This is a genomic window from Bartonella sp. AU18XJBT, from assembly GCF_028618595.1.
Classification (GTDB): domain Bacteria; phylum Pseudomonadota; class Alphaproteobacteria; order Rhizobiales; family Rhizobiaceae; genus Bartonella.
The window spans coordinates 57,672-98,867 of sequence record NZ_JAQITE010000005.1 but is presented as its reverse complement, the minus strand read 5'-3'; the positions used below and the strand labels follow the sequence as shown (position 1 = coordinate 98,867).

Genomic DNA, 41,196 nt, shown 5'->3' with positions numbered 1-41,196 from the left:
CGTTGCTGCTTCAAGGGTTCCGTGGACAAATCAATGGACCATGGAAAGCTTCTACCGTCACCCACTGCTATGAAAAGCAAAGCGGATATACCACAGAAATTACACTTGAAGCACCAGACAAGGGAAACAAAACAGGAGAAAAGGAAACCTCTGAGTGACAGAAAATCAAAAAGGCAAGTTGACTGAATTGCTTAAACGTTTCTCTTTTTAATAATGGGCTTGAATAATGGGCATGGGATAGAAAAAAATTATCAGTCAATTTACGCTAAAAGAGATCACCACATCTTCGTGCTATTTTTCTAACAATGCGATTCCGGCTAAGAAATTGATCATCTCAAATTGTGATTTTTAGCAGAAGAGAAAAAGATTCATTAAAGAGGTTTTAAATGACCTTTGAAAGGTCTTTGAAGACCCTTTGAGAACCCCTTAAAAATCATGTGAAACAAAATAAATTGCTACAAAATCTACTGGCAAATTATACAAAACACGCTGGCAAGCTACAAACACCAATCGGCTCTTACACACCAGATGGGGCGGTATTAGAGCGTGAGGGCGAACAAAAGCTTTATTTTGCGCATTTTGCGACTCTTGAGATGAGTTTTGAGTGTAGTGCATAGCCGGTGACAAATTGGCGTGAATATAAGCTTACTTTGTCTGAAGCGGCGCATGAGTTTTCAAGTGCTGCGGTGGTTGTTGCAGAATGATTGGTGCATGAAATACTTAAACCTAGGCGCGGGGAGGACAGCCAAACTTTTTATATCAAAATAATAAATTGACAAAAGCTAGCTAAAAAGTAGCTATAATGTGTACTTCATGTGAAATTTAATTGTTTTTATTTAATACAGGAGGTAAAGTTATGAAAACTAAAAATGTGTATAAACCACTGAAAAATACAAATTAAGCGGGGTGATGTTACTTAGCTTAAAGCCCAAACAAATGAGCAGAAAATGACTGCTCGACGCTCCTTTCTGAATTGAGGTTTTAAAATATATAAAGCTGGCGGCAAAAAAGCTGCTAGCTTTATAGCTTTTGGATATATTAATGACGATAGATTATGAAGTTAAAAAGCTGCTTTATGGTTGTGCGGCAATGAGCGGGGTTCGGCTAATTACAGGTTCTTTCCATGCTTTCTTTTTCTTGTCTATGGGCGTTAGTATAACACAGTTAGCTTTATTGCAAATTGTGTTTAGCGTGGCTATTTGTATTTTTGAAGTGCCTTGTGGGATTTTAGGAGATAAAATCGGTGTTAAACAAAATGTTATCTTATCATGTTTCTTTTTTTCGCTCTTTTTCTTTTTATGTATCTACGCGCCTAATCTTTTTGTCTTAATTCCGGCAGAAATTATTTATGCTTTAGGCTTTGCTTTATGTTCTGGCGCTGATAGCACATGGATTAAAGGCTTAATCGACGGCGGTGGTTACAAGGGTAGTTTGATCTACCACCAAGTAAACGCCTATAAGCGGGAACTAACGGCATTCATGAATACGGTTGCTGGTGCGCTAGGTGTTCTTATTGTTTTGTGTATGGATAATTATCAGTCGGCATATTATTTTTGTTCTTTCGGGTTTCTCGTGCTTGTATTCTTGTTTAGTCGGGTGACGGGGATAGCTATTGTATCCGTTTCGGGTAGTCAGCCAATAAAATCGGGTTCTTTGTTGCATGCAACAGAAGCTTTTGCTTATTTAGTTACCTCAAAAATCGGGTTATATTATATATTGATATGTGGTTTTATTGTTGCTGCATTGCAGCCAATATTTCATTTTTGGCAACCTTTTATTTTGGGACAAACAGGAGTATTAGACAATGCAACAGGAAAGACTAAAATTCTTATTCTTGGCCTGTGCTTTGTGTCTTATACTCTCGTAAAATACTTATTTAATCGCTTTGTAATTAAATATCTTATGCAAAAATATGCTCCTATGGCGATAACTTTGTGCTCACTCGTCCTGAGTGCTGTTGTTATGCTTGCTCTGCTTCTCGTTGCAAATAGTTGGGCCCCATTATTTTATTCACTGTATTTCACAGTTTTTTTTCTGTCCCTATGACGCAGTTTGAAGCAGAATTTTTTAAACATATTCAACAAAAGAATGCAAATACGATTTTATCCATTGTTAGTTTTCTTGCGCGTATTTTTGGTATTTTAGCGCTTGTGCTGATTGGTTTGTTGGCGAATAATGTTTGTATAGAAGCAGCTTTTTGTTTCGCCTTTCTTTGTATATGTTTAATTATCCCGCTTAATTTGGCCTGGCTTTATACTGATAAAAAGTTAATAAAAGACGAGGAGGTTTGAAAGTGAAGATACAGTTAAACAGAACCCTGCCTATGACTTACATAAAGACACAGGAAAAAAATAGTGTGTGGGACATCTTATATGGATTGAGTCGAAATTAATGGCTATCCATCGTTTTTAGTAGAGATGCTTACTGATTTGAATGCGCCAAATGATTGTGCGGCTATTAGCCAGAAATATCGCGAACGAGCATATCAAGAGGCTTATGATATTGATGTTTTGCTAAATAGTGGGCGCGTATTAGATTTTGCAAAAAAAACGCAAGCTTTTTTAGAGTGCGCGGAGGAAATCCTCGATAAAGCGTATGTCAATCTTACTATTGCTGGTATTAAATATTTAAAACTAGCTGACCAAGACTATAGTGTGCAAGAATGTTTTGCAAGTAGCCAACTTTTGGCTAATTTAGAGCGTACAGCTCTGGTGAGTGAGAAGAGTGTATATGATCATGTGGTTTATAAGAGTAATATTGAGAAAGAATTTGCGCAAAATTAATGATAATGCCTCCGAAGTAAAATTATTTTTTAAATTACCAAGAAGCTTTAAAATCGTGACGCTCATAGGCTCTTAAACGCTGGATTTGGAGGTGTTTTAGAGTGAGATGGCGCGCAAAAGCTTTATTTTGTACTGGAAACAAAAGGAACGAATAGCGAGTTTGATTTGCGCCTTAAAGAAATGCTGAAGATTAAATACGGCAAGGCGCATTTTACTGCCCTTGAGACTGGTGTGGTGTTTAACGAGGCACCGGTGATGAGTTGGCGCGATTCTAAGCGGGGGATGATGGTAGAGAGAGTGAGAGGGGCTGTGGTAGGAGTGGGTGGCTCGAATGACGCTGTCTTTAGTTGCGTACCGCCAAGCTAATTTTTAATTTTGTGCTTTGTGAAATTCGCCAAGGCTTTTGGACGTACCGCGTTTACCGCGTAATAAAATCTTATGAATATCATGCAGAAGGCGCGCAGAAATGGGTGATTGCGTGTCTAGCTTCCCAATGCCGTAATTAAGTACAGCCACATAATGAGATAGCTCTTCAATATCATTGGTCACACTGATACTTTTTCTTTATTTTCAAACAATAATAGATCAGATTGTAACGATTATGTCTTTTCTATCTGAGAAAAGAGGAGCACCGCTTGCGTATATGCACGAGTAAAAGTCAATCAACATTGGTCTGAGGTAAAAACCGCCAATTATTTCTAATACACCGAAGGATTTCATAGTTTGCTCTAACGGTTTATATAAAGCCGCCCTTTTAAAAGGTAGATTGAGTGGCACATTTATTGGGATATAGGCTTTATGAATCTCTCGAACTCAGCTTTCTGTTATGCAGGTCCTAAGGCGTGATTGCATATATGTTCGCATCTGTTGCTGCGTTGTGTAGGCAGAGATCCTAAATTAGGAAAGGAGGGCTGCTCTTTTAATTACAAAGGAAGAATACGGCGCGTAAGTGCAGCAAAATGTATTTTGAGGAGCAGTAAAGGGGTGAGGCATTTAGATGTCCAGCGGGTGACAGATTAACTGGAGTATAAGTGGGCATTGCTAGGGCGGAGTTTTTAGTTAAGAATTGCGATCCGTACGCTATAAGCTCTCTGCATCCTTCATATAGGCGTTGAGATCAGCGCCCAATGCAACGTAAAGGGGCTATTTTGCCTTTAACGCGGCTGCTTTCATTAGTGCCGCTGGCTCTATCAGCCATTACGGTTATAATTTCCTCGTCCAAAGAACAGATCAATCGATTGCGTAATAGGGTATGTGTGCCTTTTTTGACCGTGTCTTTTTGAAAAAGCAGCCGTTACCTCGTGGCAGGGTTGGGGGTGTTTATATGATCAGCCTGCCAAAGAAATGGAAGCGTTATCGCGATAGCCACCAATAGTAGTCCAGCGATAAAGGCGGCAGCAAACTGCAATGATATAAAAGAACCAAGGACGCCGACCAAAAAGCTTCCGACCGGCATTCCAGCATAGCCGATCACCCGAAAAGCAGAATTAGCTCGCCCGAGAAGTTGCTTTGGTGTGAGGCGCTGCCTGAAGGCAGTAACACCAATAAACCATAAGCTTGCTCCAACGCCAGCAATAAAGGTGACGCCCCATACGACGACAGCACTTTTTGAAAAAGCTGGAATCAGCAGCAAGACAACCGTTCCTAAACCGTCAGTGAGAACAGCTAGGCGCACCGGTGCATAGCGTATACGCGGCGCAAATAGGGCACCTGCCATTGTACCAAGCGCGTAGGCTGCAAACATCACGCCATATTGGCTGCTATGTAGGCCCAGATACCGACTGTCGGTAACGAAGAAGATGAACGAGGTTAGGAATGCTCCAAATACCACCGATAGAAAGAATGTGAGTAATGTAAGGGAGGTAAGATGCCGATTTGAAAAAATGAAACGAAAGCCGGCAATGATATAACGGAAAGTGATGTTTTCTTTATCAAGTGTTGGCGATGTTGGAACAGCATGGCGAGCGGTAAAAATCAATGTGATAAAAAGCACGATTAACAGGCCAAGAAATAGCAGTGTGCTATGCGCTAAAATGCTGCTTGTTATGACTGGGGCAAAAAAATAGGAGACCCCGAAATCTAAAAACAAGACAATTGAGTAGAAGGTCATCAATCGCTCTCCCTCCATGATCAGTGGTGGAATCGTCATTATATAAGCTTCGGCAGAAACGACGATGAATCCAGCAATGGTTGCATAGAAGAAAATTTGTTCGGCTGGAGCAATCTGTATCATAAGCAGTACGAACAGTACAATATGCAGTAGCATGAAGATGAGGAGAGCCGAGGTGGCAAGTTTTATTTTGTCGCAGCGATCAAGTAAAGCGCCTGCAAGGATACCGAAAATTGGCCACGCTAATGAGAAGAGACCTTGCGCCCAACTTACTCCGACTACGCCATATCCAGATTGTCTTGCTAATAGCGGGATGGCAGTGCGCAAAGCACCGCTGAGTAAGGCGAGCAGACTAACGGTTAGGCAAAAATAGCGTATGTTCTTGTTGGCAAAAAGCGTGAACATTCTTTTCTCCTTAAGATGCCACACAGGTTTCCGCTGGTCCATCAAGTACGGCGGTTGTATTCAGCATGTTTGCGACATAGCCGTCCAAGATATTCCTATCTGCCTGAGGTAGAAGAAAATACATAAGGTTGGAATACCATTGCCAACCACGCTGAGTCAGCTGGAGATCGTTATCACTTTCTGCGATGAGACCTGCACCTATGAGCTGTTGTAGGTTATTGTATACGAAAGAGGGGAGTGCGGTCCAGTCAATTCTTTCTTTTTTGGCATAACCGTTATAAGGTAGCCGCATACACAAAGCCTTGGAGGCTTGTTGCTCCGCTGATACCCAATTGTAGTATACTTTGGATTTGCCTTTAAGTTGTATGTCGGTAATGTATTCGCTTCGACTAGGATTGGCTCGTGTGACGAGTGAGCCGAGAATCGACATTGCTGACGCCCCGAAGCCAACCACATAATCGTCATGATAACCATGCAAATATTTGTGATAGCGGAAATAATTAGCTGAACTCGTTTTAGCGAGCGTTAGAGGAGTGTTATTGGCAATTTTGATATAGGAATGCCCATTACACGGTGCATAGCCGCAGCTGCGCATAACGATGTCGCTAAATAAGCGAAGCATCTGTCGATGCTGTAAGCTGGATGGCTTTAGCCCTTTTTGTGCGTAAGACTTATGCAGTTGCGACGTGATAGCCAGATTGTTGATTGCATAGAGGTTGATGGTTTCAGGATGAAGCTCGCTGGCTTGCTTCAAATCGTATAATAGTTCTTCAGTTTGCTGGCTGTGCATGCCATATAGTAGGTCGAAACCGACAAGTCCAATGATCTCTTGTGACCAAGCCACGGTATTGTTGATTTGTTCACGTGTTGAGGTGAGGTTAAACAATGATCGGAAACGCTCAATGAAACTCTGTATACCGAAGCTGATCCGGTTAACGCCGATCTCACGGGCAGCATAAAGTTTATCACGTGTGACGCTCTTCGGTTCGCTTTCCAGTGTAAACTCGGTTAAGGAAGAGAGCTCAAATTCGGCATGCAATACTTTTCCGATGTGTCGGATATTATCTGCGGACAAAAGCGACGGTGTGCCGCCCCTATATAGATGCTGCGGATGGGCCCTCTAAGCGAGCGAATGAAATTTCCTTTGGTTCTGATCTCTGTGGTAAGCGCTGACATATAAGATTCGATTTGCTTAACGTGCTTGTAGGCCCCTTTCTGAAAGGGACAGAAGGAATAGATGGTTTCGCAAAAGGGAATATGCAAATAAAGAGAAATGGTACGCGCTTGTGGAATCTGTTTACTTTGCGCTAGTTTATTAAAGTCTAGGTAATCGTAAAATTCATTTGAAATAGTGCGAAATAACGGATATGTGAAGTTGTAAATCGGCTTGAGTTGATCGAATTTTACAAAAGGATGATCCACGAGTTGCATAGCTTACCCCCCAATTTCTTAACTTGCACTATATTATTGACGAGCGACTGGTGACCCAATCACCCGAGTGTATTACCAAAGATTTTCACGGAACATAATGAATCCTCCTTTTGTAGAAGTTATATGTATTATACATATAACTTATTATATGAACAGGCTAGCTTGTTTAAGAGGCAATATAAAGATAAAAATATAAAAGAACTTTCTCTTGCAGCCTTATGGTCTGATATTGTAATTGGTATCCTGTTTTACGTGGTCGGGCTATGAATGCCTAGGGTGAGAAAAAGCAAGGTATTTTAATGGACGTGCGGGGCATCATTGTCATGTTGCTGGGGCTTGGAATTTGCGTCTGGTTATGAAATATCATTAGCGCAAAAAGATGATTTTGAGGGTAGAGATATATTTTTAAATATCCCTGTAAAACTTCGAGAAGAGATAGAATTATCTATTACAAAACATATAAATGTCCAGTGTGATATATTATCGAATTACATGACATCATCGTTCTTGCCCACCATTTTGACATATTGCCTAAAATCTCATTGAGATTGTGCCATGTACTGGCAAACGGGGATAGATCGCGTTTTGGTATGACTGCGGCGGAACTACGTGCCGCATTATCTTTGCTAGAATCCAATAGGATTAGGCTTAATGGGGTGCCTTTGCATGTGGGCTCTAATTTGAATTCGACTGAGTTGATAGTATCCACCTTAACTAAGGCTGGAAAGGATATTTACGCATTGAAGGATCAAAAAAGTTTTATCAGTCTAGGCGAGGGATATCCGACGTCCACAGCGTTCTGCGATGCCGTGACGGTCAATGACGAATACCCTCGTAAAATTTATGAGGCATTATCACAATTGGGTTGTGATTTACATAAGCTGACGGTAATTATTGAACCTAGGCGTATTATATCTGAAGATTATGGTTATTTATTTTCAAATATTAGCTCTATAAAAGATCAGAATGGTACGAACTTAATTACAATCTTGGCTCTGGGGATGTGTACCAATCTGCACAGTATCACTAGATCATAAGTCAAAGTATGTGAAAGCAACTGATACAAAAAAGATTTTATGATGGTAGAAGATCGACGATGAAGAACGTTAGTTCAAAGGAAATTGATATTATTGTGTTCTCATATCCTGATTTTTTGACTTTTTAGATATAAATAACACACCTCCTAGTGGGTTGGAGACTATCAACTGTTGGATCACGCATGGCGCAATTAACAAAAAATCCTATCTATTGGATTTGGTATGCTCTACTGTATTTTCAGCTCTAAATATTGTGTGCGAAGTGCAATGTCAAGCGGTGGGAATTGATATAAATGCAGAGTCTATAGATATCCGCTCAGAACAAGGTTGATAGCTCTATTATGCAGGGTATGGTTAAGTTTCATGTCGGAAATGCTGAGCGTATGTCTTATCCTGAAAATACATTTACGCATATTACGGCGGGGTGAGGGTTTGTAAGCATTAGTTGTAAAGGCATAGCTATTCATTATCCTAGGCTGTTTTCTTCTATGTGAATAACAATAGAGGTTACAAAACTTGCTTCATATTGAAAGAAAAGTTCATTTTCCTTTAGTTAAGCATTTCTACGGCCAAAAGAAAATTAAATATCTCGTCTTTATGATGCTTGCCAATGTTTGCTTATGTATGATTATTTGAATCGAAATTAGGTTGCGTCCACTATGGTGTTTCTCGCTGTTTTATATAAGGAGAAGGTTCGCACCGATGTATCGTGTGCAATATCAATTTTTCACTATGTTTGATAGGATAGCTTGTTGAGCGTAAAGTTCTTTTACCTTGATGAATCTTGTAGTATTCTTTAAAAATATCAGTTGATAAATTTTTTTCGTGTCGTTTATGCATGGGCTGATACAATAAGGATTTTGTAAAGTTGGTATGTTATGGCTGTAAAAAATGGTAAACAAACGAAAAGTGAAAATTTTAAACCTGTCTCTCGTTTTCTCAAAAGTTTACGTGGTGTGCACAATTGGGAACAAGTTTCACAATGGCTTGCTTTCCGTAAGGTAGAAGATATTGAATGTATTACGCCTGATCAAGCAGGGGTACCACGGGGCAAGATGATGCTTTCTAAAAAATTCACATCGGAAACATCATTGGCATTGCCTTCAGCAGTTTTTATGGCAACAATTTCAGGGGATTATCCGGAAGATGGTCATGGTTTTGAATATCCTAAAGCAGATGGTGATTTACGCCTTGAGCCTGATCTTTCTACGTTAAGCATTGTTCCATGGGAAGATGCTCCTACGGCACAGGTGATTTGTGATCTTGTGTATCAAAATGGTCATGTTGTGGATTATACGCCACGCAATGTTTTACAAACGGTGGTTCATTTTTATACAAAAATGGGTTTAAGCCCTGTTGTTTCACCAGAAATTGAGTTTTATTTGGTACAAAAAAATCCCGATCCTGATTATCCGTTAGTTCCACCGGTTGGTCGTTCTGGGCGTTCAATTGGTGGTGGACAGGGGTATTCCATTGCTGGTGTTAATGAATTCGATGATTTGATTGATGATATTTATCAATTTTCAGAGGCTCAAGGATTGGAAATTGATACCCTCATTCATGAAGAAGGAGCAGGTCAGTTTGAAATTAATTTACGTCATGGTGATCCTATTGAGTTAGCGGATCAAGTTTTTATGTTTAAACGAACAATTCGTGAAGCAGCTCTAAAACATAATATGTATGCAACTTTTATGGCAAAACCCATTCAAGGGCAGCCGGGTTCTGCTATGCATATTCACCAATCGGTTGTTGATAAGAAAACCGGTATGAATATTTTTACACAGGAAAATGGTGAAGAAAGTATCTGTTTTCGCCATTTTATTGGTGGATTGCAAAAACATATGCCAGGGGTACTTGTGATGCTTGCACCTTATGTGAATTCTTATCGACGTCTTGTCCCTGATAATTCGGCTCCTGTTAATTTGCGATGGGGATATGATAATCGTACGACAGCTTTTCGAGTTCCCCGTTCTGTTCCTCAAGCGCGGCGTGTTGAGAATAGACTTCCTTCATCAGATTCGAATCCTTATTTAGCCCTTGCAGCATCTTTAGCGTGTGGTCTTATCGGTTTGCAACAAAAAATTGAGCCGGATGAGCCAGCGACAAATAATGTAAACGCTGATAATATTGAGTTACCGCGTGGGCTCATTGAGGCAGTCAATTTGTTTGAACAAGATACAGCGATACGGGCTATTTTAGGGGATGTGTTTGTCAGTACTTATGCCGCAATCAAACGACAAGAGTTTGAAACTTTTATGGAAGTAATTAGTCCGTGGGAGCGTGAATATCTCCTGCTGAATGTTTAAATTTTATGAAGATGATAGATTATCATTCAATTTCTCCAGGAATTTCTTGGTATGAGGATACTTTAAAAGAATGTCCCTCTTATCCTTCTTTTTGTGAAAACAGACAGTGTGATGTGGTCATTATTGGAGGCGGATTTACGGGGCTTTCGGCTGCTTATCATTTAGCAAAAGCTGGAGTGAGTGTTGTTTTGTTTGAAGCATCACGTTTTGGTGATGGTGCTTCAGGGCGCAATGGTGGACAGCTGGGAACAGGGCAACGGCAATGGGTAGAATCATTAGAAAAAAAGTATGGTTTTGAGCGAAGTAAGGTTCTGTTTGATTTAGCAGAAGAAGCTAAAAGAGATATTTTATCTTTAAGCGCGATGCCTAATTGTCAATGTGATTTGATAAGAGGGCAGCTTTCTGTGACACATAAAAGGCGTGAGCTTCTCTCTTATCAACGGCATATTGAGGTGATGCAGCGTTATGGCTATCATGCGCTTACTTTTATGAATAAGGCTGAAACATCTAGACGACTTGGATCGTCTTTTTATTGTGGTGGTATTTATGATGCGGATACCGGCCATATCAATCCCTTAAAATTGATTATTGGGTTGGCAAAAAAAGCTAAAGAAGCTGGTGCTAAGCTTTATGAGAAGTCACAAGTAACGACCGTAAGGCGCAAGGGAGCCTATTGGAAAGTGATAACAGAAAAAGGCAGTGTAACAGCAGAGCATGTTTTACTTGCAACAAATGGGTATAAACTTGGTCTGGAGCGTTTTGTTGAAAAAAAAATTGTTTCTATTCGCTCTTATATTGGAGCAACAGACCCATTACCAAAGCATAGTTCAATTCTCGCAGGCGGGGAATCGGTTGATGATTCCCGTTTTATGGTTCGCTATTTTCGCAAAAGCATTGATAATCGTCTCTTATTTGGTGGCGTAGAAAGTTATGATAATAAGCATCCTGTAAATTTAGATGAACGTATAAAACGGCAAATTACTGAAATTTATCCTCAATTACACTCTATCAATTTAAGCCATCGCTGGGGAGCAACGGTTGCCATCACAGTTGAGCGCATGCCCTATGTTCGCCAACTTTTCTCAAGGATGACTTATTGTGGCGGTTACTCAGGGCACGGCGTTATGCTGGCTCCTTTCATGGGAAAATTATACGCAGAATGGTTGACTGGAAAATATGAACGTTTTGCCCATTTTCAGGACTTAAAGATTTCATCTTTTCCGGGAGGAAGAGTTTTGCGTTATCCGCTTATATTTTTAGCAATGCGGTGGTTTTCTTTAATGGATCGTTTTTAATAGAAACATTACTTGAAATGAAGAAAATTAATGGCTTATTTAGGTTCTGTTTGCTTTAATGATGAAAGCTTTTATAAGTGATATGGGATTTCATAATCGGATGGAAAAATAAACAAGTTCATGGCGCGTAAAATTATTCCAGTTTCTTCCTTTGATTGTATTGTTTTTGGTGGCAATGGTGATCTGGCGTTGCGCAAGCTTTTACCGGCTTTGTATCATTGTCAGTGTGCTGGGCAATTCAGTGAGCCAACACGTATTATTGGGGTTTCGCGCACTTCCTTAAGTCATGAAGAATATCAAAATTTTGTTCGCATTTCTTTAGAAAAACATATTCATCCAAAAGATCTGAATTCAACAGAACTCAATCATTTTCTTGCACGTTTAACTTACGTTTCTGTAGATGTTTCCTCAAATCGAGGGTGGGAGGATTTAGCCCTCCTTCTGTCACAAGATTCAGCAGATATTCGAGCTTTTTATTTGGCTGTTGGTTCGTCACTTTTTGCTGACATTGTGATGAAGTTGGGAAAAAATGATTTGGTGACACCACAAACACGGATTATCATTGAAAAACCAATTGGTTGCGATGTAAAAACAGCTGTTTCACTCAATGATGTATTTGCAAGCGCCTTTAATGAAGAGCAGATCTTTCGTATTGATCATTATCTTGGGAAGGAAACTGTTCAAAATTTAATGGCATTGCGGTTTGTTAATACACTTTATGAACCGCTATGGAACTCCAATTATATTGATCATGTTCAAATAACCGTTGCTGAATCTTTAGGGTTAGAGGGACGTACAGAATATTATGAAAGCACTGGTGCTCTACGCGATATGGTTCAAAACCATATGCTACAATTACTTTGTTTGGTTGCGATGGAAATACCATTTACCAACAGTGCTAATGCTGTGCGCGATGAAAAACTTAAAATTTTACATTCTTTAACACCGCTTGATGTCCATAATGTAGGGCAGCATACTGTACGTGGGCAGTATCTTTCTGGTCTATCAAATGGTATATCTGTAGAGTCTTATTTCGATGATCTGGGAAGAGTGAGTAAGAGTGAAACATTTGTAGCGCTTAAGGTTAAGATTGATAACTGGCGTTGGGCTAATACGCCTTTTTATTTACGAACCGGTAAGCGCATGTTTACGCGAATGTCTGAAATTGTTGTGGTTTTTAAACCTATTCCTCATAATATTTTTAATGTGGATTTAGATGAAATTGTTTCTAATCGGCTTGTGATTCGTCTCCAACCTGATGAAGGTGTAAAACAATGGTTGATGATTAAAGATCCAAGTTATGGGGGGATGCGGTTTCGTCACATTCCATTAGACATGAGTTTTGCTTCCGCATTTTCTGAACGTAATCCTGATGCTTATGAACGTTTATTAATGGATGTTATTCGTGGAGATCAAACACTGTTTATGCGTCGTGATGAAGTTGAGGCTGCTTGGCGTTGGATTGATCCAATCATTGAGGGATGGGAAGCAATAAAACAGCCGTTTCATAGCTATAAAGCTGGTTCGTGGGGGCCATCTGCTTCGACGATTCTCATGGAACGTGATGGGCGTATATGGAACAATTTAGTTTAGAGCAATAAGTATGTATAGAATGAATATTGACCGTTTAGATTTTGAAACCCCTCAGACTTTAGCCTTGGCACTAGCAGATCGAGTGGCCGCAGAGCTTAGTGTATCTGTTCTTGAGCGCAAGAGAGCAGTTTTAGCGGTGTCTGGTGGTAAAACACCAGAATTGTTTTTTCATTATTTGTCAAAAGCGGATATTGATTGGCAAAATATTATTATCACTTTGGTTGATGAACGTTTTGTTCCTACACACGATGAACGTTCAAATGAACATATGGTACGGTGTCACTTGTTACAAAATTTTGCCGAAAAAGCGCGTTTTGTAGGACTTTATCATAAAGCAATTACTGCTGAACTTGCTGCTTTTTCAGCGGCGAGTCGTGTTAATACTTTGCCTAAACCCTTTGATGTTGTTGTTTTAGGAATGGGGGTTGATGGACATACGGCTTCTTTTTTTCCTGATGCTGATCGTTTAAAGCAAGCGCTTGATCTGCGAACACAAGCACTTGTTTTACCCCTTCATGCTAAGAGTGCTGTTGAGCCAAGACTCTCACTAACTTTGCCAGTTATTATGCAATCTCGTTGTATTATCCTCCATTTTGAAGGTTTTCAGAAACGCGACTGTTTTGAAGAAGCTTGTCAAGAAGGGTCTGAAATAGAAATGCCTATTCGGGCAATTTTGCGTAATTCCCCTCATCTTGTGCAGGTTTATTGGTCGCCTGCAGAAAATGAAATAAGTGAATCAGAATATGCGACACTGAATAAAAACGTAATCTCTCTCAATGAATGAGGGGAAGAAACAATGAAAGGGGGAGAGAAATATGGCACTTTCCAAGACAATTGCCGCAGTTACACGAAGGATTTATGAACGTTCTCGATCAACACGGGAAATTTACTTAGATCGTATTGCGAAAGCACGAGTTCATCGCCCCAAACGGAGTTTTTTAGGATGTGCCAATCAAGCTCATGGCTTTGCTGCTTGTGGTGCAATAGATAAAGAGCGTTTGAAGGGAAATATCGTTGGGAATATTGGCATTATCACGGCATATAACGATATACTTTCAGCGCATCAACCTTTTGAAAAATTTCCTCACTTAATTAAAGAGTCGGCCCGTATGGTTGGTGGTGTTGCACAGGTTGCAGGTGGTGTTCCCGCGATGTGCGATGGTGTTACGCAGGGAAATGCGGGGATGGAGCTTTCCCTTTTTTCGCGTGAAGTAATTGCAATGGCGACAGCTATAAGCTTATCTCACGATGTCTTTGATGCAGCATTGTATCTTGGGGTGTGTGATAAAATTGTACCAGGTTTATTGATTGGTGCACTAACATTTGGTCATTTACCAGGAATTTTTATACCAGCTGGTCCTATGACAAGTGGTCAAGGTAATGATGAAAAAGCGAAGATACGTCAACTTTACGCGGAAAATAAAATAGATCGCCAAACACTTCTAGCATCAGAAGCACGTTCTTATCATGGACCAGGAACATGTACATTTTATGGAACCGCTAACTCTAATCAGGTGATACTGGAGATGATGGGGCTTCATATGCCGGGAGCTTCTTTTGTTAATGCGAATACACCGTTGCGGGATGCTTTAACAAAAGAAGCCACGAAACGTGTACTTGAAATGACAGATCTTGGTGATCATTATAGTCCACTTGGTATGATCATTGATGAGCGTTCTTTTGTGAATGCCATTGTAGGATTAAATGCAACAGGAGGTTCTAGCAATCACACGATTCATTTGATTGCTATGGCTGCTGTTTGCGGTATTAAATTGACATGGCATGATATTGCAGAAATTTCATGCCATGTACCTCTTTTAGCGCGCATTTATCCTAATGGTTTAGCGGATATCAATCATTTTTATGCTGCTGGGGGGATGGGATTTATTATTCGCGAGCTTATCGAGGCAGGTTTAGTACATGAAGATGTTTCTACGGTTTTTGGTAAAGATCTCAATGCTTATGCAATTGAAGCAAAGCTTTCTGCTGATGGTCATGTGGTGCGTGAAGCGGCTCTCAAGGAAAGTGGTGACCATAAGGTGTTAGCAGGGTGGAGAAAGCCATTTCAGCCTGAGGGGGGGCTTCGTGTTTTATCGGGAGATTTGGGAACAGCTATTATAAAAGTTTCCTCTGTTAAACCAGAGTATTGGCAGATTAAAGCACCAGTCTTTGTTTTTAATGATCAAGATGAACTACAAAAATCTTTTAAATCTGGAGTATTGCATGATAAAGACTTTATCGCTGTCATTCGCTATCAAGGGCCAAAAGCCAATGGTATGCCAGAGCTTCATAAATTAACGACCATTTTAGGCGTTTTACAAGATCGCGGTCAAAAGGTAGCACTGATAACCGATGGGCGTATGTCAGGGGCGTCAGGAAAAATTCCTGCTGCCATCCATATGACACCAGAAGCAGTGGATAATGGTCCCATTGCACGTTTACAAGATGGTGATATTGTTGTTCTTGATGTTCATGAGGGTAAATTAACTCTTTTGGAGGATTTAGCAAAATTTAACGCGCGAAAAATCATACCTCCTGATCTTTTAAAAAACGAACATGGTGTTGGACGCGAACTTTTTCATGTTTTTCGTCAATCTGTTAATCGTGCAGATCAAGGGGCATCTGTTTTTATGACATGAAAAATGCAAAAATAAACAAGCTGAATTCTATACAATGAAATCATATACAAGGAATTGTTACAATTTCTAGAATTTTGGTATAGGCAGATTGTGTGATCGCGCGGCGGCTTTGAGTGTATTAACCATAAGCATGGCAATTGTCATTGGTCCAACGCCTCCTGGAACAGGGGTAATCGCAGCAGCTTTTTCTTTTACGTTTTCAAAATCGACATCACCAACAAGACGTGTTTCCCCTATACCTTTTTCTGGTGCAGAAACGCGGTTAATACCGACATCAATAACAATTGCACCATTTTTTATCCAGTCTTTTTTAATCATTTGTGGGCGGCCTACAGCTGCTACTAGAATATCAGCGCTTCGACACACATCATCAAGATCACGGGTACGACTATGGGCAATTGTCACAGTGGCATTGGCTGCTGTTAAAAGGGAAGCCATAGGTTTTCCAACAATATTAGAGCGTCCAACAACGACAGCATCAAGTCCAGATAAATCTTGCCCACAGTGTTGTTCAATCATCATCATGGCACCAGCCGGTGTGCAGGGAATAATCGCATCTTCAAGTGCATTTGCTGCGAGTTTTCCTACGTTAATATAATGAAAACCATCAACATCTTTTTGGAAAGCAACGGCTTGTGTTATGCGATTTGTATTCATATGAGCAGGGAGAGGTAGCTGTACCAAAATACCATGAATTTTGGGATCAGAATTTAATGTTGCAATAAGCTGAAGGAGTTCTTTTTCTTGCGTTTCTTTGGAAACGACATGTTTGATTGAAAGAAATCCACATTCTTCGGCTTTTTTATTTTTTGAGGCGACATATACTTGACTTGCGGGATCATCTCCAACGATAATAACAGCGATACTAGGTTGTATATTATAGTGATGGCGAAGCTTAGTTGTTTCGGCCTTAACTTTCACAATAATCTCTTCAGCAAGTTTTTTTCCGTCGATAATATTATTCATTCAGAGATCCTTTCGGTAAGGCTGTTTGTTTTTTTGTAAAGCATTTTCTAATAATACGATAGAGTTTTATAGCAATATTCATATGAGAACAGTAAGAATGGTTTTATAATGTTGTGGATTTATAGTTTTGAAGACTCTTAAATAATTGCTTTATAAGGAAGCAGCAATATTGCTGTTTGAATAAATTTTGGATAAAGAACCAAAATAATGAAGATACAAAGTGGATATAGTGAATTATAGGGTTATAAAAACTTTTTATGATCATTTAAGTCTGTTTTTAATCTGTTATAGGGGGATAAATATAGAGGGATATTGTGCTCATCAGAATAATAAAATTTTTGAGCGGAATTTTTATTACAATTATCTTTTTATTTGGAGTGGGGATTCTCGTTTTACCTTATCTTATCTCTACAGATGCGATTCGTATTCGTTTAGCGCAGGATTTGAGTGCATGGACGGGTTACAATGTGCACTTACGTGATCCACCGCGGTTACATCTTTTTCCTTATCCTAAAGCATTTCTTTCTGGCGTTACTTTAACATCAAAAATGGCTGATGTTGAGCCATTAATGGAAGCTGAATCAATAGAAGTAGATCTTTCTGTCGTCGATCTTTTTCGGGGATATGTTTCTTTTTCAGAGACGCGGATTATGCGTCCTCAATTTGTTATGAAAAAGCCTGTTAAAACAATAGCAGATTTTTTTGATCGGTTTTCTCGCTCACAAGGTGCATTAGGGTTGGCAATACGCAATACGCGTGAAATATTAAAACATAATCCTGAACACCCAGAGATAGAGCACCTTTTCAAACAACCTTTTGGGCGGATTGTCATTAAAAATGGTGTTCTTGTGTATCACGATAGTTTTTCAGGAGTAGCAGAAAAAATAACAGGATTAAATGCGACTTTAGATTGGCCGGAATCGACTGAGGAAGTACGGTTACGTGCAGATGCGCGTTGGCGCGGAGAATTTACAAAGTTATCAATTGATGCTTCTCAAGCGTTGCTGCTTCTTGCGGGAGGCAAAAGTCATATTAGGGCAAGTCTCAATTCTGTACGTGGGGGAATAACTTTTATAGGGAAGGCTCGGTTATCTGAATATTATATTTTTGACGGAAAAGTATCGATGCGTTCTCCTGGATGGAATCAGACATTGTCTTGGGTTGGTGGAAATCAGTTTTGGGGACATAAATTAAAAATACCCATTGTATGGGAATCTCATTTTTTAGCGCAGCCAATGCATATCCAAATGAACAATGTTACATTTACGATGGGGAAATCCAATGCGCGAGGAGCTTTAAAACTCGATTTTCAAGATTATGTACCAAATATCATGGGCTCTTTAGCCTTTGATAACCTAGACCTTAACCTCTTGGGTTCAATATTTTTTTCAGATAAAAAGAAAAATGCCTTCTTTGATATGACAATTTTTGATCGTCTTGGCGTGGATATACGACTTTCTGCGCCACAAGCCAAAATAAGAAATATTTCACTCACAAATTTAGCTGCTGCAATACAAATAAGAAATGGGCATGGTATTTTTGATCTTGGACATGCGAATATTTTTGGTGGATCCGTGCAAAGTAATATTGAGTTTACGTCAGCTGGACAGAAAGTGTGTATTGGAGGAAATATTTCAGGTGCTTCTATTGATATGCGGGAGACTTTCGAAACCTTGGGATTTATTCCATTTATACAAAGCAAAACGAATTTTATTGCAACGGTACAAACACTTGCTGATTCTTGGCGAGAAATTTTTACGAAAATGCAGGGTGAATTAACACTGAAGATGTCTTCTGGTCGGCTCTTAGGGTATGATTTGAATGAATTACAAACAAGACTTTTAAATAAACAACAATTTCTTTTGATAAAGAATGATACTTTTTCAACAACATTTGATCACTGGGATATTCAGACAAGCTTTTCAGAAGGTATGATGAAAGTGACAGAGTCATTAATGCGTACAGCAGACTTGAGCTTATCTATTCAAGGAACCACTGCAACTGCTATTGCGCAAGAGAAGCAGAATGAATTGATATTACAGGCACAACTACGCAAAAACTATAGATCAGAAACTTTATGTAAAGATATCCAATGTCTTGCTAATAGCCTTGCATGGCCTTTTACATTTTCTTTAAACTCTAAAGGACAAAATCTTGGTAATTTTTGGGTCACAAAAGACATTGATGCAGATTAAGTATTGTTTTTCATCTATATAATATTCTATCCTATAATAGTAATTCTTCTTTTTGCAACTTAAAATTGTCTTTTAAATTTAAATCAGAGTTCCCATTATCGGAAGATTCTCTCATTTTAAATCCGTTTGCGATGAAGCAGTAAAAACCGTCCTCTCCGTTATAAGTGTGGTTGGTATAGATAAATGACTGAAGAGAGGAATAAAAATCCCTCTTATGGAATCTTTCAAATACAAGAGATTCATAATATTGGTGCAAATCTTATAAAAGTTGCTAAAAAACATTAAAATTTTAAAGGAGATGTCGGCCAGTGCTTATTGAATCCCAGAAGAAATACCATAGCCATCTTTGGTAATTGTATGCTTCCCGTCTGCTCCAACAGAACCAATACCCACTGTAATCAAAATAAAGGCTAAGAGGGTTGTAATCGTAATAATTGTAGCTTTTTTAGCAGACATATTTTTCCTCCACGGATGCATCAATGACTGAATGCAAAGATGAATGGTGCATTATTTAAACTTTTATGAAAGCAGAATCACTTAAGGATCTATAAGTTCCTATTATTATCTCATAAAGCTAAAAAAACTCTATAATTCTTTAATATATTATAGTTCTATAGATATAATTTTTTCTTTTTGCTATATATTTTTTCATTTTCTCGATGACGATAGCGAGCATTGGCAAAATTTTTATGCGTATAAATTATAAACTTAAAAGATTATTTATCCGACAGACATTAGCTTTGAATGAAGAAATAAAGATAGAGGGGGCACACGCTTCTTATCTTGTGCATGTCTTGCGTATGAAAGAAGGAGCAGAAATTTTACTTTTTAATGGACAGGATGGTGAGTGGCTTGCTAAACTTATTGTTGTTAAAAAAAAATTTGTTGTGGTTCAGCTTATCCATCAAGAAAGATTACAAACGACGCATTCCAAGCTTATTTATTGCTTTGCTCCACTCAAAAACGCGCGGTTGGATTATATGGTGCAGAAAGCTGTTGAAATGGGGGTATCGATTTTACAGCCTGTTATAACGCATCATACGCAGGTTACGCGTATCAATATGGCGCGTATGGAAGCCAATGTTATTGAAGCTTCTGAACAGTGTGGCATTTTATCTCTTCCTGAATGCGTATCTGCTTTATCATTAGCAGAGCTTTTGGCACGTTGGGATGAAACACAGCCTTTATTCTTTTGTGATGAAGCGCACGAATTGCATAATCCATTACCTTCTTTTAAAAAGTGTGACGTTACAACACCTGGTATCCTTATTGGACCAGAAGGTGGCTTTAGTGAAGAAGAGCGGAGATTTTTAAAAAAACATCCTTTTGTGGTTCCAATATCATTAGGTCCGCGGATTTTACGCGCTGACACTGCCGCTGTTGCTGCTTTGGCTCTTCTTAATGCTACCGTGGGGGATTGGGCAATGGATTGAGAAATCTGTAAAATCATTCTAAACAATTCATTTAAGATGATGATACCAATGATAGGATACGATAAGTTATGGCGCTTGATATAACTGATGAAAGTGAAATTTATAACTTAGATTCCTTGGTTAGCTATTTCCAAGGGGGGTATAAAGCAGAAAATGATTGGCGTATTGGTACAGAACACGAAAAATTTCCGTTTTATAAAGATGGTTTTCACCCTGTTCCTTATGAAGGAGAGAGGGGAATTCGAGCGCTTTTAGAGAGGATGCAAAGCGCCTTAGGATGGAAACCTATTTTAGATGAAGAGAATATTATTGGGCTCGTAGGATCAGTTGATCAGGGAGCCATTTCTTTGGAACCTGGGGGACAATTTGAACTATCTGGTGCACCATTAAAATCAGTAGTCCATACATATTACGAGTTGATGGAGCATTTAACTCTTCTCAAAAAAATTGCAGAACCATTGGGTATCGGTTTCTTAGGTCTTGGAGCTAGTCCAAAGTGGACTTTAGCTGAAACGCCGCGAATGCCTAAATCACGTTATCAGATTATGACTGATTATATGCCTAAAGTAGGGCATAATGGTCTTAATATGATGTATCGCACATCAACAGTTCAGGTTAATCTTGATTTTTCATCTGAAAGTGATATGCGGCGAAAAATGCAAGTATCCATGAAGTTACAGTCCATTGCAACAGCGTTATTTGCAAGTTCACCTTTTACAGAAGGGCGCCCAAATGGCTTTTTGTCGTGGCGTTCTGAAATTTGGCGTAATACGGATAATCAGAGGACAGGCGTTCTTCCCTTTATATTTTCTGAGCGTTTTGGTTTTGCTGATTATGTTGAATGGGCCCTTGATGTTCCAATGTATTTTGTTGTTCGTGATGGTCGTTATTACGATTGTACACATATAACGTTTCGTCAGTTTATGAATGGAGCATTAAAAGGACAAGTTGCAAATTCAATTCCAAACATGGGAGATTGGATTAATCACTTATCAACGTTATTTCCTGAAGTCCGCTTAAAAAGATTTTTAGAAATGAGAGGAGCTGATTGTGGTTCTTGGAAGCGCATTTGTGCGTTGTCGGCTTTTTGGGTTGGGCTTCTTTATGATAGGGAAGCACTTAATGAGGCAGAGGCTTTGACAAAAGATTGGTGTTTTGAAGAAGTTTTAGAGTTGCGCCAACGCGTTCCTAAAGAAGGGTTAAGAACTCCTTTTCGTCAAACTATTCTTTTAGAGTTAGCACGACAAGCTCTTGCTATTGCCCGCAAAGGCTTAAAAAATCGCAAACAGTATGATACAAATGGTTTTGATGAAACAAATTTTCTTAATCCTTTAGAAGAGGTTGTTGCAATCGAACAAACAGATGCTGAAAAATTTTTGTCTCATTACTATTCTATTTGGAATGAGTCTGTAGAACCTTTATTTTTAGAATGTGCCTATTAAATTTGAAGCAAAGATACCTCCTACTTTTTTAAAAATGCATATCACCGTGGTGGCTCATTTACTCATTTGCTCTAGGGAGCATATCCCACCTTGCTTTTAACGTTTCTCATAAAAGATACAATACAAAAATCTCTTGAGCAGTGCGATTTTTACACCCAATAATATCACGATATTTCCGTAATCGTAATATTGTACCTTTGTGCTAAAGATAGCTTATAAAAGATATACAATGCTTATATGAAAGAGCATTTTATTATACAAAAATCACAATATCAATACGATCAGTAAGCTAAAAAGACCGTAGAAAAACTACCCACAGATCTATGTATGTATAACTCAAATTTATTTTTATATAAAAAAGAAATATTTTATGTAAATAGATAGAAATAGAGATTACAATGTGTAGAATTAATGTGTTAATTAAAACGGATTTTCAATAAAATAATTATATTTGAAGTGCTGATCAAAGCTGTTAAGAGTGTAGTCCATAAAATTAGCTTGTGGGTGTATTTTCTAGAAAAATCACGAATGTTCGGTTGTTAATTCATCCTTGCTTGGAAAGCTCGCTTCAGTTCAAATAGCAAAAGAGAGTGGTAAGGACATTTATAGGGTAAGATATGCTGGAATTACTCAGTATTAAGATGCAATGAATATTGTTTATATTTCTCTTTTTTAACTATTTTATGAGAGCGTAAAGTTAAAGAATAGGACGATAATTTTATTTATTTTCTTTAAACAATTATTAGTAGATAAAAAATTCTCTTTTAAGCTATAAATTAAAAAAATAATGATTTTGTAAAAGCCTTGTAAGCTTTATGTTAATTTTAAATATCATGCATTGATTTTGAATTATGCAGATTATTGACGTCAATCATAAAAATAGTAAGTGAGCATAGACAATGACATTTAATTTTTTCGTCAATTTATTTCTATTTGTTATTTTTTTATTGTTGGTTTCTCAAAGTCAGAAAATGCAATGGAGTCTTTCACTACGTGTTATGCTATGGCTTATCCTTGGCTTGATTTTTGGAAGTGTTTTGCAGTTTATTTATGGAGAGGGTGAAAGCACTTTATTGAAATCCGTTGAATGGTTTAACATTGTTGGTGAGGGCTATATTTTATTGTTGCAAATGATTGTTATGCCACTGGTTTTTATCTCTATCGTTTCAGCAGTTGCTCATTTACATTCTGTTTATGCTGTTGGAAAGATGAGTATAATAACAATTTCAATATTGCTTTTTACGACGGCTCTTTCAGCATTGGTTGGTGTGCTTGTGGTTAATTTTTTTGGATTAACAACTGATGGTTTGGTGCATGAAGGGCAAAATGTTTCTGCTCTTCTCGAAGGTCATATTTCTAAACTTGGAGATATGAATATACCAAAGATGATTTTGTCTATGATTCCTAAAAATCCATTTGCTGAGTTGAGTGGAGCTAAACGTACGTCAATTATCAGTGTTGTTATTTTTGCGTCATTTTTAGGTGCATCGGTTCTCCTTTTAAAGAAAGATGAGCCAGAAAAAGGAGAAAAAGCGCTTTTATTTATTCAAGTGGGACAAGCTTGGATTATGCGGTTAGTCCGTATTATTATTGCTTTGACGCCTTATGGTATTTTTGCACTTATGACGAAAGTAGGGGCATTATCGCGTATTGCAGATATTTTAAATTTACTGGTTTTTATCATTGCCTCTTATGTTGGTATTATTTTAATTTTCGGAATTCATGGTGTATTGCTTGGTATTTCTGGGGTTAATCCCTTTCGTTTTTTCAAAAAGGTTTTACCGGTTTTAACATTTGCTTTTAGCAGTCGTTCAAGTGCTGCAAGTATTCCTTTGAATATTGAAGCGCAAACACAGTGGATAGGTGTACCACAATCCATTGCGAGTTTTGCAGCTTCTTTTGGGGCAACAATTGGACAAAATGGTTGTGCTGGTCTTTATCCAGCGATGCTTGCGACCATGATTGCACCATCTATGGGTATTAATCCTCTTGATCCTACTTGGATTGCTACGCTTGTTGGTGTTGTAACGTTGAGTTCTATAGGTGTTGCTGGTGTGGGGGGAGGCGCTATTTTCGCTGCATTGATTGTGTTACCAATTATGGGGCTTCCTGTTACTTTGGTTGCTGTACTTATCTCTATTGAACCGCTAATTGATATGGGACGTACTGCTTTAAACGTGAGCGATTCAATGATAGCTGGAACGGTCACCAGTCAAATATTACGGACAACAGATAAAAGTATTTTTAAAAAATAATTTTAGGTTATATTTTGGGGGGGCTTTAAAACATCTGTAAGAGATATTTGTGCTGAACCAGGTTGTAAGGGTTTTTGTTGATTGGGATGAGGAGCCCAACCAGAGAGCCAGATGAAAGAAAAATGTGCACGAATACGTCCATCAGGATCACTAAATCGTTGTGCATAGATTTCAGCTGCGCGGAGAAAAAAACGTTTGGATACAGGGCGTCGTGAACGATTGATGAGTGCATTTTGCATTCCCATAGCTCTAAGATCGTGCATAAGGTCAAACATTGTATTATAACGTATTGTGATATCTTCAACGTCTACTACAGGCAGAGCAAAGCCAACACGCTGTAAAAGAGCGCCTGCATCACGAATGTCGGCAAAAGGATAGATTCTAGGGCTTGCTCCACTATAAATTTCACTTTCAGCTTGTAGCAGGCTTTCGCGCAATTCTCTTAATGTACCAGCTCCTGTCATAACAGCAAGAAATAAGCCATCTGGTTTAAGGGTGTTTTTTATCTGGCTTAGAACACCAGGGGTATCATTGGTCAATTGTAATGAAAGGAGTGAAACAATAAGGTCACAGTAACTTTGAGGTAAATCAAGAAACTCTCGATGACGTAAATGGAATTTTTTATCATGGCTTTGATAAAGCGTATCGGTTTCAATGCGTTCTATGGAACAAACTTTTCCAGATTTCATTAAAGCTTGTGCAGCAAGGTCTGTATGGCTGTGTAAATCGAGAGCTAATGTAAAGAGGCGATCAACAGTGTTAAGACGTTTATAGAGATCTTCCGCCATGTGAGAGAGTAAAAAGTCATATCCTTTTTTTGCTTTTTGGAAGGCACGTTTGCGGAATTGTTCAATGCGGTTATGATCAAAAATTAAAGGATGCGACATATTGTGGAACACTTTCGATCTATGAAAGAATATATTTTGAAAAGGTTCGTTATTTGTGCAAGCTCTGTCAAGTTTATAATATGAAAGAAAAATAAATTTATAGAAGGTAAGAGTTTTTAAAGGAATTAAAATTATAAATTGAGGAAATGCAAAGGAACTGTTGTTCTAAGGGGAACTTGTAAAAGCCTAAATTTATAATGTTGTATTTTCGAGAAGCGGCGTTAAATAGCGGAGATATACTCAGTAAGTTCATTGAACTCTTGAAAACGATGCTTTATCCACCAATTTGTCCTGGATGTAAGCAAAATGTTTCTACTTATGGTACGATTTGCTCCGAATGTTGGAAAGACCTTCAATTTATCACAAAACCTTATTGTCCTGTTATGGGGACTCCTTTTGTTTGTGATATGGGGGATGGTTTTCTTAGTGGTGAAGCACTTCGTAATTCCCATCCTTTTTCACGTGTTCGCTCAGCTATTGTTCATAAAGGGCTTGCACGAACTTTAGTAACGCGCTTAAAATACGGTGATCATATAGAATTGGCATCATTTATGGCCAATTGGATGATGTTTTCTGGACGCGAGCTTATTGATGATTGTGATGTTATTATTCCCATTCCATTGCATTTTCGTCGGTTTTGGGAGAGGCGTTATAATCAATCTGCTGAGCTTGCACGTTATATTGCAGCATCACAAAAAAAGCTTTTAAAACCAAGTTGGCTTGTTCGTTGTCGGCATACCCGTCCGCAGGTTAGTCTTTCTTCAAGAGAGAGAAAACTTAATGTAAAAAATGCTTTTAAGGTTTCGCATAAGGTTAAAAAATATCTCAAAGGATGTTCTGTTTTGCTGATTGATGATGTATTTACAACGGGTGCAACAGTTACAGCAGCAGCTGCTGCATTAAAATATGCGGGTGCGCGACAGGTTGATGTGCTAACATTTTCGCGTGTTCTCAAAGAAGATTCTATTTTTCCCTCCTCGTAAGAGGGCTTTAAAGTGAATATTATTAAAAAATATTGGAGGATAATACTATGAAAGAGATAATAATTTATACACGCCCTAACTGTCCTTATTGCACAAAAGCACGTGATTTGCTTGATAAAAAAGGCATAAAGTATACAGATATTGATGCTTCCACATCCCTTCGCCAAGAAATGGTACAGCGCGCAAATGGACGTAATACATTTCCGCAAATTTTCATAGGTGATTATCACGTGGGTGGTTGTGATGATCTTTATGCTTTAGAGGCTGAGGGAAGGCTCAATTCTTTATTACAAGGCATATAATATTTGTAAATTACATATCCTTAAGACCGTTTTGCGAGAAGGAGATAGTTAACACCCATGTCTCTTGAGCGATTCCAGGTGTCGTTTAATGGGTTATAAGTAATACCTATCTCATCAATGACAGTCAGAGCGTTGTTTGATAAGAAATTTTTAAGTTCTAGAGGTTTTAGGAATTTTTTATAATCATGTGTTCCTTTAGGAAGCCAACGTAAAATATATTCAGCGCCTACAATAGCAAGCCCCCATGCTTTCCATGTGCGGTTAAGTGTTGAGACAAACATTAACCCTTGTGGTTTCAACATTTTCGCTGTAGCTGCTATGAAGAGATTAACGTCAGCGACATGTTCAACAACTTCCATATTAAGGATGATATCAAATTTTTCTCCTTCATTGGCAAGTACTTCTGCTGTCGTCGTACGGTAGTCAATGGAAAGGTCATTTTGAGCTGCATGGGTTTTTGCGACTTCAATATTTGTTTGTGCAGCATCAACGCCTACGACCATAGCGCCAAGACGTGCCATTGGTTCAGATAACAAGCCTCCTCCACAGCCAATATCAAGAATTTTCAAATTGTCAAAGGGCGTAAGCGAAAAAGGGTCACGATTAAACTCTAAACAGATTTTTTCTCTGATATAAGCAAGGCGCGTTGGGTTAAATTGGTGAAGAGGTCGAAATTTTCCTTGTGGATTCCACCATTCTGTAGCAATACGTGAAAAATGATCAATTTCACTTTGATCAACAGTTGTTTGTGTTTCATCGATCATGTTGCCTTCCTTTTATTTTAAATGATCAGGTCAAGTAGATTTTATACAAAATCAAGAGAAATTAATATAATCATAATGAAACTTGCACAAATGATAGATATTCGCTATGTCGAGAAAATGGTTAGTTGATACAGCATCTAATTCTCATTACCGTCTGAGATAAGAGATGTAAAGGTAAGAGTGTTATTAATGGCGCGCATTGTCATGAAATTTGGTGGAACATCTGTAGCAAACATTGAATGTATTCATAATGTTGCACGGCATGTCAAAAGAGAGGTTGATGCAGGTAATGAGGTTGCAGTTGTCGTATCTGCGATGGCTGGTAAAACCAATGAGCTTGTTCAGTGGACGTGTGATGCTTCCTTCACGCATAGAGATGCTCGTGAATACGATGTTGTAGTTGCTTCTGGTGAACAGGTTACTTCAGGTTTGTTGGCTTTGACACTTCAAAAAATGGGGGTGAATGCACGTTCATGGCTTGGTTGGCAAATTCCTATTCATACAGACAATGCGCATGGCCGTGCACGTATTACTAATATTGATGGATCTTTTTTAATCGAGTGTTTTCAGGAAGGTCAGGTTGCCGTTATTGCTGGTTTTCAAGGGTTAGCTCCGGATAACCGGATTTCTACCTTAGGGCGTGGGGGATCAGATACAAGTGCTGTTGCTATAGCTGCGGCTGTACAAGCTGATCGCTGTGATATTTATACGGATGTAGATGGTGTTTATACAACGGATCCACGTATAGAACCGAAAGCGCGTCGTTTACCAAAAGTAGCTTTTGAAGAAATGCTGGAAATGGCTTCTCTTGGTGCAAAGGTTTTACAGGTTCGTTCTGTTGAATTGGCAATGGTTCATAAGGTTCGTACCTTTGTGCGTTCAAGTTTTGATGATCCTGATGCGTTAGGCATGGGGGATCCAATGAGTTCTTCTGGAACACTTATTTGCGATGAGGATGAAATCGTGGAACAACAAAATGTTACTGGTATTGCTTTTGCTAAGGATGAAGCGCAAATTTCCCTTCGTCGGCTTGCCGATCGTCCAGGGATTTCGGCAGCAATTTTTGGTCCATTGGCTGAAGAACGCATTAATGTTGATATGATTGTGCAAAATATTTCTGAAGATGGCTCAAAAACTGATATGACTTTTACTGTACCATCATCGGATGTAGAAAAAGCCGTTGCACTTCTTGAGAAGAATCGCAAAGAAATTGGATTTGATGTTCTTCAATTTGAAAGCGATCTCGCTAAGGTATCGGTGATTGGTATTGGAATGCGTAGCCACGCAGGTGTTGCTGCTACAGCATTTAAGGCTTTGGCTGAAAAGGGTATTAACATTCAAGCAATTACGACCTCAGAAATTAAAATTTCTATTTTGATTGATAGTGCTTACACTGAACTTGCAGTTAGAACATTACATGCTGTTTATGCCCTTGATAAGGAATAAGTATTTTTTAGTTTCAACAAAGTTTCAATAACATAAAGCTTTAATATATATTAATAATTTTTGTTAAGGACAATTTATATTTTTAACTTAAATAGAATATTAATACAGCAAAACTCTCTCATTTTAAACGTATTCATGATGAATTTAAAAACGGTCGCTTATACATTACAAGAAGAAAGATGTTTGGGTAAAAAACTGTTTAGGAAGGGATATAAAATATGCCGTCTATAAACGTTTTAGAGCCTATAGAGAGGGATGGAGAAGTCTTTACGATATAAGGACTTAATAGAATAAGGTGCAACGCACTGCGTTTATTCAAAGGATGCATGTGACATGAGGGACAGCCTCGTGAATACAGATTTAATATTATAAATCTTAGAGAAATTTGAGCTCATTGGATTAGTGACGGACTACCAAAAATAGAATCGAAGATGTATTTTTTAGAGATATTTAGCTTATCTCAAATGGTCGTTTATAGCTTTATGTATATCTTGTAAATTTAATGTTTTCCGTATTATGAAGCAATAAAAAATATATCTCTATAGACAATATTTATGTTGCGCTATAAGTTATAGAATTACTATATTTTATGCGTTTACGGCTTATAGTTCTTCGAGAAGAACTTTTCATAAAATCATGTAATTATAGATCAAAATTAAATGATAATGTTATAGTGTGTTGCTTTATGATTTCATTACTTAAATTTTTTTTCATGTCTATTTATTTTTTTAAATTATGATTAAGATTTTCAGAGTTTTCGATGCCTCCATATGTTCTTTAGGTTAACTTTCTTCCCTTAACTACTCTATTACAAGTATTTTCGGTGTCATACTGCCAATGACGCATGAAATACTTCTTTCGTTTTTGCAGTATGTCGTGCTAGTTTCTTATCATGTTTACATATTTTTCAAATGGTAGCCTTTGTAAGTAAAATTCTTCTTGTAAGAAATATAGCCATTTTTATTATTTTAATTTCATTAAATATTTTTTTCCACAATTTGTTTTTATTCAGTATATGAATGCGAAAGTATTCTCTTATAGAATAATGCATTCGAATGGGGATGTTCCATGTGAATATAATATATGTTATCAAAGTGCGATAATTAATACACTTATTCCCAATAAAGATATTTTTATAAATATTATTTTCTATAGTCTTTTGTAGTTTTTAGTTTGTTCTTGTCTATTTTTTTATCGCTTAATTATTCCATGTTGAATATGTAAATATGCTAAACCATTTCATTATATGCTTCCCCATCAAGAATAAGATAATACGCTTGAGCACCCAGTAGATAGGGGGCGTTTAGAAGTTCTCTGCCATCACTGGTTGTATTAGATTGCCTACTATTAATTTGCTTCTTGAACAATCCAGAATTATGCGCAATGAAAAAAGCATCTTGAGTAGTATAGCTTATAGTTTTTAGATATTTTACGATTTTTTTATTTGCAAAGAGCTTTTTTGATCTGCATACGTCTTTGATTTTACAACTTTTTGTATCTGTACCTGTGTGGTACTATGTTCACGACCAGCAACAAATATTTCACTGAAGATTACAGCTGATAGAATAAGATTTTTAAATATGAGGTAACTTACTAAATTTTCTCTATAATTTATTTTTATACAATGTGTGTTAACTCTACGTGATTTATATATAAATAAGAATTTTCATTACAATATTATTTTACTCTTATTGTATTTAATGTGGTGTTGTATAATTCGAAAGTCTCGAAAATATTGTTTTTTGTTAGCTGTATCAATATCTAATGTCAGCGCAGATGCATGTTTGACGATGTATATTGAAACGGATAAGGGGCCTATGAGCAACTCCTGTTTTTGTATACCAGATAAGAACAAGGATGTTGCGTATACCTGTTGGGGTAACCTCTGAAATGGAGATAAAACCTAATTGGGGGAGAGCCATAAAAGTGAAAACCAGCTTCTATTTTACAACTTCCTTTTAATTCTGCTTTACGGCTTTCAAAGGTATTGACAGCAATATCTTTTAAATAATGGATATTACACATTGATTCACGTTTTTGTTTATTGCGTTATTTAAATCGTATATGCCTTCCACGTAAAACAAAACGCTATTATATTGCCAATTTACGCGCTTGTTTTGAAAAATATTTCTCTCCAACCCCATTACGACGCCTGTGGATGCTGTAACGTAAAATTTATTGGGGACCATCTCCTTTACTTAGATCAAAGCTCTCAGTTGGTCGTCATCATTTAATTTTTTAGTTTTCGTGTTGAACAGCTCTTGTATGGATATGATGAAGCATTCTTATTTTTTTCTTCAAATAATCCATACTTTTCCTCGGCTTGTGACGTGTAAGCGAATAGTTTTGATTGATGCATCATGTACAGATTTGAAATGAGAAAATCTTACGATATTTGGACTCCATTCAAGATTTATAGTGATAAATTATTATTATAAATCAAATATTTTCACCAAAAAATAATGACCTTTTAAGAAAATAAAAATTAAAGTTGTTTAGAATATCGGCAATAAAATCAGTAACGAGGAAGGTGGTTTATTGGAAAAAAATAAGCCATGGAGTTACTTAACTGATTATTGAATTTCGCTTATTCGTATCTTTTTATTATAATTAAACATAAGATATTGATTTATAATAATTAATTTTTCTTTATAGTGAATGATAGTTTGGATGAAAGGAAACTTCGCTAAAACCATGAAGCCTTTTATATTGAAACAATTAAAGTCATTCCTATGCACATCACAAGTGGAGCAGGTGTATGAGTAAAAGATTATTGAAGAAAGAAAAAAAACATTTCTTATGAATCTTCTAAGTGTCAAAGGTTGGTGCAACATTAGAAGCTCATAAATAGTATGATGATGTTAGTTTTCTCCTTCATAAGTGTAAAGATGAGGCGAGACAACGGATTTTACATTAAATATTGTCCGAACCCAACAAATAAGAAAAATTATTTTTAAAAGTTCTGCATAAAAATATATTTTCAGTTAGTTTGTTAGGAATTATGAGAAATTCCTGTATTGCGCTTAATATAAATAAATCCATATCCCAGACCGATAAGAGCAGATAAACCAGAGCCACAAAGGACCCCAATTTTTGCCGCATCAAGCAGAACAATATCTTTAAAAGCAAGCATTGAAACAAAGATAGACATTGTAAAGCCAATTCCAGCTAAAAAACCAATGAGTAAAACGCCTGTCCATGTCATATGAGGGGGTAGGCGGCATAGCCCTGATTTTACGGCTATATAACTAGCTGTGATAATACCAAGAGGCTTACCAACGAAAAGACCAATGACAACACCCAAAACAATCAAGAATGATTTGTCAGAAGAAAGATCAAAGTTTGCAAAACTTACTCCTGCATTTGCGAAGGCAAAGATCGGCATAATACCGTATGCAACCCATGGATGCAACGCTTTTTGAACGCGTGTTACTGGAGCAATCATGGCCCGTTGTCCTTTGCGCATTTTTTTCAATGCGGTTGAAATATGATGCAGATCTGTTTTTGTATTTTTTTCTTGAAGAATTTGCATAGCATTACTGAGCATAGTGAGTGGCGCTACAAGAGTACGGGTAGGAAGAACGGGAGTCATCATTCCTAAGATTACACCAGCAAGTGACGGGTGAACACCTGTTACCATTAGACCCCGCCAGATGATTGCACCAGGTAAAATGTAAAGCCATGCTGATGCAAGCCCGATCCACTGAAAAAATAGCACTAAAGCAATACCTGCTCCTGCAATCATTAAACCGCTAGGATCAATGTTTGTTGAGTAGAAAAAAGCAATAATAAGAACAGCGATAATATCATCAATAATCGCTAATGATAGAAGAATAATATGAAGATTAGAAGGAATTTTTTTTCCAAGAAGAGCAAGAATACCTAGAGCAAAGGCAATATCTGTTGCTGTTGGCACAGCCCAACCGCGTATATGCCCCTCATTAAAGTTGAAGATAAAGTAAATAATTGCAGGAACACAAACGCCCCCTATCGCTGCAACAATTGGTAAGATTGCTTGTCTAAAATCGGCAAGAGCACCTTCATGAATTTCGCGTCGAATTTCCATTCCTGCGACGAGAAAGAAAATAGTCATAAGGGCATCATTAACCCAGAAATGTAAATCCCATGAAAGAGTAAAATGACCCAAATTAAAGCCAAGAGGTGTATGCCAAAAAGATTCATAGAAAGCAGCATATTTAGAATTGGCAAAAATAAGTGCAGCAGCAGCAGCTAATAAAAGAACAATACCACTAAGAGCTTCAATATGGAGAAAACGCTCGATCGCAGAAAGGGCTTGATTGGTGACACGAGAAGCGCGATTAGGCAGGCGATTTGAAGATAAATCAGACATGAACAACTCCAAGAATCGATAATTTTAGATTCTATATTCTCTGTGTAAATGACTTTATATGATACCTTCTGTATCATATAAAAGCAAAAAGAGGAATAAAGTTCTTAATTTATAGACAAGATCATCATATTTAAAGCACAAAATGTTTAAGGTGATGCTTCATTTTTAATAATGAGATGTACTTTGTTTAAAGCCTTGGATAGATCATTTTGTAAAGCAGATTCGAGATCAACCATTGTGAGCCCTTTATTATCTTTTGCTTTAATTTTAACAATCAATGTTTGTGGATTTTTAGCAAATTCCCCTAAGGATTTTGAAATTTTTTCTGCTTCGTCATGATTTTTCAGCAGCATTTTTGGGGTCTGCGTCATCATTAGATAGAAATCGTCATATAGTTCCTTTTTAAGATCATGTTGGCTGTCATTAAGGTTTTGCGCAAGATAAGAAAAAAGCTTATCAATGAAACCTGCATCCCTATATTGCACATCAATTTCATTGATGCCAAAGTCTTGAGAAGCAGCAATCATTACATTTTGTTGACCAGAAAAAAGCTTTTCATCAACATCAATAACCTTAGCCGATATGTTCCCAGATCCAACGTCTTTCATATTGAAAGACATTGCATCAAGAAGGAGCATCCGTCTTTTTTCATCGTAAGAAATATCAATTTTTCCTGAAATGTCAAAGCGCTCAAAGTTCAGATTTTTGAAGAACTCTAAGTCTTTTTCATTCATTTTTTTAGGTAAAACGGAAAGGTTATTGAGAGAAAGAAAAAGCTTTTTGGGGATAGGTTGTTTCCATAAGGTTGGTTTAAATTGGAGTGATTCGAGAGTTGCTTTTAACTGCGGTATATCAACGGTGATATTATCAATTTTGGCATCCGCTGAGGTAATGGCGAGCAGTATGTTTAGAAGAAGACCATTTTGTGCTATTTTTTCAGCGATTTTATTATTCTCTTTTCTTGCATTAAGATAAGCTTTGATCAATTTTTCAGGAGTTTGTTCAAGCGGCTTCATTTTTAAACCAGATGTTTTAAACTGTCCGAGGAAGAAAGAACTATTTTTTTCCGCTTCTTCAAAAACATCGACACTTACATTATTCAGAGAAATGGGGCCAGTAACGATTTTACCTTGGTTGAGAGCGTTGTTTTTTCCAAAAATGATAGAATAGGCATAGTTGATATCGATATCATGGGCTTTTATTGTATCACTTTTAGCCATAAGCTGCATCTGTTTGGCACCATTTACTGCAACTGTTTTAAGATCCATATTTTTAATACTAACTGAACGGATATGGCCATTTTTAAAATCAGAAAGCTGGAAATTCTTGACGTCAACTGTTTCTATTCGGTTATTTTTATTTTCTATAGAAAGTTGTATATTGGGAGCAATAATTGAGGAAAGCTCAATACGCATCATTGATTGTAAAAGCCGTGATGTTATCGTTCTATCTTTTTCTTTTAAGGATATACTCCGAAGAGAAATTTGGGGAATTTGCACATGAATATTATTATGCTTTAAATCCACATTATAAAATGTAAAAGTTCCGGGAATAAAGGAAAGGGGAGGACGGGCAGAAATGGCACCAATTCTAAGTGATGTATCAGTTGGAACGGGTAATGTCACATTCTTCAAATTGACTCTACCTAGAATGCTTACTTCAGATGTTTCGGCTTTTATGCCACGACGGGCTATTTCTTGTTTTACAAAACTATCAAGATAGGGTTTTGCGATATAAAATCCACCAACAATTATAATTGCTAAGATAGCAACAAATCCAATAATGCAAGTGAGCCAATATCTGAGGTTACTTTGATACCCACTATTAAGATTGACCATTCTTTCTTCTTTCATTTTATCACTCTTTGAATTGAGAGTGAAGATAAATTCTTTTAAGCAACGACAAAGGTTTAAATATAGCGTGTACCAGTTTCAACAATTATCTACTCTCTATATTAGAGTTATTCTCATCTTTTTTGCAATATAGCTTTATCAACTTTTATCAATTTTCTTTGGGTTCAGCACTTTATAGAAAAGAACGCATAATAAGGAGAGGAAAGTTTATGCGCATCATAATTTTTTATCATTTTAAAATTATCCTAAAATATTCCGATGTCTGTTTTTATCTTGCTGCTGTTTATAGGAATATTTAAAACATAAAAATATATTTTTGTGTATTATAATTTAATGGGGAGAGGTGAGTGTTATGACAGAAAATCAAATAATAGCTTTTTCGATCATGGGTCTTATGATGGTTGTTTTTATTTGGGATCGATTTCGTTATGATCTTGTTGCTATTTGTACGTTATTAATAGCTTGTGCTCTTGGTCTTGTCAGTCCGAAGGAAGCTTTTAGCGGTTTTAGTAATGATATTGTTATTATTGTGGGGAGTGTGTTTGTTGTCAGTACGGCCGTATCGCGCTCTGGTATAATGGAGTTTATTATTCAACGGATATGGCCAGATGTAAAATCTGTGCGTCTTCAATTAGCTTTTTTAGTTCTTTCTGTTGTCGTATTATCAATGTTTGTTAAAAACATTGGTGCCTTGGCTATTATGCTTCCGATAGCTTTTCAGTTTGCACGTCGTTCTCAGGTTTCTCCTTCTGTCTTTTTGATGCCCATGGCCTTTGGTTCTTTGTTGGGGGGGCTTATGACACAGATAGGAACATCTCCCAATGTTGTTATTTCAGCGATGCAAGAACGTTTAGCAGGAACACCTTTTACTATGTTTGATTTTACACCAGTTGGTGCGGTTATTGCGACGGCTGGTGTTGTATATTTGGTCTGTTTTTATTGGCTTTTACCTGTGCGTGTGCGTTCAGGTGTATCATTTGATGATGCCATTGATATTCGTAATTATGTTGCAGAAGTACATATTCCAATAAATTCACCGATTATAGGGAAAAATATTGTTGATTTGGTTAAGCCATTAAGTGGTGACGTTATGGTGATTCAAATCATCCGAAACAAAGTATCTATTTCACCATTACCAGATTTTGTTTTGTCTGAAAATGATATTATTTTACTGGAAGGGTCGCATACAGGGTTAGATAGCGTGATGAACTCTGCTCGTTTAGAGTTTTCTAAGGGGCGAACTATTGCTGCAGGTGATAAGGACAGTGACATTGATATTATTGAAGCAGTCATTACCCATAATTCACCTCTTATGGGCATTAGTGCGAAAGAGTTTTCTCTATTTGATCGCTATAATGTAAATTTGCTTGCGTTAAGTCGTCAACATGAAAGGGTACGGGGAAGACTTGATGATATTATTTTCCATCTTGGCGATGTGATTGTTTTGCAAGGACAGGATGCAGTTATTCCAAATTTATTAAGAGAATTGAAATGCTTGCCCCTAGCAAAACGAAATATTGTGTTTGGAAATTTACGACATGGTTTCATCTCTTTAGCTGTTTTATTTATAGCCATTATTTTTACAGCTTTTCATATTGTTCCAGTTGCTTTTTCTTTCTTTTCTGCTGCTGCTGCAATGGTTATCTTTCGCGTTTTGCCCGCGCGTGATCTGTATCAGGCATTAGATGGCCCAATATTAGTCCTATTAGCGGCTCTTATTCCAGTGAGTGAAGCGTTAGAGAAAACAGGATGTACGGATCTCATTGGCCAATGGCTGAGCCAATTGGCAATATTTTTTCCACCATCTGGTGCCTTAGCGCTTATGTTGGTGACAGCTATGTTGGTCACGCCATTTTTGAATAATGCAGCAACAGTGATGATGGTAGCACCAATTGCGTCAAGTTTTGCTCATTCCCTTCATTATAAGCCCGAAGCTTTTTTGATGGCTGTTGCAATTGGTGCAGGCTGTGAGTTTCTTACACCTATTGGACATCAAAGTAATATGCTCGTGATGGCACCAGGAGGATATCGTTTTAGTGATTATCCACGTTTGGGTGCTCCATTGGCGGTGTTGATTGTTATTATTGCTGTTCCAATGCTTATGTGGGTTTGGCCTTTACAATAGGATATTTTTAAAAACTTTAAGAATCAATTACAAAAAGTTGTTAATCGGATGAAGATAAGTTGAAGAGTTACACTTTGTATAAAGAGGTATAAAGAGCTTTAACTGAAGATTTGGAATTATACCCTATTTTATCATGGCGCTTCGGTATTTTTAATACAGATAAAAATTTATCTATTTGGTTTTAGTAGATATTCGTGGAAATTTACTTTTTATTCAAGTTATTGAAAGAATTATAATTCTATAATCCAATACAGCCAAAAATTGCGTTGAAGATTTTAAAAGATTATCTCTCTATATAATGGGGAGAAAATCCGCTTGAGATGATAGGCAATCATGATAAATATTAAAACAGTGAATTTTTTATAAGACTCAAGACAATATATGTAAAAGCTGTAATGTGAACAAACAGGGCGTTTACATCATTTTCGATTAAGACTGTTGCAAAAATCTGATTGATTTGGCTACATGTTGATTTAAAATAAATAAACGAGCAATTTAAAGATTTTTAGTTAATTAGGACTACCATCTTGGTCCATTTATGCGTAAAAGCACAGATAAAGTAACTTTTTTCAAGGTATGATATATGTCGTATGATAGTTTTATTGCTGAAGTGAATGCAGAATTTCGTCAGGAAAAGGCGCTTGCTTTTTGGAGACGGTATGGTTTTTCAATTATTGGAGCAGCTATTCTTTTTATATTGATGATAGTTGCTTATCAAATTTACCATCATCAGCAAATAAAGAAAGCTGGTTATATTGGTGATGCATTTGTAAAAAGTCTTGATTTTGCGGATACACGTCATTTTGATAAAGCGATAAAGCAATTAGAAACTGTTAAAACCTCTCATTTTGGGGGGTATCCTTTTCTTGCTCGTTTACGTGAGGCTTCTTTACTCATGGAGAAAGGTGATATTATTAAGTCAGTGGAGATCTTTGATTCTGTTGCAGCGGATGAGAAAGCACCGCAGATTTTGCAGAAAGTTGCAAAAATTCGGGCAGCTTATATTCTGGTTGATACAGGGACATTCGCTGATGTTGAAAAGCGCATCAAAGATATGACAAGTGATACCAATCCTATGCGTATGTCTGCAAGAGAGGCTTTAGGCTTAGCTGCTTATAAGGCGGATAAAATGGATGAGGCGGTTTATTATTTTAAGAAAATTTCTGAAGAAGGTGCTTTGGGTTCAAAAATAACAGATCGGGCTCGAATAATGCTTGAGCTTATACAAGCTGAGGGCAAGGCAAATAAGGAATAAATTGATGAGCCTTACCATTGCTATCGTTGGTCGTCCCAATGTTGGGAAGTCAACATTATTTAATCGTTTGGTTGGGCAAAAATTGGCTTTGGTTGATGATAAGCCTGGTGTAACACGTGATCGGCGTATTCATGCGGCAAAACTTCAAGATCTACGTTTTGATGTGATTGATACGGCTGGGCTGGAGGAAGCAGGTGATCATACACTTGAGGGGCGTATGCGTTCTCATACAAAAGCTGCGATTGATGAAGCTGATCTTATTTTATTTGTATTTGATGCAAAGAGCGGAATAACACCAAGTGATTTAAATTTTGCTTCATTGGTTCGCAAATCAGGAAAGCCAATTGTGCTTGTTGCCAATAAATCTGAGTCAAGAGCGGCAACAGGAGGAGAGTATGAGGCGTGGTCATTAGGTTTGGGGGAGCCTTGCCCGATATCGGCTGAACATGGTTTGGGATTTAGTGATCTGCGTGATGCAATTATAGATGCTGTTGGGTCAGAGCATGCTTTGGGCAATAATAAAGAAGAAGATATTACGATACAGCTTGCATCTGTTGGTGATGATGTAAACGATTTGGCGGAAGAGGAGCTTATTTACGATGAAAGTAAACCCATTAGGATTGCAATTGCGGGGCGTCCCAATACAGGAAAATCCACCCTTATCAATAGTATGTTGAAACAAGAGCGCTTGTTAACAGGACCAGAGGCAGGACTCACGCGTGATTCTATTTCTGTAGATTGGGAATGGTGTGGTCGTCATATTAAACTTTTTGATACTGCAGGTTTACGTCGAAAATCAAAAATTCAAGAAAAATTAGAAAAACTATCTGTTGCAGATACTTTGCGTGCTATTCGTTTTGCAGAAGTGGTAGTCATTGTTTTTGATGCAACGATACCTTTTGAAAAGCAGGATTTACAAATTGCTGATCTTGTGATTCGTGAAGGGCGTGTTCCCATTATTGCTTTCAATAAGTGGGACCTTATTGAAAACAGTCAGATCACATTGATTGATTTGCATGAAAAATGTGCGCGATTTCTTCCTCAAGTTCGTGGTTTGAGAGCTGTTCCTTTATCAGGACAATATGGTCAAGGAATTGATAAATTGATGGAAAATGTCATGATGATGCACCGTGTGTGGAATCGTCGCATTTCAACGGCTAAATTGAACCAATGGCTTGGAACTGTTGTGGCACATCATCCGCCTCCTGCGGTTTCTGGCCGTCGACTTAAGGTTAAATACATCACACAGGTTAAGACACGTCCGCCTGGATTTATGATTTCTTGCTCGCGCCCCAAAAGTATGCCCCAGTCGTATTTGCGCTATCTTATCAATGGGTTACGTGAAACATTTGATATGTCTGGTATACCCCTTCGCATATCATTGCGAGCCTCTGATAATCCTTTTGCGACACGTTCCAAGAAGAAATGATAACTTTTTAAATTTTATTGATAATCATTTACTATGAGCGTTATTGAATAGAGCTCTCTCATTTTGATAAAGATCATTTATTTACATGTTATGAGAAGAGTTTGATAGGGAGTATTTAAGAAAGAGTACATAATCCTCTTAATGGGTTACTTAAATGCAAGAATAGATGCAATATGAGGGTAGGGGAATATAATGATGATGCTCGTTTGAAAAGAAGCATTAAATTATCGTTTCATAAAAATAAAGGTTATGTAAGCGCTTTTGCTTACAATAGTTTGTCTAAATAAAAAGCAAAAATATTTGCTGAATCTACTGATATTCAATTGTAAAGGGCGAAATTCACAAAAGTGGATTAAAATTGTATAAAGTGTTATGGCGATCGTATTTAAATTTTATTGTGTTCTATTGGCTTGATCTATTTGAAATTTTAGATTTATTAATATCTCATATTTAAAGAAAGCTCTCTTAATATCCTCAAGCTTATTGAGTGATGGGGCCTGTAATGGCATAATATAAGATACTTTGCGAACAGGATATAGAAACCATTAATTATTATTTTCATAAAATAAAAAGTGCAAGTTTATTTGAATAAAAGAAGAAAACCAACGCTCTCACACTGTTTTTTAGCTTTCTATGTTCTCTTTCAAAGCTAGGATTGATATAGCATTGGGAGCTGGAAAATAAGATGGTATCAGTTTACACCTCTTGTTAAGCGTAAAAATGATTATTCTATAAGTTTTATATTATACGGAAACTTTTCATTATACATTCACGGGTGCTGTCGTGAAATCGGTTTAGGTTCTCAGAATATCTTTTTAAGAGAGTATGTAAATTGAAAAATACGTTATTTCTGCAATAAAATTTATATGATAATTTGTTATAGATTTCTTTTAGTATCTTGACGAATAAATTTGAGAACAATATGATGCACACGGTTTTATGAAATGCATTCTTGCTTTTCTTTTTAATTAAGGAGCCAATGATGGCGATGGGCGAGAAACCCGTTATAAGCCGGAAGGAGGCTGAAGAGGAGAAGCAAGGAGACTGTCTTCATTCAGAGGATTTGGAATGTCGTAGTAGGAACTTAAGCGTAGCTTTAGTGCGCAAGCAGGCATTAAAGAAACGAGAGAATAAGAATAAGCGGGAAAAATCACAAGGAAGGATGGCAGATGCAATTAAGCTTTCCAGTGAGTTTCTGGCGAGTGTTATAGTTGGTGTTGTTTTGGGGTTGGGGTTTGACAAGTTAGCAGGTTCGTATCCTTGGGGATTGGTATTTTTTCTCTTCTTTGGATTTGCTGCTGGTATAGTGAGTATTCTTCGGTCTGTGGGGTATGTTCCCTCCAGTCAATTAGGAAAAAAAGGCGTATTGCGCCAAGACAAACAAGATAAAGGGCCCAATGAGAGGTCCGATAAATGAGGTTGAAGTGACAGCGCACGCTCCAGATCCTATTCATCAGTTTGAGATTTCAAGGCTGATTAAGATTTCCATAGGAAATATGGATTTATCGTTTACAAATGTATCATTGTTCACAGTTCTCACGGTTGTTATAACTTCTATTTTTCTCTTCATTTCATCATCAAGTCGTGGATTGGTTCCAACGCGGATGCAGTCTCTTTCGGAAATGGCATATGAGTTTGTAGCATCGACTCTGCGGGAATCATCTGGTGTACAGGGAATGCAGTTTTTTCCTTTAGTTTTTTCTCTGTTTACTTTTATTTTGGTTGCTAACTTTATTGGTCTTTTTCCTTATTTTTATACGGTTACATCTCAGATCATGATCACGTTTTCGTTAGCAATGGTGGTAATTTTGACAGTGATTGGTTATGGCTTTTATAAGCATGGGGTCAGTTTTTTGAAACTGTTCGTTCCCAGTGGGGTTCCTGTTGTGGTTTTGCCTCTGGTGACAATGA

Annotated in this window: 31 protein-coding genes and 2 pseudogenes (1 of these 33 cut by a window edge); 24 read left to right on the top strand and 9 right to left on the bottom strand. The window is 37.5% G+C overall.

Annotated elements, in window-relative coordinates; translation table 11 throughout:
• From PVV60_RS03105 to PVV60_RS03080, 6 genes and pseudogenes are all read left to right on the top strand, one after another.
• Positions 1–158, top strand: a pseudogene (locus PVV60_RS03105) (late control protein); the annotation flags it as partial.
• A gap of 294 nt (positions 159–452) precedes the next feature.
• Complete coding sequence (locus PVV60_RS03100; RefSeq protein WP_273723055.1) at positions 453–617, top strand: hypothetical protein; 165 nt, start codon at positions 453–455, stop codon at positions 615–617.
• Positions 618–1,041: 424 nt separating this feature from the next.
• Entirely contained in the window at positions 1,042–2,046 is a 1,005-nt protein-coding gene (locus PVV60_RS03095) for an MFS transporter (RefSeq protein WP_273723052.1), read from the top strand.
• Positions 2,043–2,291: a hypothetical protein gene (locus PVV60_RS03090; RefSeq protein WP_273723051.1), complete on the top strand. Its 249-nt coding sequence runs from the start codon at positions 2,043–2,045 to the stop codon at positions 2,289–2,291. The genes PVV60_RS03095 and PVV60_RS03090 overlap by 4 nt, the downstream gene beginning before the upstream one ends.
• Before the next feature lie 138 nt (positions 2,292–2,429).
• On the top strand, positions 2,430–2,783 hold the full coding sequence (locus PVV60_RS03085; protein WP_273723049.1) for a hypothetical protein: 354 nt from the start codon (positions 2,430–2,432) through the stop codon (positions 2,781–2,783).
• A gap of 123 nt (positions 2,784–2,906) precedes the next feature.
• Positions 2,907–3,017, top strand: a pseudogene (locus tag PVV60_RS03080) (hypothetical protein); the annotation flags it as partial.
• Positions 3,018–3,152: 135 nt separating this feature from the next.
• Here the strand turns inward: PVV60_RS03080 and PVV60_RS03075 are convergent.
• The 3 genes from PVV60_RS03075 to PVV60_RS03065 all read right to left on the bottom strand — a co-directional run bounded on the left by PVV60_RS03075 (position 3,153) and on the right by PVV60_RS03065 (position 6,373).
• A complete protein-coding gene (locus PVV60_RS03075; RefSeq protein ID WP_273723047.1) occupies positions 3,153–3,299 on the bottom strand; it encodes a hypothetical protein in 147 nt (48 codons plus the stop codon).
• Between the two features lie 778 nt (positions 3,300–4,077).
• Positions 4,078–5,298: an MFS transporter gene (locus tag PVV60_RS03070; RefSeq protein ID WP_273723045.1), complete on the bottom strand. Its 1,221-nt coding sequence runs from the start codon at positions 5,296–5,298 to the stop codon at positions 4,078–4,080.
• 10 nt (positions 5,299–5,308) lie between these two features.
• Positions 5,309–6,373 (bottom strand): coproporphyrinogen III oxidase, encoded by a 1,065-nt coding sequence (locus PVV60_RS03065; RefSeq protein WP_273723044.1) that lies wholly within the window; start codon positions 6,371–6,373, stop codon positions 5,309–5,311.
• A gap of 883 nt (positions 6,374–7,256) precedes the next feature.
• Here PVV60_RS03065 and PVV60_RS10830 point away from each other — a divergent pair.
• The 6 genes from PVV60_RS10830 (at position 7,257) to edd (ending at position 15,599) form a co-directional block, all read left to right on the top strand.
• Entirely contained in the window at positions 7,257–7,766 is a 510-nt protein-coding gene (locus tag PVV60_RS10830) for a hypothetical protein (protein WP_404977292.1), read from the top strand.
• Between the two features lie 878 nt (positions 7,767–8,644).
• Positions 8,645–10,072 (top strand): glutamine synthetase family protein, encoded by a 1,428-nt coding sequence (locus PVV60_RS03060; RefSeq protein ID WP_273723043.1) that lies wholly within the window; start codon positions 8,645–8,647, stop codon positions 10,070–10,072.
• Positions 10,073–10,083: 11 nt separating this feature from the next.
• Positions 10,084–11,367: an FAD-binding oxidoreductase gene (locus PVV60_RS03055; protein ID WP_273723059.1), complete on the top strand. Its 1,284-nt coding sequence runs from the start codon at positions 10,084–10,086 to the stop codon at positions 11,365–11,367.
• Between the two features lie 120 nt (positions 11,368–11,487).
• On the top strand, positions 11,488–12,960 hold the full coding sequence (zwf, locus tag PVV60_RS03050; RefSeq protein WP_273723041.1) for a glucose-6-phosphate dehydrogenase: 1,473 nt from the start codon (positions 11,488–11,490) through the stop codon (positions 12,958–12,960).
• Positions 12,961–12,970: 10 nt separating this feature from the next.
• Positions 12,971–13,744 carry a 6-phosphogluconolactonase gene (gene pgl, locus PVV60_RS03045; RefSeq protein ID WP_273723039.1) on the top strand — a complete coding sequence of 258 codons (774 nt, stop codon included), beginning with the start codon at positions 12,971–12,973 and terminating at the stop codon, positions 13,742–13,744.
• Between the two features lie 31 nt (positions 13,745–13,775).
• Positions 13,776–15,599 (top strand): phosphogluconate dehydratase, encoded by a 1,824-nt coding sequence (gene edd, locus PVV60_RS03040; RefSeq protein ID WP_273723038.1) that lies wholly within the window; start codon positions 13,776–13,778, stop codon positions 15,597–15,599.
• A 66-nt stretch (positions 15,600–15,665) separates the two neighbouring features.
• Here the strand turns inward: edd and folD are convergent, their stop codons facing one another.
• Positions 15,666–16,565, bottom strand: a complete 900-nt coding sequence (gene folD / locus PVV60_RS03035; RefSeq protein WP_273723037.1) for a bifunctional methylenetetrahydrofolate dehydrogenase/methenyltetrahydrofolate cyclohydrolase FolD — start codon at positions 16,563–16,565, stop codon at positions 15,666–15,668.
• Between the two features lie 314 nt (positions 16,566–16,879).
• On the opposite strand from folD, the gene PVV60_RS03030 reads away from it, so the two are divergent.
• On the top strand, positions 16,880–18,760 hold the full coding sequence (locus tag PVV60_RS03030; protein WP_273723036.1) for an AsmA family protein: 1,881 nt from the start codon (positions 16,880–16,882) through the stop codon (positions 18,758–18,760).
• A gap of 312 nt (positions 18,761–19,072) precedes the next feature.
• On the opposite strand, the gene PVV60_RS03025 is transcribed toward PVV60_RS03030, so the two are convergent.
• Positions 19,073–19,216 (bottom strand): hypothetical protein, encoded by a 144-nt coding sequence (locus PVV60_RS03025; protein WP_012754785.1) that lies wholly within the window; start codon positions 19,214–19,216, stop codon positions 19,073–19,075.
• A 233-nt stretch (positions 19,217–19,449) separates the two neighbouring features.
• Between PVV60_RS03025 and PVV60_RS03020 the strand changes: the two genes are divergently transcribed.
• From PVV60_RS03020 to PVV60_RS03010, 3 genes are all read left to right on the top strand, one after another.
• Positions 19,450–20,193 carry a 16S rRNA (uracil(1498)-N(3))-methyltransferase gene (locus PVV60_RS03020; RefSeq protein WP_273723034.1) on the top strand — a complete coding sequence of 248 codons (744 nt, stop codon included), beginning with the start codon at positions 19,450–19,452 and terminating at the stop codon, positions 20,191–20,193.
• 68 nt (positions 20,194–20,261) lie between these two features.
• The gene (locus PVV60_RS03015; protein ID WP_273723033.1) at positions 20,262–21,635 is read left to right on the top strand and encodes a glutamate--cysteine ligase; all 1,374 of its coding nucleotides are present in this window, start codon (positions 20,262–20,264) and stop codon (positions 21,633–21,635) included.
• A gap of 899 nt (positions 21,636–22,534) precedes the next feature.
• The gene (locus PVV60_RS03010) at positions 22,535–23,890 is read left to right on the top strand and encodes an L-cystine transporter (protein ID WP_273723032.1); all 1,356 of its coding nucleotides are present in this window, start codon (positions 22,535–22,537) and stop codon (positions 23,888–23,890) included.
• Positions 23,891–23,892: 2 nt separating this feature from the next.
• Here the strand turns inward: PVV60_RS03010 and PVV60_RS03005 are convergent, their stop codons facing one another.
• Positions 23,893–24,777: a methyltransferase domain-containing protein gene (locus tag PVV60_RS03005; protein WP_273723031.1), complete on the bottom strand. Its 885-nt coding sequence runs from the start codon at positions 24,775–24,777 to the stop codon at positions 23,893–23,895.
• 197 nt (positions 24,778–24,974) lie between these two features.
• On the opposite strand from PVV60_RS03005, the gene PVV60_RS03000 reads away from it, so the two are divergent.
• Positions 24,975–25,760 carry a ComF family protein gene (locus tag PVV60_RS03000; RefSeq protein WP_273723029.1) on the top strand — a complete coding sequence of 262 codons (786 nt, stop codon included), beginning with the start codon at positions 24,975–24,977 and terminating at the stop codon, positions 25,758–25,760.
• A 47-nt stretch (positions 25,761–25,807) separates the two neighbouring features.
• Complete coding sequence (gene grxC / locus PVV60_RS02995) at positions 25,808–26,062, top strand: glutaredoxin 3 (protein ID WP_273723027.1); 255 nt, start codon at positions 25,808–25,810, stop codon at positions 26,060–26,062.
• A gap of 20 nt (positions 26,063–26,082) precedes the next feature.
• Here the strand turns inward: grxC and ubiG are convergent, their stop codons facing one another.
• Entirely contained in the window at positions 26,083–26,826 is a 744-nt protein-coding gene (ubiG, locus tag PVV60_RS02990; RefSeq protein WP_273723026.1) for a bifunctional 2-polyprenyl-6-hydroxyphenol methylase/3-demethylubiquinol 3-O-methyltransferase UbiG, read from the bottom strand.
• A 189-nt stretch (positions 26,827–27,015) separates the two neighbouring features.
• Here ubiG and PVV60_RS02985 point away from each other — a divergent pair, with 189 nt between their 5' ends.
• Positions 27,016–28,272 (top strand): aspartate kinase, encoded by a 1,257-nt coding sequence (locus PVV60_RS02985; protein WP_273723025.1) that lies wholly within the window; start codon positions 27,016–27,018, stop codon positions 28,270–28,272.
• A 2,992-nt stretch (positions 28,273–31,264) separates the two neighbouring features.
• On the opposite strand, the gene nhaA is transcribed toward PVV60_RS02985, so the two are convergent.
• Entirely contained in the window at positions 31,265–32,623 is a 1,359-nt protein-coding gene (gene nhaA, locus PVV60_RS02980; RefSeq protein ID WP_273723024.1) for a Na+/H+ antiporter NhaA, read from the bottom strand.
• Between the two features lie 146 nt (positions 32,624–32,769).
• A complete protein-coding gene (locus PVV60_RS02975) occupies positions 32,770–34,476 on the bottom strand; it encodes a hypothetical protein (protein ID WP_273723023.1) in 1,707 nt (568 codons plus the stop codon).
• A gap of 352 nt (positions 34,477–34,828) precedes the next feature.
• On the opposite strand from PVV60_RS02975, the gene PVV60_RS02970 reads away from it, so the two are divergent.
• The 5 genes from PVV60_RS02970 to PVV60_RS02950 form a co-directional block, all read left to right on the top strand.
• Positions 34,829–36,601 (top strand): SLC13 family permease, encoded by a 1,773-nt coding sequence (locus PVV60_RS02970; protein WP_273723021.1) that lies wholly within the window; start codon positions 34,829–34,831, stop codon positions 36,599–36,601.
• Between the two features lie 583 nt (positions 36,602–37,184).
• A complete protein-coding gene (locus PVV60_RS02965; RefSeq protein ID WP_273723019.1) occupies positions 37,185–37,856 on the top strand; it encodes a tetratricopeptide repeat protein in 672 nt (223 codons plus the stop codon).
• A 4-nt stretch (positions 37,857–37,860) separates the two neighbouring features.
• A complete protein-coding gene (der, locus tag PVV60_RS02960; protein WP_273723018.1) occupies positions 37,861–39,285 on the top strand; it encodes a ribosome biogenesis GTPase Der in 1,425 nt (474 codons plus the stop codon).
• Positions 39,286–40,267: 982 nt separating this feature from the next.
• A complete protein-coding gene (locus PVV60_RS02955; protein WP_273723017.1) occupies positions 40,268–40,702 on the top strand; it encodes an AtpZ/AtpI family protein in 435 nt (144 codons plus the stop codon).
• Positions 40,703–40,709: 7 nt separating this feature from the next.
• Positions 40,710–41,196: the 5' portion of a F0F1 ATP synthase subunit A gene (locus PVV60_RS02950; RefSeq protein ID WP_273723057.1), read on the top strand. The gene runs 272 nt beyond the window's last position; only the first 487 of its 759 coding nucleotides appear in the window; the start codon lies at positions 40,710–40,712; the stop codon falls past the right edge of the window.

Coding starts and splice junctions, on each gene's coding strand:
- PVV60_RS03095 (WP_273723052.1), top strand. CDS start 1,042: ATGACGATAGATTATGAAGTTAAAAAGCTGCTTTATGGTTGTGCGGCA.
- PVV60_RS03090 (WP_273723051.1), top strand. CDS start 2,043: ATGACGCAGTTTGAAGCAGAATTTTTTAAACATATTCAACAAAAGAAT.
- PVV60_RS03070 (WP_273723045.1), bottom strand. CDS start 5,298: ATGTTCACGCTTTTTGCCAACAAGAACATACGCTATTTTTGCCTAACC.
- PVV60_RS03060 (WP_273723043.1), top strand. CDS start 8,645: ATGGCTGTAAAAAATGGTAAACAAACGAAAAGTGAAAATTTTAAACCT.
- PVV60_RS03055 (WP_273723059.1), top strand. CDS start 10,084: ATGATAGATTATCATTCAATTTCTCCAGGAATTTCTTGGTATGAGGAT.
- zwf (WP_273723041.1), top strand. CDS start 11,488: ATGGCGCGTAAAATTATTCCAGTTTCTTCCTTTGATTGTATTGTTTTT.
- pgl (WP_273723039.1), top strand. CDS start 12,971: ATGTATAGAATGAATATTGACCGTTTAGATTTTGAAACCCCTCAGACT.
- edd (WP_273723038.1), top strand. CDS start 13,776: ATGGCACTTTCCAAGACAATTGCCGCAGTTACACGAAGGATTTATGAA.
- folD (WP_273723037.1), bottom strand. CDS start 16,565: ATGAATAATATTATCGACGGAAAAAAACTTGCTGAAGAGATTATTGTG.
- PVV60_RS03025 (WP_012754785.1), bottom strand. CDS start 19,216: ATGTCTGCTAAAAAAGCTACAATTATTACGATTACAACCCTCTTAGCC.
- PVV60_RS03020 (WP_273723034.1), top strand. CDS start 19,450: ATGCGTATAAATTATAAACTTAAAAGATTATTTATCCGACAGACATTA.
- PVV60_RS03015 (WP_273723033.1), top strand. CDS start 20,262: ATGGCGCTTGATATAACTGATGAAAGTGAAATTTATAACTTAGATTCC.
- PVV60_RS03010 (WP_273723032.1), top strand. CDS start 22,535: ATGACATTTAATTTTTTCGTCAATTTATTTCTATTTGTTATTTTTTTA.
- PVV60_RS03005 (WP_273723031.1), bottom strand. CDS start 24,777: ATGTCGCATCCTTTAATTTTTGATCATAACCGCATTGAACAATTCCGC.
- PVV60_RS03000 (WP_273723029.1), top strand. CDS start 24,975: ATGTTGTATTTTCGAGAAGCGGCGTTAAATAGCGGAGATATACTCAGT.
- grxC (WP_273723027.1), top strand. CDS start 25,808: ATGAAAGAGATAATAATTTATACACGCCCTAACTGTCCTTATTGCACA.
- ubiG (WP_273723026.1), bottom strand. CDS start 26,826: ATGATCGATGAAACACAAACAACTGTTGATCAAAGTGAAATTGATCAT.
- PVV60_RS02985 (WP_273723025.1), top strand. CDS start 27,016: ATGGCGCGCATTGTCATGAAATTTGGTGGAACATCTGTAGCAAACATT.
- nhaA (WP_273723024.1), bottom strand. CDS start 32,623: ATGTCTGATTTATCTTCAAATCGCCTGCCTAATCGCGCTTCTCGTGTC.
- PVV60_RS02975 (WP_273723023.1), bottom strand. CDS start 34,476: ATGAAAGAAGAAAGAATGGTCAATCTTAATAGTGGGTATCAAAGTAAC.
- PVV60_RS02970 (WP_273723021.1), top strand. CDS start 34,829: ATGACAGAAAATCAAATAATAGCTTTTTCGATCATGGGTCTTATGATG.
- PVV60_RS02965 (WP_273723019.1), top strand. CDS start 37,185: ATGTCGTATGATAGTTTTATTGCTGAAGTGAATGCAGAATTTCGTCAG.
- der (WP_273723018.1), top strand. CDS start 37,861: ATGAGCCTTACCATTGCTATCGTTGGTCGTCCCAATGTTGGGAAGTCA.
- PVV60_RS02955 (WP_273723017.1), top strand. CDS start 40,268: ATGGCGATGGGCGAGAAACCCGTTATAAGCCGGAAGGAGGCTGAAGAG.